Raw genomic sequence first — 57,317 nt, forward strand, 5'->3', positions numbered from 1 at the left:
CAGCCTTCGACACCGGCGGCACCCTGCTCCAGCGCATCCTGTGCGAAGCTGAGACCGAACTCGACACGGCGATGCTGGTCGCGTCGGTGGTGTGGTCGCACACGCTGGAACGCTGCGCCGAGGCGCGGATCGATACGCGCATGCTGCTCGTGTTCGGCGCGCTCGACTCGATTTACGAGCCGCTGGGCACGACCTTCGACACCCTGCCCCGCCCGGACGGCACGCCCAACCGCCGCGGCGGCTTTGACGAGACGGCCAAGTTCTGGGCGTCACGCGCGGGCTGCGACCCGGACTCGACGCAGACCGGTCAGTCGGTCGTGTTCGAAGGCTGCCCGATCGACGGCCAAGTGACGGCGATGCTGCTGCCGAGCGCCGGGCACGAATGGCCGCGCTCCGGCGACTACGCGATCACCGGCGGGTTCAACCCACTGCACGACGGCGTAACCTTGCTCGGTGAACTGCTGGCGGGCCGCCTGCCGGTCGATCCGGTCGATCCGCCCGACGTGCTCGTGCCGCCGCGCACATTCATCGCCTACGTGCCGACAGCCTACACCGCCGACGCGCCGCTGCCCGTGGTCGTCGCGCTGCACGGCCGGCCCGACACCGGTGCCGGATTCGCCGCCATCACCGCCATGACGCCGATTGCCGAAGAAGAAGGCTTCATCGCCGTGTTCCCCGACGGCGTCGACAACCAGTGGAACTACCTCGAAGGCGTGACGGGCGAAACGCCGTACAACTATGTGAGCGACGTGCGCTTCCTCGACCGGCTGATCGACGACCTCGCCGTCGACCTCAACATCGACGCGGCACGCGTGTACCTGACCGGCTTCAGCAACGGCGGATTCATGACCTACCGGATGGCCTGCGAGCCAACCGTCAACCGCTTTGCCGCGTTCGCCGTGGCCGGCGCGCTGATGTACCCCGAGTTTCAACCGCCGTGCCTTGTCAGTCCGCCGCGCCCGATGCTGATCGAGCACGGCACCGAGGACATCAGCATTTCGTGGGACGGCATCACGCACATGCCCGCCCCCCGGCCACCTCGCCGTGACGCTTAACGTGCTGCAATCGGTGAGCTTCTGGGCCTCGCGCAACGGGTGCGATCCGACCCTGACCGAGCGATTCGAGTATCCGCGGGCGGACGAGCTGACGGCCGTCATCCGCTTCGACTTCGTGGAGTGCGCGGGCGCGCCGGTGACGTTCTACGCCGTGATGGGTGGTGGGCACGGTTGGCCGGGCGTGGATGTCGTGCCGGAGCGCATCGCCGGGAACAACACGCACGACATCCACCTCACCCACGAAATCTGGGACTTCTTCAAGGATCAGCGCTTGGTGGAGAGTGGTCAGTAGGCAGGAGTCAGGTGTAAGTACCCGACCTCACCCCGCGTCGCTGCGCCCTCTCGAACGAACCTCACCCCAAACCCCTTTCCGCCTCGGAGAGGGGCTTTCAAATCCGGCGTGTGTTTCTCCCCTCTCCTCGGGAGAGGGGCCGGGGGTGAGGTCTGTTCTGGCCGGGGGTGTCGTTACGCTTGGCGCACCGACCGCCTACTCGTAGGGACGCGATATATCGCGTCCGGTGGCGGCGGGCCGATCGCGTTCGCGGACGCCATGTATGGCGTCCCTACCACACCGTGCTTATTCCGCTGCTGAGATCACTCCGCCACGCTGCGCTCCGCTATCCCTCGCCCTGAGGGGGACGGGCGTTCGTGTCCGGCGCGAGTCGTTCTCCCCTCTCCAGTTGGAGAGAGGTCGGGGGTGAGGTCTGCTTTGGGCGACGTACTTACCATTTCTACGGCGTCGACGTCGCTGTAGCCACCATGCACGGCCAGGTCCCATACGTCGGACAGTCCTGAACGAGTGGCTCGCCCGGGGGATCCTCGGCCCAACTGTACCCATGTCCCGGGTACGCAAGGTTGAAAAACGAAATGGCGTCATTGCTACCGGCCAGCCGATCCACATAGAACGCAAGACCCAATTCCGGGTACGCGATCACGATAAGATCTGGAGTCGCCGCTTTCGCGGTGTCATGTATCGTTGCGACTGGCGGTGAACCGAATACTTCAACGACGACGTCTACGGTTGTATCGAGGCGGCCATTCAATTGGTCGACCATGCCTGACACGATGTGTACGTCGATCGCTGAATCTGAGAATAGGAGTGGCAAGTCAGGGGCGTACCACTGAATCTGACCAGGCAGAACATAGTACTGGATACTCGCGCTTACGAGAGAATCGACTAACTCCTGCTCGGTCGTGACATTCGGCTGGATGCCGAGAAAACAGTTTCGCTGACAGTCCGGCCCGCTGAACAGGTTCAGCAGCGCCTGCCCTTCGGTTGAGAGCGACTGTTCGTCCATGTCGGCAGATGTAGAAACGGCGGTCGGCGTCGCCGTCGGCGCGATACATGGGGCCACATCGTATGTTGCGCACTCTTGGGTCACTGGTGTGCCGGGGGGATGACTTGGCATACCGACTCGGTTCTCAGGCTCAGTCAGAAACAAATAACTAGCTCTTTGGGTGTTCTGTGTTGCGTCTACAAAAAACAGTAGGCCCAAGTCTGGATACCCAACTAAGTACATGGGGAATTGATACGTTACGACCTCTGGCGCACCGAAAACCTGCAGGATTGCGCTCACGCGGACACCTATCGGAGCGGCAACTTGAATCACGGTGCGTTGATCATCTTCTCCGACGGTAATAGTAAATCCGAATGGATCGACTCCATCGTTGACCCCCGCGATCAGCTCAGGTTCCCAGTAAATCACGCCATACTCAAAGTGGTATGCTGTGTTGCTCTGTTCGAGGGATGACACAATCTCCGTCGCGGTAGTAACCCCGGGCTCGAGTCCCATATAGCACAGTGGCGAACATTCGCCTGCGAATAGACTGTTGAGGATTTTCACTTCAGATTGCGAATCGAAAGCCGATTGCCCGCCGCCGCCAGTGGGTGTTGGCGTCGTCACGGGCGTGGATGGCACGGTCGGCTGGGCTTTTGACAGGCCGAGCAGCACAATGCCGAACAAGGTAACTAACAGGCATCTAGACAAGAGGTTCATTGAACATGTCACCGATCCAATCCGACAACAGCCCGTTCAATGGACGCTGGCGTGGAGATGATGCGGGTCAATCACCCGAAGCGTAACGCCGGATAACCATACCCGGCCAGTACCGTTGGCATGGCGTCGGGATGCCGGTAGTCAGGAGTTGCCGCGCGTGGTCTGTGTCGCAATAACCCCTTCCGTCCGTCGCCTCACGCCGGCGCGCCGCGGAACCGGCCCGCCCTTGACGCCAGCGCGATCGCCGCGACCGCCAAGACCATCAGCAGCGTATACGCGCTCTGCATGCCGAACGCGTCGGACAGGCCGCCGAAGACCTGTACCGTGCTGATCACGGACAGCGACGCGATCATCCCGAAGCGCGCGCTGGCCCGGTTCGCCGCCGGCCCCGCCACCTGCATCCCGCTCGAGACGCTCAACGGGCCGAGGTTGCCAACTCCCAGCCCCATCAGGAACAATCCGGCGATGTTCAGCGCGGGGTGTGTGCCCAGCCAGTACAGCGGAAACGTCATCAGCACCCATACGAAGGCCAGCAGCAGCACGCGCGAGTCGGGCATGACATCCAGCAAGCCGCCCGATGATGCGGCCGAGCGATCGCCACCGCGAACACGCGCGCTCATCACCGACGCCGACGTGCTCCGGGTCGAGCTTCACGACCGTCGAGAAATACGTCGCGCCCAAGCCGGAGATGAGGTTTTCGATGCCGATGGCGAGAAACGCGAGGACCGCAAAGAACCAGAATGCGGCCGGAAGCGGCACGACTCGTGCGCGGCGCGCCGTCGCCGACGTTTCGGCCGGCGCTGTCGCCGGCGCCGGGATCGCCAACCCGGCGAACAGCATCCGGTACAGCCCGACGGCAGCCAGCGGAATGAGCGGAATGGCTTGCCAGCCCAACGGCGAGCGCGCGATCATCCCCGCCAAAATCGGCCCGGCGATCATCGGCAGGCCGGCGATGATGTTGGCCTCGGCATACGCTTGGCCGCATGTGGGCCGGCAGCGACCGATATGGCCGTTGGCGACCATGAAGACCGAGCCGATCGCACAACCGAACACGAACATCGACGCGATTCGTCACCGGCAGCGATCCGCCGAACGCCACGCCCAAAAGGCCGATCCCGACCATCACCGCCGCGACCCACACCATCCGGTCGCTGCCCACGCGCGCGACGATTCTATCCGCGACCAGGCTGACGATGATGATGCCGACCGACGAGACCGTGAAGTGATAGCTGATCTCGGTGAACGTCAGGTTCAGTTTCGCGCCGAGGAACGGCATAGTCGGCCCGATGAGTGAGATCCGGAGGCCAAAGAACGCAAGAAAATGCGTAGCTGAACCATGTTGTCGCGTCCGGACGAAGGCGGCAGCGGGTTCGTTAACCATTCAGGGACATCCTTCACGAACGCGATGGGGTCATTTCGCGACATCAAGCGGCAATCGCTATAGCCTAGCCAGACGAAGGGGCGACCGCACGGCCGCCCCCGTAAAACCTACCCCTCCTCGGTGGAGGAAGTATCACACTTTCCTCTGTGTCCTGCGCGCTTGTGTGGTTTAGCCTGCTCCCACAGCACGCGGCAGCACACGACACCCGTGCGGTTTATTCGCCGCCCGGCGTGATCTCAACATCCATCGGCTCCCACTCTTCGCCGGTGACGTCGACCATGTCATCCATCGCCAGCGACTCGAGCGCCGCCTCGACCAGATCGGTGCGGAACGCGCCTTCGCTCGGCTCTTCGCTGATGACCGAGCCGTCGATGGCGACCGCGACGGTCTGCGCCCACAGGTCTTCGTCCAGCATGCCAATGCCATCCGGCGACGGCCAGATCAGGCGGTTGATCTCGTTGAGCTGCCAGCGCATGTGGCCTTCACCGAGCGTCGGGCCGTTGTCCAGCACGATGTCGACGCACTCGTCGAAGTTGTCACGGCAGAAGATCCAGCCCTTGATCGAGGCGCGGATGAACTTGATCGCGATATCTTCGTTGCCTTCCTCGGCAAGGAACGACTCGGTGGTGAAGATGATCCTGCAGCATGGCCCGTGCCGACGTCGTTGGGCGCGCAGCGCGGCAAACAGCTCGTGCTCGTTGCCGAAGCCCCACGTGCCGACGCGCTTGCCCGCCATGTCCGCTATCGACGTAATGCCGGCGTCAACGAACGACACTTCCAATGTGCCTGAGCGCTGGAAGATCTGGGCGACGTTGACCAGATCGGCGCCAGCCTCGCGGCTCTCGAGCACCTTCGGCACCCACGCGATGCCGAATTCGGCCGCACCCGATGCGACGACCTGCTGCGGCACGATTTCAACGGCGCCTTCGAGGATCGTGACGTCGAGTCCCTTCTTCTTCATAGAAGCCCTGAGCCAACGCCGCATAATAGCCGGCGAACTGCGACTGGGCGACCCACTGCAGCTGCAGGCGAACGGGCACGAGGTCTTGCGCGCCGGCGGTACCGCCCACGAGCAAAGCAACCAACATAACAACTGCGAGCACTGCACTAAACTTACGCATAGAACTCCCCCTGGAAAGAGTTGGCCTTGCAGGAAACACGAATCGCGCCTCCTCAACGCCATAATCTATCGAATCTGGTGACAAGTGCCAAAATCTCGTGTGCACAAGAATTGCCGCGGCCCATTGTCCAATCCTGACAATCGAGGCTAAACTGAGGCGGCACACGCGCGAATAAGGGGTACGCCTTGTCGATTTCCACCCGCGATCTACTTGTCACAGGACTGGTGTCGGCGCTGTTGATCATTGTCACGCTCGCCGGCCTGAGCCTCGTGCCGGCGTCGACATGGGACGCGATGCGCCCGGCCACGTGCCTGCCGACGGCATGTTTCTGCGAAGCGCCGCTGACGACCGAGTCGATCCGTCAACCGGTCAACGCGGTGTCGTCGCTGGCGTACGTCATCCCCGGCGCGTGGATGCTGGTGACCGCCGGACAGGTCGCGGTTGGCGTGATCTTCGGCACCGGCCACCGTATCATGATGGGCCTGAGCGCAATCGTAATCGGCGTTGGGAGCGCGTTCTACCACGGCTCGCTGACGTTCGTGGGGCCAGTTTTTCGACATCCTCGGCATGTATCTGTTCGCCGCCCTGCTCCTGATCTACGCCCTGCAGCGGCTGTACCGTTGGTCGTTCACGACGACTGCGCTGATCAGTGGTCTTCAACCTCACGCTGACGATCCGTACAGATCGGCGTGCCGGACACGCGCCGGTACGTGTTCGGGATCGTGCTGGCGCTCGCGCTGCTGGCCGAGGCGGTGGTGTGGCAGGTGCTGCGGCCAACGCGGAGCTACGCATGGTTTTGGGCCGGCATCGGCGCGTTCGCCGTCGCCATGGTGATCTGGGTGCTCGATCTGACCGGCACGGTGTGCGACCCGACTTCGGTGATTCAGGGCCACGCGGTGTGGCACGTGCTTGGTGCGGTGGCGGTCTTCTGCACGTGGATGTGGCATCACAGCGAGCCAGCGCCTGCACCCTAGCGACTGTTCAGATTCTGTATACGTCTCTAAATGCAGCACAAACCTTTTTCACACCTCGCAGTGCATCAGGTCGTCGTACACTGATTGCAGTCGAACGTGGACTGAGAACGCTGTCATGGCATCGCGGCTGAACCCTGTACAAATGCTGTCCCTGATCGGGCACACTGCGCCGGCGAAGTTCGAGCTGACGTACGGCCGCGAGGCGCGGCTGGTGTTTTACGTCCGGGAGCGGCATGCAAGAGGTTGCGACTTCCGATCTGAGACTGTTGCGGACGTGCGTGAGGCCGTCCAGCATATGGGCTATCGCCAGATTGACGAGTGGCGGCGCAAAGGCGAAGGCGGCTACGTCTTCGTACGGGGATAGGTGGAAGTCGCCAGCTGTCCGGAGTCAGGTGTCAGTAACCGCGGACTAGCGTAGGTAATCGACGTCGTAGCGCAGGGTCGCGGAAGCCCACTTCGGCCATCCCCTACCCGGACATGAGGTATACTTTTCAACATACAGGCCCGAGGTCCAGCCATGTTTGAGTCCCCAGAAAAGACAATGACCCTCGACGAGTTTGTCGCGTTTGTCGAGCGTCAAGACGATGCTGTCACTTACGAACTTCACCAAGGAGAAGTCATCGAGGTGTCTCCCTCAAAGGCGAAGCAGACGTTCGTAGCGGTCTCGGGTTGCCCGCATCCTTGATGCGTTTGTAGACGAACGTGGTCTGGGGATTCGTTGCTACGACCGACGGGGTTTCAAGATCACGCCATCTGACTTCTACGTACCGGACGCCGCCTACTACTCGCGACACCGCCTGCCGCAGGTTCCTGACGACGACTTCCTTCCTGTCGCTCCGACCTCGCGGTGGAAGTCGTTTCCGATAGCGACACGTACTCTGTACATCGAAAGGCTCTGCGCTACATCGAACTGGGTGTGCGCTTGGTTTGGGTCATCTATCCCAAGGGGAAATCGGTTGACGTGTACGAACCGGCCGAGGGTGGCGGTGCAATGGTGAGAACCTATCGGTTCGATCAGTCGTTAAGCGGCGGCGATGTCCTTCCCGGATTGTCGGTACCGGTCAATTCTCTGTTTCCAACCTAGCCCGTCTCGCGCGTGCCCCCACGGGGCGAGGCGGCGTTCCGCGAACACGATTATCGAATAGAACGCGATCCCGATCAGCGACGCGATGACGATCGCCGCCCACGCGCGGTCGGTTGAAGCCGGACGCCTCCTGCGTGATGAACACGCCGAGCGTCGCGCGCGGCCCGCCGAAGAATTCCGCGACGACGGCGCCGATCATGCTCAAGGGACTGGCGACCCGAAGTGCCGAGAAAATGTACGGCACGGCGTTCGGGAATGCGCAGTGCGCGCAGGATCTTGAAGTCTCCGGCGGCGTACGAGCGCACTTCAGCTCGAGCTGACGGGGATCGATCAGCGTCAGTCCGCGCACGGTATTGATCATCGTCGGGAAGAACACGATGATCGCCACGATCGCCATTTTGGACGCCGGGTTGGTCAGGCCGAACCAGTTGTTCATGATCGGGGCAAACGCGATGATCGGCACGCTGTTGGCGGCGATGGCAAACGGCATCATCGCCTCACTCAGTACGGTCCAGCGCGCGGTCACCAGCGCGACAAGGATCCCGCTGCCACAGCCGAGGATGAACCCGCCCAGCGCCTCGTAGAACGTCGCGCCCGCCGCCTGAAACAAGATCGACCCCTGACCGGTCACGAACAGGTTGACCTCTTCGAAGAACCGGCCGCCAATCTGCGTCGGCTTGGGCAGGATGAACTGCTGGATGTTCAACACTGTGACCAGCACTTCCCACAACACCAACACTGCGACCGCCACGACGATGGTCGGCAGATAGTAGCGGAGGCGTTCAAGTGACTTCGTCATTGGAGTTTCCAGTTTTCAGACATCAGTTGTCAGTCTTTTATTGCCGCAACGTGGATAGCCAATCGTCACTCGATCGCCCTTGGAAACTGACATCTGACACCTGATCACTTCGCTATTCGTCAAAGGTGTGTGCATCACGCAGGAGCTCGCGCACTTCGGTGACCAGTTCGAAATAGCGCGGCTGCTCGCGGGTTTCAAACGTGCGCGGGTACGGCAGATCGACATCCAATACCGCCGTGATGCGGCCCGGACGCGGCGACATCACCACCACCCGGCTGCTCAAGAACACGGCTTCGGCGATGCTGTGCGTGACGAAGATGACAGTCGTCTGTGTGGCCTGCCAGATACGCAGCAGTTCGAGGTTCATGCGCTCGCGCGTGAACTCGTCCAGTGCGCCGAACGGCTCGTCCATCAACAGCAGCGCCGGCTGAAATGCCAGCGCGCGCGCGATCGCCACGCCGCTGCATGCCGCCTGAAAGCTGCCACGGGTAATGCTTCGCGAACTTGCCCAGTTCGACCAGTTCGAGCATTTCGGCGGCGCGCTCTCGCGCTCCGGTTTGTCGATGCCCATGATCTCAAGCGGAAGCTGCACGTTCTTGCCGACTGTGCGCCAGTCGTACAGGGTCGCCGCCTGAAACACCATGCCGTAGTCGCGGTCGAGGCGGGCCTGGTGCGGCGTTTTGCCGTTGATCACCAGCTCGCCACTGCTGGGCTGCAGCAGGTCGGCGATCAAGCGCAGCAGCGTCGACTTGCCGCAGCCCGACGGGCCGATCAGCGACACGAACTCGCCGCGCTTGACATCGAGCTGGATGTCTTTGAGCGCAACGACTGGATCGGCGTTCTTGACGGCGAAGATCTTGTTGACGCCTTGGGCGCGGATTACTGCGGGTGTCTCAGTCATGGCTTTACGTAGAGTGGAATAAAGCGCCGCAGGGCGACGCGTTCGACAAGGCTGACAATCACGAAGAATACGATTCCGACCGACGCGGCCATCACGATGGGCCTCGCTGTAGCTACTGCTGAAATCGAGGATCGCCCGCGCCAATCCGTCCCGGATGCTGGACGGCAGCTCGCCGATGATCGCGCCGACGACGCTGGCCGTGGCGCTGACCTTGAGCGCCGTGAAGATGTACGGCACGGCCGACGGCAGCCGCAGCTTGAGGAAGATCGTCCAGCGCGACGCGGCGTACGACCGCATCAACTCGACCTGCGTTGCCTTGGGCGACGTCAACCCGCGCAGGGTGTTGATCGTCACCGGGAAGAACGTGAGATAGGCGGCGATCACCGCCACCGACGCCGGCCCCGCCCCCAACCAGATCACGACCATCGGCGCGATGGCGAGAATCGGCACGGTCTGCGATGCGACGACGTACGGCAGCAAGCCGCGTTCCAGCAGCCGGAAGTGCGCGAACAGCGCACCAAGCACGAAGCCGAGCGTCGCGAACGCGAACCTGAGCGCGGCCTCGCTCCACGTGTAGAGCGCGTTGCCGGCCAAAATTCGCATCAGCAGCACGGGTCCGTTGCGGCGAGCCGGCTGAAAGAACGCCACGGCGATGCTCTGCAAATGCGGCAGGTTGAGGTCGTTGAAGATCTTGAGATCGAGCAGCACCCACGACCGTGGTGCATTCAAGAACTCGACAGCCGGGTCGCCGGCGATCGTGCCGACAGGCCGACCTACGAATTCCGCGGCCGCTGACGCGGTTGCGGCATCTTCGTTTCGCACTGCCACCGCTAACCGCCCCGGCATAATCGGCTTGACGGGCAAGCCGATCCGCGACTCGTCGCGGCTGAGCGTGGTCAGCACGGACACACCGTCGACACCAGCGCCTGCTTCTCCTAACGGGCCCGATTCACCGAAGACAGCGTCGAGTTCCCCGGCTTGCAGGGCCGCAAAGGCGGCATCGGGCGTATCGTACACGGTTGCGGTCCAGCCGGGGACGGCTACGGTGATCGCATAATCGTTTGCGCGTGCAAAGCCCTTGAGTGCCTCGACCCCTGCGAGCAGGACGGACAGCGCCAGCAGAAATCCGACCACGCGACCGATATGCCGCGAGGACAGGCCGACGGCCAGCACCGTCAGGAAGACCGACACGATGCTGAACGTCAGCGTGATGTCGCCGTCGATAGCTGGGATCAAGAACAGCAGCGACATGCTGTGATGCATCGACAGCATGAGCCAGATGGAACCAAAGCGCCCGGCGCGGAGAAAAACCGAACCGACGAATGCATAAAGGCTCGCAGCCCCCGCAATCAGTACGACAGGCCAGCGCATCGCGTCGACCGCCGCGGCTTCGTCCAATACCTCCTCGCCGCGCGCAGATGCCCACGACTTGGCCAGCGCACCGAAGATCGACTCCGGCGCTTCTTCCTCGCTCTGACCAGCCATCCACGCGGCCAGTTGGCCGAACGTCGACTCCGACAACAGCGGGTCGTCGCTGCCGACACGAACAAACGCTACAGCGACGTTCACCATCAGGATCACGACGACCAGCGCAAACCCGCGCGCGATGCTGCTTCGGACCGGAATCCCCGCGCGCGTGCGGATCGATGGAGACGAGAGCGCGGGGTTCTGCGCCATGTACGACCTACTTCGAGACGTCCGCGAGGGCGCGCCCCAACAGCTCCATGCCAGTCAGCATATCCTGCGGATCGATGTTCATGTGCGGCGTGATGCGGACGACATTGCCATACAGCCCGCCCTTGCCGATCAACAGGCCGTGCTTACGCGCCGCGCCGATGATCTTCAGAGTCAGTGCCGCGTCGGGCGTCTTGCTGCCATCCGGCACGACGATCTCCATGCCCGTCATGAGGCCCTTACCGCGCACTTCGCCGACAAACGGGAATTCGGACTGGAGTTCCTCTAGCTTCTGCATCAGCACTTCGCCCTGCTCGTACGTGCTGCTGCGAGGTTATGCTCGTCGATGTAGTTCAGAGTCGCCAACGCCGCCGCCATCGTGACCGGGTTGCCGCCGAAGGTCGAGAACGTCGTGCCCTTGAGCGCGTCGGCGACTTCCGGCGTGGCGATGGTCGCGCCGATCGGAGACCCGTTGGCGAGGCCCTTGGCGGCCGTCATGATGTCCGGCTCGACGCCCCAATGCTCGATGCCGAACCACTTCTGGCCGGTGCGCGTCCAGCCGGTCTGCACCTCGTCGGAGATGAACAGGCCGCCGTGCTTCTTGACGATGTCGTAAACGCGCTTGAAGTACGTCGGCGGCGGCGTGATGAACCCGCCAACGCCCTGGATCGGTTCGGCGATGAACGCGCCAGCTTGCCGCCAGTCAGCGTCGCGATCACCTCTTCGAGGTCGGCGATGCAGTAGTCGACGATCTCATCCTCGGTCATCTTCGCCGGGAAGCGGTAGGTGTACGGATTCTTGACGTGCCGGATGTACGGGTCGGTCACCCCGCCGAGGCGCCACGAGCCGTGCGCCGTCAGGCTCATCGTCGCCTGCGTGCGGCCGCTGTAGGCGTGGCGCAGCGTGATGATGTCCATGTTGCCGGTGTACATGCGGGCAAGCGAGGATCGCGGTCTCGTTGGCCTCGCTGCCGCTGTTGGTGAAGAACAGCTTCTGCAGACGGCCCGGTGCCTTCTCGGCGATGAACTCCGGCGACGTCAACCATCAACGGATTGACGTACAGCGTGCTCGTATGCTGCAAGCGGCGGAACTGCTCGATCGTGGTTCGGTGATTTCGTCGTTGCAGTGGCCAACGCTGACCGTCAACACACCGCCAAAGAGGTCGAGGTAGCGATTACCCTCGACATCCCATACATACTGGTCTTTCGCATGGTCGACGATCAGCGGATTGTCGCCGTACATCGGCGCCACTGCCGGAAAAATGTACTTATGGTAGCGATCCATCACGGAGGTTTTCTCAACAACGGCCATGGCACACCTGCTCCAGCCTTCAGTAGTCCAATTCGTGAGGGCGGAGTGTAACACACGTCCGAAGCGTGACAAAGCCGTTTGGGCCGGAGGTTGGACGGGATATACTGCACGCACCTGTAGTTCCAATCCGGAAGCGCGCTATGCCTCAACGGTCCGCCGTACGTGTTTACTTCCGTCCCCTTCGGCCGCGCCGCGCCGCCGCCTACTGCCGCTTGATTGCTGCGTGTGCGCCGGTCGACCAGATCGACCCGCGGTCGACGCTTGAAAGCCTGCCTGACCTCCGCGGCGCCCGCCTGCTGATGCAGTTCGCGCCGCCGGGCAGCATGATCGGCGCGTTTTCTCGCCGTCAGTTGGTCGGCTTCATGCGCCTGATGATGTGGCCGGAACCCGGCGGCACGATGATCTACATGACCCATGCCCGTGTTCACCCGGACCTTCGCGGCCGAGGTATCGGTACCCGTCTCATGGCGTGGGCCGAGGAGTCGGTGCGGCGCATCACGAACGAAGGTATTCCTGATAATCGCCGTCCGATTCTGGCCGCCAACGCCAGCAGCACCGAACCGGACGCGGCGCTGCTACTGGGCAATCTCGGGTTCACGCCGGCGTTCACGATGGCGCATATGCGGCTGGTCGGCCCGCTCCCGAACCGCGCATCGCCGCCGCCAGCAGGGATCAATATTCGACCGCCGGCCGCCGGCGATGCCCCCGCGCTGCACGCCGCACAGTCCGAGGCGTGGGGCAACGAATTGATTGGTGTGGCGGAGGAATCCGACGACGAGTTGATCGCCGAGATCGCCGATCAGATTGAGGCCGGCGAGACGGCCTTCTGGCGCGTGGCGCGCGATGGCAACCGAATTGCCGGCCAAGTCTGGGCGCGCATCGAGGAGGTCGACGGCGCGCATCGGTGTGATCGACGAGGTCAACACGTTGGCGGGGTATCGCCGGCGCGGTATCGCCAACGCGTTGGTGCGCGACGCGAGTGCGGCGTTTGCGGCGGCGGGCTGCGCCGAGGTGCGGCTGCATACAGACGACAGCGACCGGCTTGGAGCCAAGTCGCTGTATCAGAAGCTTGGATTTGAGACGCTCAAAACGCACACACGCTGGCAGCTTGCGCTGAGTTAGCGACGTACGCCGCTGGGCATGTCGTGCGTTGATTCCAGATTTCGCGCGTCGACTTTAGCTCGACCGGCTCCTGTCCCGGCGCACCACCAGCATCCATACGCCGATCACGATCAGCACCACCGGCCAATACCGGCCGAGGAACTCCAACGCGTTCATCGCGTCGGTCGTGCCGATCAATAAGAGCACACCGACGATGCCGGAGGACCCGCCCGGGATCACGGGCCACCAGATCGGCCGACGGTCGAACATGACGTTCATCAACATGATGCCAAAGAATGCGATCGCGAGGCCGAGTACGATGACGCCACCGGTCGCTTCTTCCGCGATGCCGGGCACTTCAACGCCAATGTAGATGCCCGCGCCCAAGCCGCAAGGATCCAGCCCGGTACGGTGAACCCGAACTTATGCGTAAATAGACCATACGCGAGGAACACCACGCCGAGCAGCGGCATAATCAGCAGCGCGACGTTCTCGCTGATTTCGACGAAGTTCAGCAGCAGAGTCAACAGCCCTGCTGCGATTAACAGGATGGCGACAAATAGGTCGTTTCGGCGGTCGTGATGCTCTTCAAGAGTCTGTTTCGGTGTCATGGCAATATCCCTCCAGATGGGGCCACTTGCCATGATCGTCCACCCGGAAAAGATTGGGGTCTAGTGCATGCTGTCACCCGAGTCGTAACCGAATGTCATACAGTCACGGTTCAGCGTGTCAACAGATGGACGACCTGTTCGCGGTAGTGAGGCGGCGTCAGCACGAGTACGCGATCGTACGGTTCGATGACGGTTGATCCGCGCGGCACCACGATCCGATCGCCACGACTGATCAACATGAGCAGCGTTTCAGGCGGCAGCTCAAGGTCAATGACTTGCCGCCCAAGCATCGAGCATGACGGCGCAACCGTCACCTCCAGCATATTGTCCTGAAACTTGCCACGGTCCAGCAGCTCGGGCAGCAGCGCCGGCGGGTCGATCGGACGAAGGTCTTGAAGCCGCAGCAGCCGTGCGACGGGCGTCACCGTTGTGCCCTGCAACAGCACCGAGACCAGTACGATGAAGAAGACGACGTTGAAAAGAGTCTCGGCGACAGGAATGCCGGCCAACAGCGGAAATGTCGCGAGGATAATCGGAACCGCGCCGCGCATGCCTACCCATGAGACATAGACGGCGACCCGCATCGGAACGCGCATCGCCAACAGCGGCACCATGACGCTGACAGGCCGCGCGATCAACATGAGGAAGACGGCGATCACCAAGCCCTGAGGGACGACCGCGACCAGCTCCGATGGAAAGACTTGCAGGCCCAGCGTGAGGAACATCACGATCTGCATCAGCCACGCGAGCCCCTCGTGAAACTGAATCAGGCTGCGTTTATGGATGAAGTCGGACTGGCGCATGATGATGCCGGCTAGGTAAACGGCCAGAAATCCACTGCCCCCAAGCACTGCCGTGATCCCATAGATCACGCCCACCAGCGCAATGGTCAGCACCGGGTACAGGCCATCGAATTCGAGCCGGATTCGGTTGATGGCCCACAGCATTAGCCTCCCCCCGCCGTAGCCGAACACGACGCCCAGCACCGCCTGCTGCACAAACAGTGGTATGAGGCCGAACGGCGAGGACACCTGCGCCGTGATCAACTGGATCATGCCGATGGTGAGGAACACGGCCATCGGGTCGTTCGATCCGGACTCGACCTCGATTAGGGATTTCACACGTGGCACGAGGCGAATGCTCTGCCCACGCAGGATCGTAAAGACGGCGGCGGCGTCGGTAGACGCGACGATCGAGCCGAGCAGAATGCCCTCCATCGGCGGAAGCCCAAATACGAGGTGCGCGCAAAGGCCGACCAGCACCGCCGAAACCACTACGCTGAACGTCGAGAGGATTCCGGCCTCGCGCCAGACAAGACGCACATCGGACCACTGTGTGTCGAGACCGCCGGAGAAAAGAATGGCGACCAACGCCGTGACGCCGATCGCCTGAGTCAGCCATGGATTGTCGAACTGCAAGCCGCCCGGCCCCTCCGAACCGAGCAGCATGCCAATCGCGATAAAGATGAGAAGCACGGGGATGCCTGCGCGCGACGCGACCTTGCTGGAAACGACGCTCACGCTCAATACGAGCGCGACGAACAGCAGGATCCATTCGATCGTTATCAACCGGGGCAGCCCCCTTCAGATCCGAGCATGTACACCAGACGCAGAAGATTAGCGCGTCTTTCTGAGAATCGGCGTAAAATAGTGTCGTCTGACACAACGCACCGGAGACTGCGCATGACTGCGACGTTAGCCGACGATGTGTATGCTTACGGCCTCAGCCGCTACCCCGTCCCGTACGACTCGCTCATGGTCGATACGCCCCTCGCGCGCACGCATGTGCTGGTCAGCGGCCCCGCCGATTCTCCTCCTCTCATCCTGATCCACGGCGCAGGCATGAACGCGCTGGCGTGGATCAATCAAGTCGAGCCGCTGAGCAGGCAGTTTCGCGTGTACGCGGTCGACCTGCCCGGACAGTCCGGCCTGAGCGATGCGGTGCGCATGCCTATGACTGGCAGCGGCGTCGCCGACTGGATGGCCGCACTGTGCGACGGCCTCGGGCTTGGCACCGTAAGCGTGTGCGGCGGATCGCTGGGTGGATGGGTGGCGCTCAAGTTCGCCAGCGCCTACCCGAACCGGGTCGACAAACTGGTACTGGTCGCGCCCGGCGGCGTGGTCAACGTCAACTGGCCCAAGTTCGTCAGCCTGTTGCCAGCCGTCGTCACGGGGAGAATGGACAGCTATCGCCGCTTCGTGCAGATGATGTCGGTGCGCGAGATCGCCGAAGACGTGCTCGACTTCCTCGTGCGCATGATTATGAGCACGCCGGTAACTAAGGCCGTGGTACCGCTGGTGCTGGGCGAGGACGTACTCCGACACGTGCGCGCGCCGATGCTGGTCGTGTTAGCTGATCATGACGAAATCTTCCCGCTGCAGCCCTTGAAAGCCCGCGCCGAGCACTGTTGGCCGGGTGCGCGCATCGTGACGATCGAAAACTGCGGGCACATGATCCCGCACGATCGGCCAGACGTGTTCCTGCGCGAGGTCACGCAGTTCCTTTGCGCGTGAACGCGAAGCCCGACGCGTGAGGGGGTTGGGCGCTAGTCCGCGTCGGTCGCCACGCGGAACCCGACTGCATAGCTGCTGTTCAAGGCGTTGAAGCCAAAGCGGTGAGACGCTCTTGCGTTGGCCGCATCGTGCCCCCATGATCCGCCGCGCATCGCCGGCCGGCCCGTCCCGGCCACCAGCATATTGGGCGGGTTCTCAAACTCGTTGGCACACCATTCGATGGTGTTGCCGGACATATTGACGACGCCAAATACGGTGTGGACCTCGCTGTACGTCGCAACGGGTACGGTACGGCCGATGCCGTTCTCGTAGGTGTTGCACTTCGCGTCGTCGAAGGCCGGCCCGAACGGGTACACCCATCCGGTATCCCCGACGGCGGCCCACTGCCACTCCCACTCGGTAGGCAGTCGAACCGGCATCCCAAGCCGCGAGGACAGCCAGCGGCAGAACGCCATCGCCTCATACCATGTCACATCGGTCCGGGGACAGTCGGCCTCCGGCCAATGTGAGGGCTGTGGCGCAGCAACGCGCTCGCGTGCGGTGCGCCAATCCGACATGCCCATTTCCAGTTGTTCCGGCGTCAGGTCCGGCGTGTCAACATCCGCCCACCAGCGCGGATCGGTATAGCCGCCATCGGCGATGAATGCGTCGAACTCCGCGTTGGTCACGGCAAGCCGGGCAATGCGAAACGGCGCAACTGAGAATTCGCCTTTTCCGTCCGCAAGCGTGACGTGTCCGGCCGGAATCGGCATCCAGTCGATATGAGTTGGCGGCGCCGCTGGGATCATGGTCGAGTTCCTTGGTTGGGCAACGTGTGACGCGCACAGTGTACTCTCACGTTGTCTCCGGGGAAAAGGTCCGTTGGCCCTGTTGGACCGTTTACACACGCCCGAGGCGGGCTATACTAGGGAAGTCCCGTTCTCTAAGCTGGAGAGTTTGCAATGGGCAAGATCGCAATTCACGGCTTTGGGCGTATCGGCCGCTCTTTGATGAAGGCTGGGCTCAAGGCGAATCTGTTCTCCCCCGTATCGGTCTCGGATATTCGTGACATCCCGACACTCGCCGCGCTGTTCGAGGTCGACTCGAACTACGGGCGCTGGCACGAGAGCGTCGAAGCGACCGACAAGGGCTTCGTCGTCGGCGGGCGCGAAGTTCTGTACTTCAACACCCAGAACGAGCTGCCCAACTGGGGCGATCTGGGCGTCGACGTGGTCGTCGACTGCACGGGCCGCGCCACCCTTCGGGCGGGCGCACAGGCCCACCTCGACAAGGGCGCCAAGAAGGTGCTCGTCAGCGCCGCCAGCAAGTCGCTCAACGACTGCGACATCGTGCTGATGGCTGGCATCAACAAGGAAGCGTACGACCCCGCCAAGCACCACATCGTCAGCATGGCGAGCTGCACGACCAACGCGCTCGCGCCGGTGGTCAAGGTGCTGCTGGAGAACTTCGGAATCAAGTCGAGCTTCTTCTCGACGGTACATGCCTACACCAACACGCAGTCGCTGACCGATCAGCCGATGAAGGACCGCCGCGATTCGTGGGCGGCGACCGAGAACATCATCCCGTCGTCGTCGGGCGCGGCCAAGGCGCTGCTGTTCATTTGGCCCGACCTGAAGATCACCGGCAAGGCCTACCGCGTGCCTACCCGCACCGGCAGCATCGCCGAGATCAACGCCGTGCTGGGCCGTGACGTCACCGTAGACGAAGTCAAGGATGCGTTTGTCAAGGCCGCCGAGACCCCGCAGCTCAAGGGCGTCATGGGCGTGCTGCACGACGAATGGGCATCGGCCCGCATCGTCGGCGACCCGCACTCGTCGATCATCGACCTGCCGCTGACCTCGGTCATCGGCGGCAATCTGGTGTCGGTCGCGGCGTGGTACGACAACGAGATGGGCTACGCGACCCGCTTGGCGGAGATCGCGGCGTACATCGCCGGGTAGCTCGTCTGAGACTTAGTTTGCAACCCGGCCCGTCGGCACACGTCGACGGGCCGGGTTTATTTACTGCGGCCGTCTGCGCCCGCATGCGCACTTGCAGTGCCCGCGCTATACTCACCGCTCAACACGGGAGCGCCGTCCCTGAACGGCGTCAAACATAAAGTGAGGGCTTTATGGAGTTCGGCATTTGTTTCAAAGGCGACATCTCGCCAAAACGAACCGTGGCGCTGGTCAAACAGGCAGAGGTCGCCGGGTTCACCTACAGTTGGTTCTACGACAGCCACATCCTGTGGCGCTCGCCATACGTCACGATGGCGATGTGTATGGAACACACCGACAATATGCGCTTCGGCCCATGCGTGACCAATCCCGGCGTGCGCGACTGGTCGGAAGCGGCCAGCATCTTCGCGACGCTCAACATCCAGAGCGGCAACCGGTTCGAGGTCGGGCTCGGGCGCGGCGACAGCTCGATGCGCGTGCTGGGCCGCAAGCCCAACACCGTCGAGCGCATGGTGCAGTTCGCCCACGCCGTCAAAGGCATGGTGCGCGGCGATGCCATCCAGTACGAGGAAGACCTCGCCGAGGTGCAGTTCCCGTGGGCCAACGGCTACGAGATGCCGGTGTGGATCGCGGCGTACGGCCCCAAGGCGCTCGGCGGCGCAGGCGAGGCCGGCGACGGCCTGATCATCCAACTTGCCGACCCGGGCCTGTGCACGTGGTTCATCGGTCAGGCAAAGGACGCGGGCGCAAAGGCAGGGCGCGATATGTCGTCGTACCGCGTGCTGAGCGCCGCGCCGGTGTGGGTCGGTGATCACAAGAAGGGCATCGAGCAGACGCGCTGGTTCCCGGCGATGGTGGGCAACCACGTCGCGGACATCGTCGAGAAGTACGGCAAGAACGACCCCAACATCCCCGCCAGCTTGACGAGCTACATCGAGGGCCGCAAGGGTTACAACTATAAGGAACACGCCAGCAAAGACGCCGACCATCTCGGCTTTATCACCGAGGACGTGATCGAGAGTTTCGGCATCATCGGCACGCCGGAGCAGCACGTCGAGAAGCTCAAGGCGCTCGAAGCCGTCGGCGTGACTCAGTTCACGATCTACCTGATGTGCGGCGAGGAAGAGCGCATCGTGGCCGAGTACGGCGAGCATGTCATACCGCACTTTCAGTAGGAAGGAGTCAGGAATCAGTTGTCAGTAGTCAGAAGACGCAGTGCGTTGTCCTGCCTTCTGACGACTGAAATCTGGTTACTGACTACTGAAATCTGACACCTGATTACTCTCCGAAGGAGATAACTATGGGTACTCTGTTCAAGAACGGAACGGTCATTACGGCCAGCGACATGGTCAAGGCGGACGTGCTGGTCGAAGGCTCGACCATCAGTACGCTCGGGCGCGACATCAACCCCGAGGGCCACGAAGTCGTGGACTGCACCGGCAAGTACCTGCTGCCCGGCGGCATCGATGTACACACGCATCTGGAACTGCCGTTCGGCGGCACGGTCAGCAACGACGACTTTGACACCGGCCACAAGGCAGCGGCCTTCGGCGGCACGACCGCGCACATCGACTTCGTGATTCAGCCCAAGGGCGGATCGCTGCATGACGGGCTCGACGCGTGGCGCAAGAAGGCATCGGTCGCACAGATCGACTACGGCTTCCATTTGGCCGTGACCGATCTGCGGCCCGAGGTGCTGGACGAGATTCCCTCGCTGGTGCAGGAGGGCGTGACCAGCCTGAAGCTGTTCATGGCCTACAAGAACGTGTTCCAGATCGACGACGCCACGCTGTTCAAGACGATGGAAGTGGCGGCCAAGCACGGCATGATTGTGATGGTGCACGCCGAGAACGGCGACGTCGAAGCGAGCCTGACGCCGCGCCTGCTGGCCGAAGGCAAGACCGCGCCGTATCACCACTACTTGTCTCGCCCGCGCGAGATCGAGGGCGAGGCGACCAACCGCGCCGTCGTGATGTCCGGCATGACCGGATGCCCCCTGTACGTCGTGCACATGACGTGCGAGCCGGCGATTCAAGCCTTGCAGCGCGGACGTGCCGCCGGTGCGCCGGTGATGGGCGAGAGCTGCACGCAGTACTTCTTCCTGACCGCCGAAAAGCACCTCGGCGCGCCGGGGTTCGAGGGCGCCAAGTACATCTGTTCGCCGCCGATCCGCACCGAGTATGACCACGGCGTACTGTGGCAGGCGATCCGCGACGGGACGCTCCAGCATATCAGCACCGACCACTGCAACTTCTGGTTCGAGGGCGGCAAGGGGCCGTGGCAGGACTGGGCGCAGAAGCACAACGGTGGCAACTGGGTCGAGTTCGAGGCGCAGGACCCGTCGTATCGCCGCCCGGGCAAGGAGCTTGGCAAGGGCAATTTCGCCAAGATCCCCAACGGCATGCCCGGCCTCGAAGAGCGCATGATGGTGATCTGGGAGCACGGCGTCAACAAGGGGCGCATCTCGCCGCAGCGGTTTGTCGAGCTGATGTGCACCAACCCGGCCAAGATCTTCGGCATGTACCCGAAGAAGGGCACGATCAGCGTCGGGGCGGATGCCGACATCGTGGTGTGGGACCCGAACCACAAGCACGTGCTGTCGGTCGAGACGACGCACATGCGCACCGACTACATCGTGTACGAAGGCATGGAGATCACCGGCAAGCCCGTCAAGGTCTATCAGCGCGGGATCAAGCTGGTCGACGGCGAGCAGTGGCTGGGCCACAACGGCGGCGGGCAGTTCATCCACCGCCAGCCCAACGCGCCGGTGCTTTAGAGTCAGAGCGGCACGAACGCCGCGGGGCGGTCCCAACAAGACCTCACCCCCGGCCCGGCAGACCTCACCCCCGGCCCCTCTCCCGAGGAGAGGGGAGAAACACACGCCGGATTCGAAAGCCCCTCTCTTCGGGAGAGGGGCAGCGGAGCGTAGCGACGCGGGGTGAGGTCGGCAGCGCAGAGGGGCAGCGGAGCGCCAGCGACGCGGGGTGAGGTCGGCCGCGGAGTAGCGTTTGGGGCAAGGCATATCTGCGCAATAGACGAACGCGGAGCGGTCAGGTCGACCGCTCCGCGTTGTGTTCCGCCAACTTCGCTAGGGACGGTTAGTTCTTGCCGTTGCCCCGGCCGTTGCCATTACCGCCACCGTTGCCGTTGCCATTGTTACCGCGGTCTTCGGGTGGGCCGCCGCGGCCGTTCCCATTCCCGTTGTTGCCGCGGCCGTTGCCATTGCCGTTGTTACCGCGGTCTTCGGGCGGGCCGCCGCGACCATTGCCGTTGCCGTTGTTGGTGCGCGCTTCGGTCTCTTCCTCGTCGCCGTCGTCGTCGGTATCGATCTTGGCCTTACCCGAGAAGAACTCGCCCGGATGCAGGCCGGCATCGCGGATCACGCGGCCCCAACCGCCACCGTCGGTGAAGTCGTGGAGGAAGTCGGCGGCGTCGCCATCGGTTGCCTCTGCAAGGCGCAGCGCGATCATGATCTGACCGAACCCGAAGCCTGCGCAGTGCCAGCCGAGCACCGTTTCGTAGTGGAGATCGTAGGCCTCAGCGATGCGCTGGGCTGTCGGATGGGGATCGGCGCCAACACAGTCGGTCGGGAGGCTGTTGTCGAACGGGTCGCAGGCATCGCCGATTCCGTCGTCATCGGTGTCGAGCTGATCGGCGTTCGCCACCAGCGGGCAGTTGTCTTCAGCGTCGACTACGCCGTCTTCGTCGGTGTCGATAATGTCCGGATCGCACGCGTCGCCGATGCCATCGTCGTCGCTATCGAGCTGATCGGCGTTCGCCACCAGTGGGCAGTTGTCTTCAGCGTCGACCACGCCGTCTTCGTCAGTATCGACGATGTCCGGATCGCACGCGTCGCCGATGCCATCGTCGTCGCTGTCGAGCTGGTCGGCGTTCGCCACCTCAGGGCAGTTGTCTTCAGCGTCGACCACGCCGTCTTCGTCAGTGTCGATGATGTCCGGATCGCAGGCGTCACCGATGCCATCGTCGTCGCTGTCGAGCTGGTCGGCGTTCGCCACCTCAGGGCAGTTGTCTTCGGCGTCGACTACGCCGTCTTCGTCGGTGTCGATGATGTCCGGGTCGCAGGCATCACCGATGCCGTCGTCGTCGCTGTCGAGTTGATCGGCGTTCGCCACGTCAGGGCAGTTGTCCTCACTGTCGATGACACCGTCGCCGTCCGAATCGACGTCGTCATGGAAGTTAATTCCGAAGAACGTGCCGTCTTCAAGGAAGTAACCAGTGATCGTAATGTGATCGCCGATATTCAGTGCGGTGACATCAAATGCGCTGCCGGGCGCAATGTCAATGCCGCCGACATCGACAGAACTTAAGCTAACCGACTGTACAGTTCCGGTTAGTTCGACATAGATCGTTTCATCAGTATCCTGAGCCGCAGCGGGTACGGCCATGATCGTGACGGCCATCACTAGGCAGAGAACGATCCAGAGTGGTCGTGTGAAGGAACGCATTGGGCCTCCTAGAGTGTCAGTCTTGCACCCGTAAAACCGCCAATGGCATCCGAATGTTGCACGCGGCTTGTCAAGGCATCTTCACAATTCGCCCGTTCCTACGTACCAGCAGCGACCTGCGTACGGGAACAAGGAGCCTTAACCTACGCTTGACCTCCTCTTACAAATGCACCGCTATGTTTGAGGCTCAGTTTGAGTCAGGGGGAAGCCCGATGGACCGACCGAAGATCAAAACCCTGTTCCTGTGCACCGGCAACTCAGCACGCTCGCAGATGGCAGAAGGATTGCTGCGCTACATGGCCGGAGACCTGTTCGAGGTGTATAGCGCGGGACTCGACCCGAAGGGGCTCAACCCGTTCGCAATTCTGGCGATGGACGAACTCGGCATCGACATCCGCGGCCAACGCAGCAAGAGCCTGCGCGAGTACATGGGCTTCATGCACTTCGGCTGGGTGATCACCGTGTGTGCTAACGCCGAAGAGCACTGCCCTGCCCCGCTGTGGGCAAACGGCAACAAGGAGCACTGGCCGTTTGACGATCCTGCCGCGGGGGAAGGCTCGGACGACGCAAAGCTGGCGGCGTTCCGCACCGTGCGTGACCAGATCAAGGCGCGGCTTGTGCCGTGGATCGGCGAGGTCCGCGAACGATTCGATCAGCCGACGGAGCGTAACTAAAACAGAAACGCCCCGACGAATGCCGGGGCTTTTCTGTGTTTCAGTGGACCGCACTAGCTCGGCTGGGCGAGCGCCTCGACCAATTCTTCGAGCCGGTCGTAGGTCTCGCGCATCCCCCATTCCATGCCCGAGTTGTAGTGCCCGTCGCGGTGCTCCTTCGATTGGTACTGGACGTGGCCGCGCACGGTGGTCACGCCGTTGGCCTCATCCAGCAGCAGCGTGTTAATGTTCTGGAACTGCGGCATTGGCTCGTAGACCTCGGTCTGCACGACGCGCTCATGCGGGTCGAATTCGAGGATTTCACCGCTGAAGGCGTGCTCGCCGTGCTCCGGGCTGAATGAGACGATCCGCCACTTGCCGCCAACTCGGGCATCGGACTCGGCGTGCGTGACGGTCATCACCCGTGGGCCGTACCAGTTCTTGAAGTGCCTTGCATCGGTCATCACTTCGAACACGAGTTTGCGCGGCGCGGCCAGCCTGCGGGTGAAAACGATCTCCGTGTCGGAAGCGAATTCCAGCTTGAACGACTCGCTGTTGGTGGACATGTCGCTAGTCTCCTGTTTGGGTCGAGTTACAGCGTGGCGAGCAGTTCGGCGAGCTGGTCGAGGCACATGTTCATGCCCTCTTCCATACCCATGTCGATCACGGCCCGCAGGGCCTCCGGCGTCGGGAACACGGCAACTGCCGACATTCGCGTCTTGCCATCGCCAAGGTCCTCGAACGTGATGGTCGTCACCGAGACCGGAAGCGCCGGATTGACGTTGCCGTCGGCATCGGTGAAGGCGTCTTCATAGACAAGGCGCTCCGGCGGGACGATCTCACGGTAGGTCGCCTTGCCCCACGCCTCTTCGCCATCCGGCCCGGCCATGCAGTAGCGCCACTCGCCGCCCGGCCGCAGGTCGACGCTGCAGTGCGATAGATGCCACGGGCGCGGCGCCCACCACTGCTTGATATGCTCGGGTTGGGTGTAGGCCGCGAAGACCTTGTCGCGCGACGCGTTGAAGATGCGCTCCACAAAGAAGGTCGCTTCGGTGCTGGCGGCGGCGTTCTGACTGTTACTCATGGTCTGTGTCCCTCAATTCCCTCGATTGTAGGTCTTGCAGGTAACTGTCCAGCCGGTCGAGCCGGTCTTCCCATGCGCGTTTGTAGGCTTCGAGCCACGAGTGAACCTCGGCGAGGGGTTCAGCGTTCAGCTCGTACCAGCGGCGCTGGGCGTCCTGACGCACACGGACCAAGCCTGCCTCGCGCAAGACGCGCAGTTGTTTCGACACCCCGGGTTGGCTGATGCCGACGAGTTCCACAAGGTCGCCCACCAATCGAGGGCGCTCGCGGAGCAGATCGAGGATCAGACGGCGAGTCGGATCGGCGAGTGCTTGATACGGTGTGGTCATGTGCATCAATATACCATATTGGTTATATAACCGTCAAGGCATACGTGTCGAACAACGCATGAGAGTTTTGGCACGCTGAGGTGAACGCGAACACGGCAGTGCCGTGTCGCTACAAAAACACTCTAGATCGGCGCCCAAAGCCGGGCAGGACGCGTACAGTTCCCGCAAGTCCAGCGCGATATTCGCCACGTCTTTACCCATTCGCCTCGGCTCTCCCCCCTAACCCTTCTACCTATCCCCTCGCTTTCGCCCTTCCTTCCCCTTTCACCTTTCCCCTTTTTCTGGTGGCTGCGGTACTTGACGGATTCATCGATGGCCGTAAACTGATAGACGTACAGCCGCATCCGCCGCTGTGCTTTGACGAGACGAACAAGGACGGTTCACGTGGCAGGACGCAGCACACCCAATTGACTTGGCGCAAGCCGGGCTGGACTGCTGCTGAACGTGTTACTCCGTTCCGCGCGCTGCGGTGATTCGTCACCCAATCGCGCTCGCCGCTGCCGCCCGTGGGCGGCGGTTTGATTCTCCGCCCCACCCTTGCGCATGAGGCCCCTACTCGACCGCGCAACGGAGGACAGACGCCCATGACGGCGCTAACCATCGAACACATCACCAAGACATACGGGCCGTTGACGGTCCTCAACGATATCTCGTTTACGCTTGCGCCCGGCCAGCGCATCGGCATCGTCGGTGCGAATGGCGTCGGCAAGTCGACGCTGCTCAAAATTGTCACCGGCGAACTTGAGCCGGACGGTGGCAAGGCGGCATTGCGACCGGGCACGCGCTTAGGCTATCTGCCGCAGGAAGACAATGCGGTGCAAGGCACCATCGCGAGCCTGATCGAGCAGTCGCTCGCCGATCTGCGAACGATGGAAGCGGAGATGCGCGTGCTCGAAGCCGGCATGGGCGACCTGACTGGCGACGCCCTGAGCGACCTGCTCGACCGCTACGGCGAGCTGACCGACGCGTTCGAACGCGCGGGCGGCTGGGACGCCGAGGCGCGAGTCGGCATGGTGCTTGCCGGCCTGCGGATCGACCACCTGCCGCGCGATCGGGACATCCGATCGCTGTCGGGCGGTGAGCGTGCGCGGCTTCAACTCGCGCTGCTGCTGCTCAGCGGGCCCGACGTGCTGCTGCTGGACGAGCCGACCAACCATCTCGACGTCGACAGTATGGCGTGGCTGGAAGGCTACGTACGCGAGCTGCGCGGCGCGGTGCTGATGGTCAGCCACGACCGCACGTTCCTGAACGCGACCGTGACCTCGATCATCGAAATCGACGAATTCAGCCACCGTGCCAAGCAGTACACTGGCGACTACGACGACTACCTCAAGGCCAAAACGCGCGAACGCCTGCGCTGGGAACAGGAATACGCGGCCCAGCAGGACGAAGTCAAAGACCTGCGTATCGCGATCTCCGACGAGATCCGCGCAATGAGCCAGACCAAACCGACCAAGAAGGTCGGCGGCGACAAGTTCGCCAAGGGGTTCTTTAAGGGGCGCACCGAGATTCACCTGACGCGCAAGCTCGACAACGTCAAGGAGCGCCTCGCCCGAATCGAAGCCGACCCGATCCCGCGCCCGCCGCGCCCGCTGACGTTCCGCCCGGACTTCGATCCGCGCGCCCTGCGCGGGCAGTTCGCCATCACGATCAGCGGCGTGAGCAAGCGGTACGGGCAGCGCGCCGTGATCGACGATTTCTCGCTCAGCGTCGCGCCGGATGCACGGATCGCGATTGTCGGGCCAAACGGATCGGGCAAGTCGACGCTGCTGCGGATGATCGTCGGGGTCGAAGCGCCGGACTCGGGCGTGGTACACATCAGCCCGCAGGTTCGGATCGGCTATCTCGATCAGTTCGGGGCCGATCTTGACGACGTGCAGACGGTCGTCGAAGCGTATATCGACGGCAGCGACCTGCCCGAGCAAGCGGCCATCAGCGACCTGCTGGTGAGCGGACTGTTCCGCTATGACGAGGTACGCCGCACGGTCGGCATGCTGTCCGGCGGGCAGCGGCGCAAGCTGCAGATCGCCAAGCTCATCCGGCAGCAGGCTAACGTGCTGATCCTCGACGAGCCGACCAACACGCTCAGCTTCGACGTGCTGGAGGCGTTCGAGGACGCGCTGCGCAGCTTCCCGGGTGCGATCATCGCGGCGACTCACGATCGGCGCTTCTTGGAGGGGTTCGGCGGGACGGTGTTGGCGCTGGGCGACCGCCAACTGAGCGCGGTGCACTAGCCCGCCAAAAGATGTCAAACAAGCTGCGCTGTCAGCGTGCGTGTGCTGACAGCGCAGCTTTCGTTGTTGTGGAATGCACTGCCTCTGCTCGGTTAGACCTGCGGCAGACGCTGCATGGCAGCGTGCACTTCGGCCTCTGGATATTCGTAGTCGAACAGGCGCTGATCGAAGTATTCGGTGTAGGCGCTCATGTCGAAATGGCCGTGCCCGCACAGGTTGAACAGGATCACCTTCTTCTCGCCAGTCTCCTTGGCCGCGAGTGCCTCACGTATCGCGCCAGCGATGCCGTGCGCCGCCTCGGGCGCGGGCACGATGCCCTCGGCGCGCGCGAACGTGACACCGGCCGCGAAGGTCTCCAACTGCGCGATCGCCTGCGCCTCGATTAAGCCTTGATCGTAGAGTTCGCACACGATCGACGCCATGCCGTGGTAACGCAGCCCGCCCGCGTGAACCGGCGGCGGCACAAAGTCGTGGCCGAGCGTATACATCTTGACCAGCGGGGTCATGCCGCTGGTATCGCCAAAGTCGTACGCGTAGACGCCCTTGGTCAAGCTGGGGCACGAGGCCGGTTCGACCGCCAGAATGCGTGTACGCTTGCCTTCCTTCAGGTTCATCCGCACAAACGGCATGGCAATTCCGCTGAAGTTGCTGCCGCCACCGGTTGGCGCCACGATGACGTCGGGATACTCGCCAGCGAGTTCCATCTGCTTTAGCGCCTCTTGCCCGATCACCGTCTGGTGCATGAGGACGTGGTTGAGCACCGAGCCGAGCGCGTACTTGTACTTGCCGCCGCTGGTCGCCGCGGCTTCGACTGCTTCGCTGATGGCGATGCCGAGCGAGCCGGGGCTGTCCGGCGACGCCGCGAGGATGGCGCGTCCGGCATTCGTCTTGTCCGACGGGCTGGGCGTGACGTCGGCGCCGAACGTGCGCATCATCGCGGTACGGTACGGCTTCTGCTGGTAGCTGACCTTCACCATGTAGACATGGCACTCGAGATCGAAGAAGTTGCAGGCTTGGCTCAGGGCGGTACCCCACTGGCCGGCGCCAGTCTCGGTCGTCAGGCCAGCGATGCCTGCCCGCTTGTTGTAGAACGCCTGCGGCACCGCCGTGTTCAGCTTGTGGCTGCCGCTCGGCGATGCGCCCTCGTACTTATAGTAAATATGCGCCGGCGTCCCGAGCGCCTTTTCGAGCCGATAGGCGCGCAGCAGCGGGGTTGGCCGCCACAGCTTATAGATCTCGCGCACCTCCTCGGGGATTTCAATGTAGCGGTCCTGGCTCACCTCTTGCAGGATCAGGTCGATCGGAAACAGCGGCGCGAGGTCGTCCGGCCCCACGGGCTGATGCGTACCGGGGTGCAGCACGGGCGGCAGTGGGCGCGGCAGGTCGGCCTGAATGTTGTACCAGTGGGTCGGAATATCGGACTGCGGTAGGTCAAAACGAACAGTATCACTCATTCTCTTTCCCCTCCCTCTATTCGGCGCTTGGCACAGCGAACCGGGGTACGGTAACGCACCGTCGCGCCCCCGTGCAACAATTGCGCAGTTCTAGAACTTCTCGTATTATGAGTGTTTAATGAGTGAACGCATGGATCGCTTGCGGATGGTGGCGATGCACGTTATCTTTCCGCAGGATCGGCGCTACACAACGGAAACGCCAGTATGTCCAGCATGATCAAGAAGGCGAAGAAGACCGACACCCCACGATGAGTGCGGGCTTTTCGCGTACTTGACGACGACAAAGCTGAAACCAAACCGCCCGCACTCACGGGCGGTTTTTTTGTTTCCGTTTAAGGCACCACAGGAGATCACGATGCACCCAGTCACACCCGCCACGCTCCCGTTCGAGAGCAAGCGCAAGCAGGTCAAGAAGCCGGACACGCCGTCTGGATAGCTTCGTTTGTGCCTGCAATGTGTGACACAAACCGCCGTCCGGACTGTGAATCCGGGCGGCGGTTTTCGTTTCCGCCAGTTCTGTCAGTGACCATTTACCGAGGAAAAAGGAGCAACAACCCATGACCGCCCTGCCCGCCTGCCCGACCTGTGACGCCGCCGTACCCGTTCCGGCCGACGTCGTCGCCAACGAACTGATTAGCTGCCCGGACTGCGGCAGCGATTTGGAAGTCCTCAGCTTGAGCCCGTTGACGCTCGACCTCGCGCCGGACGTCGAAGAAGATTGGGGCGAGTAGTCATGCGAGTCGCGCTGCTCATCACCCACGTCCGCCCGGAAGAGAAGCTGCTGCTTGCGGCGTTCGACGCGCGCGGCGTCGCGCCCGACGTCATCCTCGACCGCGACCTCGTGTTCGACCTCACCGCCGGGCCGGAGCAGCTCGCCCCAAGCGGCGTGCCGTGGTCGGCGTACGATGTCGTATTCGAGCGCTGCGTGAGTACGTCGCGCGGGATGTACGCCCTCGCCGTGCTGAACAGTTGGGGCATACGCACCGTCAACGCGTACCAGACGGCCGTCACCTGCGGCGACAAGCTTCTGACGACGTTGGCGCTGGCCCGCGCGGGCATCCCGCAGCCGCAGGCGACCGTCGGATTCACGGAAGAATCGGCCATGAGCGCCATCGCCGCGGTCGGTTATCCCGCCGTCCTCAAGCCGGTGACCGGATCGTGGGGCCGTCTGCTGGCGCGCGTCAACGACCGCGACGCGGCCGAAGCCATCCTCGAACACCGCTTCACACTGGGCGACTGGACTCAACACTCGATCTACGCGCAACAGTTCGTCGAAAAGCCGGGCCGCGACATCCGCGCGTTCGTCGTCGGAAGCCGCACGATCTGCGCGGTGTACCGCACGTCGGCGCATTGGATCACGAACACGGCACGCGGCGGCACGACCAGCAGCTGCCCGGTCACCGACGAACTGGACGAGCTGTGCGTGCGCGCGGCCAATGCGGTCGGCGGCGGCATGCTGGCGCTCGACGTGTTCGAGTCGCCGGACGGGCTGGTGGTCAACGAGATCAACCACACCATGGAGTTCCGCAACTCGATCGCGCCGACCGGCGTGGACATCCCGGCGGCCATGATCGACTTCGTGCTCGCGCCGCTGACGCGGTCGGTTGCGCCCAACACGGAGGCCCCGCTGTGATCTCGGTCGGAATCGTCGGGGCGAGCGGATACACCGGCGGCGAGTTGATTCGCCTGCTGCTGGGGCATCCGCACGTCGACGTCACGCAGGTGACCAGCCGCGAGAACGCCGGCCAGTTCGTCTACGCCGCGCATCCCCACCTGCGCGGCGGCACACCGCTGCGCTTCATTCATCCGGACGCGCTCGAGCCGTGCGACGTGTTGTTTCTGTGCCTTCCGCACGGCGTCGCCAGCCGCGAGATCGACCGATACGCCGCGCTCGCGCCGACACTCATCGACCTGTCCGCTGATTTCCGGCTGCGCGATCTGTCGCTGTACGAACGCGTGTACGGTGGAGCGCACGCCGCGCCGCGGTGGGTCGACCGATTCGTGTACGGCCTGCCCGAGGTCAACCGCGAGGCGCTGCGCGGCGCGTCGTACGCCAGCGGTGTCGGCTGCAACGCCACTACGGTCAACCTCGCCCTGCTGCCGCTCGTACGTGCTGGACTGCTCGCCCGTGCCAGCGCCGAAGTGAAGGTCGGGTCGTCGGAAGGAGGCGCGGAGGTGAATGACGGGTCGCATCATCCGATTCGCAGCGGCGCGGTGCGGGCGTACAAGGCCACCGGCCACCGTCACCATGCCGAGGTGACGCAAATTCTAGGCGACGTGCCGGTGCGGTTCGCGGTCACGGCAATCGAGATGGTGCGCGGCGTGCATGTCACGGCGCACGTCGACCTCACGCGGCCAATCACCGACAAAGACCTGTGGGCGGCCTATCGCGGCGCGTACGGCAGCGAGCCGTTCATCCGGCTTGTGGCGGCGAAATCCGGTCTGCATCGCCTCCCCGAACCCCGCCTTGTCGCCGGGACGAACTATTGCGACATCGGCTGGGAACTGGACGCGGACGATCCGACCCACGTGGTGATCGTGGCGGCGCTCGACAATTTGGGCAAAGGCGCGGCCGGCAGCGCAATTCAGTGCATGAACCTCATGCGCGGCTTCGACGAGCGCGACGGCCTGCGCTTGTTTGCCGCCTATCCATGAGGAACCAGTTTTCAGGAATCAGTCGTCAGAGAGAGTCCGTGCGTCGGTATGTAGGGGCGACCCGCTGGGTCGCCCGCAGGCGCCATTCCCAACCCTATCGTAGGCACACGGCATGCCGTGTCCGCCGGCAGCATCACCGTTCCGCAAGGGTGGCCCGCTGGGTCACCCACCAAACCATGTCCGTGCGAATGATCTTGACTTTACACAACGCATTGTCCTTCTCTCCTCTCCCCTTGAGGGAGAGGGGCCGGGGGTGAGGGGTAACCACATCACATGAACGACCTTCTCGTGATCAAAGTCGGCGGAGCATCAGGTCTCGACCTTGACGCATGCGCCCGCGACATCGCGGCGATCGCGGCGGAGCGACCCGTCATGCTGGTGCATGGCGTGAGTGCTGCGCTCGATGCTCTGTGCGCCGAGCGAGGCGTGCCGGTGCGCACACTGACATCGCCCTCAGGCCACGCCTCGCGTTACACCGACGCGGCAACACGCGACCTGTACGTCGAGGCGGCCAGCATCGTCGGGCGCACGTGGGCCGACGCGCTGGCCCGACACGGCGCGCAGGCAAAGGTTGCCGTCCCGGCGGTCACGGCCGAGCGCAAGGACGCTGTGCGGGCGGTGATCGATGGCCGCGTACGCATTGTGCGCGACGACTACACCGGCAGCATCACCGGCGCTGAAACGAGTGCGCTTAGTGATCTGCTGAACCTAGGCGCCGTTCCCGTCGTCCCGCCGATTGCTACCAGCACCGACGGACTGCTCAACGTCGACGGCGACCGTGCCGCCGCGGCGCTAGCCTCGGCGCTCGGTGCACACACCCTGCTGATCCTGAGCAACGTGCGCGGGCTGTATCGGGACGCTGCCGATCCGGACTCGCTGGTGACGCAGGTCCCGCCGCAGGCGATGTCGCAGGCGTTGGAGTGGGCGGCAGGCCGCATGAAGCGCAAGGTCATCGCCGCGCAGGAAGCGTTGGCTGGCCGCGTCGCGCGGGTCGTGATCGGCGATGGACGGCGCGAGACGCCGGTGCGCGATGGTTTGGCCGGTGTCGGCACCGTGTTCAGCGCCGCACATGACGGAGTGGAGGTCTAGGCCCATGAACGATGCAGTCACGTCGACAGCAGCGGCGATCGAAGACCGCTTTACGTCCGGCGCGTACACGAAGCGCCCGCTGACGCTGGTGCGCGGTCAAGGCAGCACCGTCTGGGACGACGCCGGCAGCACGTACCTCGATCTCACCAGCGGGCAGGGCGTGGCGCTGCTCGGCCATGCGCATCCGGCGGTCGCGTCGGCGGTCAGTGATCAGGCGTCGACGTTGATCACGTGTGCCGAGGCGTTCTACAACGACCGCCGCGCCGAGCTGTACGCCCTGCTCAACGACGTGCTGAACGATGACACAGCGGATGCGGCAGGGGATTGGCGCTTCTTCCTGTGCAACAGCGGCGCCGAGGCCAACGAAGCGGCGCTCAAGGCTGCACGCCTGCTGACCGGGCGCAGCGGGATCGTCGCCGCCAAGCGCGGGTTCCACGGGCGGACGCTGGGCGCTCTGGGTGCGACGTTCAACCCGGACTACCGCAGCCCGTTCGCCGGGTGGACGCCGGATGTAACACACATCGCATACAACGACGTCGCGGCGGCTGACGCCGCGATCACCGATCAGACCGCCGCCGTGCTGATCGAAGCCGTTCAAGGCGAAGGCGGTGTGCATCTGGCCGACGCGGAATGGCTGCGCACGATCCGGCACCTTTGCACCGAGCGCGGCGCGCTGCTGATCGTCGACGAGGTGCAGTCGGGTTTGGGGCGCTGCGGACGCTGGTTCGCCTATCAGCACGCGGACATCACGCCGGACGTCGTGACGCTTGGCAAGGGCATCGCCGGCGGCGTGCCGATGGGGGCAGCGGCATGGCGCGCGGAACTCGGCACCATTCCGTCTGCGACGCATGGCAGCACCTTCGGCGGCAATCCGCTGGCGTGCGCGGCGGCCACTGCCGCCATCGGCGCGCTGCGTGAGATCGAGGCGCCGGCGCGGGCCGACCGCCTCGGCGCATGGGCGCGCGAGTGGCTGACCGCGCGTGACATCCCCGGCGTGCGTGAGGTGCGCGGCGCGGGGCTGATGATCGGAATCGAGCTGCGGACGCGCGTCACACCGGTGCTGCAAGCCTTGCAGGCGCGCGGCGTGCTGGCGCTCCCGGCAGGCAAGACCGTCCTGCGCCTCCTCCCGCCGCTGGTGATCGACCAGTCCGAACTCGAGTTCGCGTTGGCGCAGGTTGAGGCGGTGCTGCGTGAGCTCGCTTGATTCTGGGGTCGAGCTGCTGGAGTCGTTGGTGCGGATTCCGTCGATCTCCGGCGAAGAGAACGCCGCAAGCGCGCACCTCGTCGCCTGGATGGACCAGCACGGCGCGTCGCGCGCCTTCGTCGACGATGCCGGGAATGCCGTCGGAATCTGGGGCCGCGGCCCGCGCCAGATCGTCTTGCTCGGGCACATCGACACCGTCGGCGGGTTTCCCGACGTGCGCCGCGAGGGCGAACTGCTCTATGGGCGCGGCACGGTCGACGCGAAGGGTCCGCTGTGCGCGTTTGCGGCCGCGGCGAGCATGGCGACCGTGCCGGAGGGCTGGCAGGTCGTCGTGATCGGCGCGGTCGAGGAAGAGTGCCCGACCAGCGCCGGTGCGCACTACGCGATCGGGCAGTATGCGCCCGAGCTGTGCGTGATCGGCGAACCGTCGCGGTGGGATCGGCTGACACTGGGCTACAAGGGCCGGCTGATCGCAGACGCCACGCTGGCCCGATCAAACGCCCATAGCGCCGGCCAATCCGCGACCACCGCCGAAGCCGCATTCACGGTATGGCGTGCGGTGTCCGACTATGCGAACCGGCTCAATGACGGCCACACGCGCGTGTTCGACCAGTTGGACGCTTCGCTCACGCGGATCAACACGGCCGACGACGGCTTGACGCAATCGGCCGCCATGACGTTCGGATTTCGCTTGCCGCCAACCGTCGATCCTCAGGCGCTCGAACACGATATCCGCGACCTTGTGACGACATCTGCGCCGCACGGCACCACAATTCAAATGCGATTCACGTCGCACACGCCGGCCTTCGCCGCCGAACGCGACAACGTGCTCTCGCGGCTGTTTCGCGGCGCGATCCGCGCCGAAGGCGGCACACCAGCCTTTGTGATGAAGACCGGCACCAGCGACATGAACCTCGCCGGTCCGGCGTGGGCCTGCCCGATCCTGGCCTACGGCCCCGGCGACTCAGCACTGGATCACACGCCCGACGAGCACATCGACCTCGATGAATACCGCCGTTCGATTCGCATCCTGACGCGTGTACTCAACGCGCTTCCGCTCGAACCCGCAACCCAGCCCTCAACGGAGACTCCGCATGCCCTTTGACCGTTTCGCTATCATTGAAAGCACGCTCCGCGAGGGCGAGCAGTTTAGCACCGCGACCTTCACGACCGCGCAGAAGATCGAGATCGCCACCATGCTGGATGACTTCGGCGTCGAGATGATCGAGATGACATCGCCGGTCGCCAGCCCGCAAAGCGCCGCAGACGTGCGCGCCGTGGTCGGGCTTGGGTTGAATGCCCGCATCCTCACCCACATCCGCTGCAAGCGCGAGGATGCCATGCAGGCGCTCGAAACCGGCGTGCACGGCGTCGATATCGTGATCGGGACGTCACCGCAGTTGATGCAGCACAGCCACGGCAAGTCCGTGCGCCAGATCATCGACTCGGCGCTGGACGTGCTTACATTTGTGCGGGAGCAGAAGCCCGACGTCATCCTGCGCTTCAGCACTGAGGACAGTTTCCGCAGCAAAGAATCGGATCTGCTGCGCGTGTATCTGGCGGTTGCCGACAGCGGACTCGTAGATCGGCTTGGCGTCGCCGACACGGTCGGGATTGCCACACCCAGCCGCACGTTCGAACTGGTGCATCAGTTGGTGCGATTGACCGGACTCGACATCGAGTTCCACGGCCACAACGACTCGTGCTGCGCGGTCGCCAACGCCACGGCGGCGCTCGAAGCCGGCGCGACTCACATCGACACGACCATTCTCGGCATCGGCGAACGCAACGGCATTACCCCGCTGGGCGGGCTGATCGCCCGCTTGTACACGCTCAACCGCGACTATGTCGCCAAGTACAACCTGCCGCTGCTGCCGCAGTTGGACGCGCTGATCAGCCGCTTGTGTGATCTGCCGATCCCATTCAACAACACGATCACCGGCAGCAGCGCGTTCATCCACAAGGCCGGTATCCACGCCAAAGCGGTATTGGCCGACCCGACAACCTACGAGGCCATCAATCCCGGAGATTTCGGCTTGAGCCGCGAGATTGCCATCGGCCATCGGCTGACCGGCTGGAACGCCATCCGTGACCGGGCGGCAGTACTGGGCTTGGCGATCGACGACGCGACGATTCAGGACGTCACACGGGTCATCAAGGCGCGCGCCGACGAGCGCCCGATGACGGGCGCGGAGATTGACGCGCTGCTGCGCGAGGCGGCAGGAGCAACCCTCACCCCCGGCCCCTCTCCCTCAGGGGGAGAGGGGGAGAGAGCTTCGCGTGTACCTGACTTTCCGGAAGGCTATTCCTCAAGTGAGAAACCTGAGCGCACCTTTTCACACAACGCAGATTTATCTCCAGATTGTGAGCCTAATCCCCCTCTCCCTGATGACCAGCGGGAACACCGAAGGTCGGGAGAGGGGCTAGGGGTGAGGGTCAACGGGGTGAGGGCTTGAGCATGCACACCTTCGCTGAGAAAGCCCTTGCCCACGCCGCAGGTGTCTCGAGCGTCAGTGCGGGCGACGTGCTCGATATCCGGCCCGATGTCGTGTTCAGCCACGACAACAGCGCCGCGATCCTGCGCATCTTCAACCAGATCGGCGCGCCGGCCGTAGTACGGCCTGAGCGCATCGCGATTACGCTCGACCACGCCGTGCCGGCGCCGACCACCGCTCACGCGCAGAACCACGCCGATATCCGCGCTTTCACGGCGCAGCACGGCATCCGGTTGTTCGAGATCGGGCGCGGCATCTGCCACCAAGTCTTGAGCGAGGAAGCCATCGTGCTCCCCGGCGAGGTCGTGTTGGGGGCGGACAGCCACACTACGCATTTCGGATGGCTCGGGGCGTTCGGCATGGGGATTGGGCGCACCGAAGTCGCCGCGTTGTGGGCGACCGGCACCCTTTGGATTCGCGTGCCCGAGACGCTCCAGATCACGTTGACGGGCCGCATCCCCGGCGGGGTCACCGCCAAAGACATCGCGCTGGCGATCCTCGGCCGGTGGACGGTTGAAGGAGCGGACTACCGTGCGGTCGAGTTCGCTGGCGATGCGCTGGCCGACATCCCGCTGGACGACCGCCCCGTATTGCCCAACATGATGAGCGAGTTCGGCGCGATCAGCGCGTACATGCCGCCGGATCAGACCGTGCTCGACTACGCGGCGTCACGCGCCTCTCGAACGTTCACGCCGCTGTACCCGGATGCGGGCGCGACGTACAGCGAGCGGGTGACGGTCGATGTCTCCGCGCTGGAGCCGCTGATCGCCCTGCCCGACCAACCCGACCGCGTCGCGCCACTCTCGCAAGTCGTAGGCACACCGATTCAGCAGGCTTTCGTCGGTACGTGCACCGGCGGGCGCTACAGCGACCTCGCGGCGGCGGCGGCGGTTGTGCGAGGGCGGAAAGTGCGTTCGCGCCTGATCGTCATCCCGGCCAGCGCACAAGTGCTCAGCCGGGCGATGCGCACCGGCGTGCTGCAGGACTTGATCGACGCGGGTGCTGCGCTCGGGACACCCGGATGCGGGCCGTGTATGGGCAATCACCTCGGCGTGCCCGCGCCGGACGAGGCGACAATCAGCACGGGAAGCCGCAACTTCAAGGGCCGGATGGGTACGGCGGGCGCACCCGTGTATCTTGCCAACGCGGCGGTCGTGGCGGCCAGTGCGGTCGCCGGGCACATCATCAGCCCGGAGGCGGTAGTGAGCGGCGGACTGCGCCCCGCGGAGGAACCGGCATGAGCGCGCATCGGGTGTGGGTCTACGGCGACAACGTCAACACTGACCTGATCTTCCCCGGCAAGTACACCTATACGCTGCGCACCGATGCCGAAATCCGGGCAAAGGCGCTGGAAGACCTCGATCCGGGGTTCGCTTCGGCTGTACAACCCGGCGACGTGATCGTCGCAGGGCGCAACTGGGGCTGTGGCTCAAGCCGCGAGCAGGCCGTGACGTCGCTGCGCTTGTGCGGCGTGCCAGCCATCATCGCCGGCTCGTTCGGCGGGCTGTACTTCCGCAACTGCATCAATCAAGGCGTGCACCCGATCGTGCTTCCGGAGATCGCCGGCCTCGTCCGCACAGGCGACACAATCGAGATCGACCACGAGGCCGGGGTCGTGCGTGCGGCCGGCCGCGAGTTTGTTATTCCGCCGCTGCCCGACAGCGTACACGCAATCCTTGACGCTGGCGGGCTGCTGCCCATGCTACAGGCGCGGTTCAGCGCTGTCTGAATCAACAGCGCCCCGGATGGACTTCGGGGCGCTGCGTTGGTACGTGAGTTGCGTTACTGGTTACGGCTGGGTGGTCGCCACCAGCGTGTAGTTGACGTAGGCTTGGCCGCCGTCGACAAACACGTAGTAGTAGCCGGTGCCGTACGGCGCGCTGTAGCGATAGGTGATGCTCTGACCGCAGCCGTAACGCTGAGCGTTCTGGCTCGTCCGCGTCAGGTAGACGTACTGCGTGCCGTTTCCGTTGCAGTTGAGCGTGACGGTCACGTTGCGTGTGGCTTCGCCGCCAACCTGCCCGAGGTTGACGCGCATCTCGATCCGGTCGACCGTGTCGCCCGCCGGGCCGGACACGTACTCGCTGAACGTCCCGCCGTTGTTACGGTCGACATTCCACAGGAACGTGTTGCTGTCCGGCGGTGCAGTCGGCGCTTCGGTGGTCGGCGTGTACGACGGGGTATAGGTCGCAGTCGGCTGGTTCGGCTGTGTCGGCGTGTACGACGGCGTATACGTCGAAGTCGCTTGACCGGGCTGCGTGGGCTGGCTGGGCTGAGTCGGTTGACCCGGCTGCGTGGGCTGACCGGGTTCCTGCGTCGCGACCGGGGCTGGCGGGGTCGGCGACGGCTGACCGCCCGTCGAGGTCGTGGGCTGCGGCTGCTGTGGCTGCTGCGGGGCCGATCCGACGGCGACGACCGGCACGCCGCTGCAATTGCCGGTCAGAGTCACGACCTGACCCGCGACCCAACCCGTCTGGCCACCGACGTTGATGGTGAACCACGTGCTGGAGTTGTTGCGTCCGAATACGTCACGCACGCCGTTCGGCTCGATCTGCGCGATCACACCGTAGTTCGTGCCGTCGCCTTGGCGGACGTTGACACCGTTCGGCCCGGCGATCAACTGACAGCCGCCGCTGGAGCTTGACGTGCCCGGCTGGCTCACTTCCGGCGTAGTCACTGGCTGCGGGCTGGTGGACGACCCGGTGCCGGTCTGGGTTTGCGGGCCGGTGATGACCACCTGCGGCGCGCTGGAGCTGTCCGGCGGCAGCAGCACGAGGCTGAACGAACCGCCCGTCGACGGATCGGCCGAGCTGACCACTGCGAACACGTCCCCTGCGCCTTGCGGGATCAGGATGCGCGCGCCTGTGGTCGAGTAGTAGCGCGCGAGCAGGCCGCCGTTGCTGGCGACGATTTCGGCGCGGAAACGCAGTGTGTCGGACGTGACCTGAGATGCATTGCTCGCACCAAGCGAAAGGATAGCCGCCGACTGCGACGCATCTACCACCAGTACCTGCGCCTCGCCACCCGGCGCAAACTGCGCTTGCAGTTCTTCACCGAGCACCATGCGGAACGGTGAGACCACTGGTTGACCGCTGAGTCGCAGCGCATACTCGCCTTGCGCGCCGTTCAACGCGCCGACAAGGATCGAATACGTACCGCCTTCCGGCAGGACCGCCGCGACGCGGGCTGCGCCATCACGACCGACCGTCGAGGCAATCGGAATCTGCGACGGACTGAGCAGCGAGACGGTCGGGTTCAGGCCTTCGGTGAGCGAAAACACGTCGATCGCGACGAGGTCGTTGGAACTGCCGTTGAACACGAGCAGCGAGACCGGATTGGACGCGTCGATCTGCCCCACGAGGCCGGAGTTGTAGAACACCGAGCGGGGCTGCGCAGCTGCCCCGAACGAGAAGGCAGCAATCAGGACGAGGGCGAGTAGTAGGCGGTGCGGCACCCTAAGGCGGCGCTTGGACGTCGAACGGTACGATGCTGCGGTTGACATACTTCCTCCCTGATTTTGTTGCGTGTGTTCGTAGAGCGATGATAAGGCGACGTCAAAAATGAACGTTTCCTGAGCGCATTGTAACATGAATGGCAGATGAGACTCCCCATCTGCCCTACGGCTGCACTACGCTCAACGTGACGACCAGCGATGGCAGTTCGGGATGAGCACGCAGGAACGCTTCGACATCCGCCTGTCGCTCGCCGGTGCGCTCTCCATCGGCGACTTCTACGCCGCTAATCAGCAGCGCAACGCGATCCTGCTGCGCCAGTGTCGGCCAGTAGTCGGCCAGTGCATCGAGGTGATGATGCACGTAGGACTCCAGCGTCGCTGAGCGTTCGTCCCAGTTCGCCAAATCCAACACGACCGGCAGCGGTTCAGCGGGGTCGGTCAAGGCGCGCTGCATCTGCGCTTCGAGCGCCGCCCAGATCACGGCGGCGGCTTCGCCCGCACTGTCCGCCTCGACGATCGCGCGGCCCATCGCCTGCCACACATCGCCGGCGGTCGCGACTGGATGCTCGGCGGCATCTTCGCGTCGTACTTCGAACATCGCGTCGACCGGCAGCGTTGCCCAGCGCACGCGCTCGTCGTCCATGTCGGTCTTGCCGCGTTCTTCCATGTTGTTGAACACGAGCGCAAACTGGCGCTGGATAAACTGCAGCTCGTCGGCACGGCTGACCGGCGATCGCATCATCGGGGCAGCGTGCGGCGCCATCGCCCCGGCTTCGGGTTCCGGCACATCGAGCAGCTCGCTGGCCTCAGCCTCGTCGGCTTCCGCCTCTTCAGCCGCAGCCTCGTGTGGCTTCGGTTCCGCGCCGCCAAGATCATCCTTCTCGCGCTTGCGCCGCGGCGCAGACGGCTCGGCTTCCGGCGCCGCCTTCTTCGAGTCGCCACTGAACAATTCGCCAAGCCGGTCGAGAATGCCACCAAGCATCCCTCCCGGTCCGCCCGAGCTTGAGCGGCTCGCTGGCGGCGCTTGAGGCTGAACGACCGGCGCAGGGGCGGCTTGTGGCGGAGGCACAGGTGAAGGTTGGCGCGGCAGTTCCATGTCGCCCGGCGGCATTTCCACCTGCGCCACAGGCAGCACGGCCACCAGCTCGCGCAATCCGTCGGTGTAGTTTTCGTGCAGCATGATCACCTGCCGGTCGATCATCTGGAATGGGATGTCCGCTTGGCGCGCCATCGCCGGAAAGATCGCTTTGCCGAGGTTTTCGGCCAGCAGGTACTCGCGCAGCACCCAGCGGCTTCCGTTGGCGTCCGGGCTGATGAGCGTGACGAATGCGTAGCTGTTGCGGATGCCGTCGGCGATCGACTTGACCCACGCGTCACCGCCCTTGATGCTGACGGTATCGATCCAGATGGCGTGACCGGCATTCTGCAAGTCGGAGATCAACGTCATCGCGAAGTCGTCGTCCGCGTGTGCGTAACTAATGAAGACGGTCGGCGTGCGCTCATCCTCGGGCGTCTCGATGGTTTGCAGCGGCTTCGACGGGCGCTGCACGGGCACCACCGGTTTGGCTGTCGTCGTCGACTTGGGGTCGCCGGTACACAGCGGGTCGAGCAGCGTCACCAGCGAGTCGATCTCACCGTGTGCCGGTTCGGGCGATCCCAGCTTCACGGCGCTGAGCAGGGCCGCTAGCGCGTGCGTTTTGCGCCCGGGCAGACAGGCGGCGTTGAGCAGCGCGGTAATGGTGCGCGTGACGGTGACGATTGGCGCGCCTTCCACCATGCGCAGGTCATGATACAGGCGTGGGTCGCTCAAGAAGAAGGCTTGCGCTAACCATGCCTCGCGTTCGTCGGCGGCGCTGAAGCGCGGCAGCAGAATGCGGGTGGCGCGAGGGAGAAAGTCAGGCGGAAGTGCGTCGATCATCGGTTATCCGTAGGGCACGTCGGTCGGGCGCGGGTCTGCGGCGGACTCTGGAAGAGATCGCGTCATCTTGGCGGATGCTGCATTCTCAAGAAATCTGAGAATAATATAAACATGATGGACGCAATCGCACAACGCGGGGCGTGAGCATGGCTCGTGACCGGCCGCGGGATGGGAAACCATGAGCGAAAACGAACGCAGCAGCAACAACAAAGCGCGTCAGCCGTTGAACGCGCGCACTCGCCAGCGCGGCCTGTATGGACAGATTACCACTGTCCTGCTGCGCCCCGCCCTGTTCTTCCGCACACTGCTCCCGGCCGGCGAAACGCGCCAGTGGCTGTGGGCAGCGCTGATCGTGTTGGCCGCGATCGGCATAGCCACCGTGCGCTATGCCGCACTTGCCGGTGACGCATCCGGCGACAGCGGCATCGTCGCACCGATGCCGATTGACCCCGGTTTCGGCGGGGACGGTGGAATCCCGCCCTCCGGCCCGGACTTTGGCGGCATCCCCCCGGGCGGCATTCCCGATCCCGGGGCGCAGCCAACCGGCGCAGAGACCACGGTCACTGAGGACCTCACGACCGCCCTGCTCGCAGCCAGCAGCATCATGCTGGGCTGGCTCATCCTGACGCTCATGCTGATCGTCGTGCCGATGCTGCGCGGACGAGCGCCGCGCCTCGGCATGAATCTGCAGATCGCCGTGTGGTCGAGCCTGCCCCTGGCCGTAATGGCGGTGATCCAGTTGATCTACTACGCAGCAGGCGGCAACCCCGGCGCCCCCGGAATCGAAGGCGTCGTTACAGGTCTGCCGGAATTCGCCACGTGGGAACCGACTGTGCAGGCGCTGGCGATCTCGCTGGCCTCACGCTTCACGATCTTCTGGCTGTGGAGCCTGCTGCTGGTCTACTTCGGCATTCGCTTCAGCCTGAACGGCTGGCGGATTGTCGCATTCGTCATCGTTCTGCTCTGGGCGGTGATTCAGGTCGGCGCACCGGTGCTTACCGGCGCCATCGCAGCGCCTGAGCCTGAGATGATCGATGCACCGATCGACATGCCCGGCGGCGAAATGATGCCGGGGGACATGGAGCCGGGAATGCCCGGAGACCTCGGCATGCCATCGGACATGGGCGACGGACCGGTTGATGCCCCAGCGGGTGACGGCGCTTCAGATATGCCAACCGAGGGCACACCGGCAGATGTGCCGCCGGCGGGTGACGAGGCCGCGGCCGAGGCGACGCCTCAGCCATGATCGAGCATGACGCACACCCGCTCGTGATTGCCGAGAACCTGCACAAGCAGTTCACCATCGGCGAGCAGGTCGTGCAGGCGCTGGACGGCGTAAGCCTCGAAGTCCCGGAAGGGCAGTTCATCGCCATCATGGGGCCGAGCGGCTCGGGAAAATCCACGCTGCTCTATGCGCTCGGCGGCCTGGACCGGCCAACGTCCGGCGCAATCGAGATCGCCGGCCACCGGCTCGACAGCATGAGCAGCGAGGAACTGGCACACTTCCGGCGCGACACGTGCGGGTTCGTCTTTCAGGCGTTCCATCTCGTGCCGACGCTCACGGCGCTGCAAAACGCGGCGCTGCCCGGGGTGTTTAGCCGAATCCCGACCGAGGAGCGTGAGGACCGCGCCGCCCGCCTGCTGGACGCGCTGGGCATGGGCGACCGGCTTGATCACCGGCCCAACCAGCTCTCCGGCGGGCAGCAGCAGCGGGTGGCGATTGCCCGTGCGCTGTTCAACGATCCGCCGCTGATTATGGCTGACGAGCCGACCGGCGCGCTGGACAGCAAGATGGGGCGCACGGTGATGACTATGCTGCGAAGGCTGTGCGACCGGTTTAACAAGACCCTACTGATCGTCACCCATGACCCTTCGGTGGCCGCGTATGCCGACCGGATCGTCATGCTCCACGATGGCAAAATCGTTGAAGACCGGCTGCAAGCGCCGGAGGAGCGGTACATCAATGCGTAAATACACTCGTCTGCTGGCACTTGCCGCGATCGTGACCCTCATCATCGCGGTGTGGCCAGCGGTACAAGCACAGGACTCCGAGCAACAGCCCCGCACGACATCGGTGCAGCGCGTCGAGCCGCGCTCGCTGCAGACCGGCGTCGGCGGCAACATCTCCGTTTACGGGTCTGGCTTCACCGAGGACTCGGTCGTGCGGCTCAAGGGTGTCGGTCTGCTGAGCACGACGTTCGTCAACGCGCAGGCACTGATGGCAGTCGTGCCCGGTTCGGTGCCGCCCGGCGAGTACACCGTCGAGGTGCGCGACCCGGTCAGCGGCGACAGCGCATGGGATCGCACGCTGACGATCACGGCCGGGCCGCAGCCCACACCGGAACCCTTGCCGACCAACGCGCCGATTCCGACCCAGGAACCGGCCCCGCTGCCGACCCCGCAGCCCGGTGAACCGCGCCTGACCGCGCGCAGCTACAATGTCACGCCCGGCGTGATCAGGCCCGGCGATGGGCTGGCCGTGACGTTCGAGCTGTTCAATCAAGGCAATCGAACGGCACAGAGCGTCGTCGCGCGGCTTGACCCCGCCGGCAAGTTCCTGCCCAGCGGCGGCTTGGCGGCGCTCACGCTGCCGGACATTCAGCCCGGCGGCACGTTCCTCGTAACTCTCACGGCGATTGCTGCGCTGGACCTGACAGGCGGGCCCAACGTGGTCTCGATTTCGCTGACGTACCGCGACTTCGGCGGCAACAACTACGAAAGCACAGCAACGTTCAGTGTGACGGTCGAGGCGCTGACTCAGGCGACGCAGCTTGTCGCCAGCGGGACGTCGACGACTCCGAACCCGGCCCGGCCCGGCGAATCCGTGTCGGTCGAGCTGACGATCACCAACAGCGGAACGGGTATCGCGCGTCAGACGCTGCTGCGGCTGACCGGTACCGACGGCGTGCTGCTGGCTGGTGCGGAAGGCGACAGCTTCCCCATCGGCGACCTGCTGCCCGGCGAGTCGACGACCGTCACCGCCGAAATGATCGTTCGCACCGACGCCAAAGCCGGTCCTCAGCCGCAGCCTTATACCATCACGTACTTGCAGGCGGCGGAAGCCAAGGAGTCGACCGGTACGCTGACTCTGAATATCGCACAGGTCGAAGCGCGCTCGCCGCTCCTCCTGCTCGATTCGTACGAGATCGACGCCGACCAGCTTGCCCCCGGCGACCGCTTCACGCTCACCGCCACGGTCAAGAACGTCGGCAACGGCGCGGCCGATAACGTGCTGGTCACGTTCGGCAACGTGACGGAAGAGCCGTCAAGCGGCTCTGGCAGTGGCGGATCGACCACGACCAGCAGCAGCACCTTTGCGCCGCTGGACACCGGTGGTTCGTTCTTCGTCGGCACGCTGGACGCCGGCACCGGCCAAGCCACCCTGATCCAACCGTTTATCGTCAGCGGCAGCGCCAAAAGCGGCATCTACAGCCTGCCGATCACGCTGACGTACCCCGGCACCGATGGCGACCCGGTACGCACCAGCTTGAGCGCCAGCCTGATCGTCGTCGTGCCGCCTGCGCTGCAGTTCAACGACGCGCCGCTGCCGCCGGAATGGAACATCGGCGAACCGCTGTCGATCGGCGTCAGCTTCACCAACATCGGCAGTTCGGACGTCAATTTCCGCACGGTCGAGTTCACGGCAGAGAATGCCGATGTCATGGACCCGCCGTCGATGTTCCTCGGCAAGATCGCGGCAGGCGATGAAGGGTCGGCATTCGGTACGGTCATGCCAACCGCGCCGGGGCCGGTCACGATCACCGTGACGATGAACTACATCGACGAGATCAATCAGCCGAACGCGATCGTCAAGACGTACACGACGACCGCCGTCGAAGCACCGCCGATGCCGCCCATCGACCCGGGCTTCCCGCCGATCGAGGAACCGACGCCAGAACCGGAGCCCGAGCCGACGTTCGCCGACATGCTCGGCCGGTTCCTGCTCGGTATCCTCGGTCTGGGGAGTTAGTGAGGAGGCAGCACCATGGAACTGCTGCAGCTCGCGTTTGGCAATCTACTTCGCGCTCGCGCTCGCTTCGCAATGACGGCCGGTGGTGTGCTTGTCGGCACCACCGCAGTCATCCTGCTGATTGCGCTCACCATCGGCCTGCAGAACGCGGCCGAGGCGGGCATCGGCAGCAGCACGACGCTGACCGACCTCGACGTGTGGCCGGCGTGGAACCCGAACATCCCGTTCGATCAGGTGCCACAGCTCACGATCGAGACCGTGCGCTCGCTTTGGGAGGTGCCGAACGTGGTGCTGGTCATCCCGTCGGCCAACCTTGAAGGCGGCGGCGAGATGATCGCGGGGGACTACACCGGCTACTCGAGCGGCGTCGGCCTCGATCCGCGCCTGCTGCCCTACCTCGGCCTCACCGTGGCGCAGGGTGAACTCAGCCTGCAACCGGGCGAGGCGATCGTCGGTTCGGAGGTCGGGCGTAACTTCTTCGACCCTCAGGCAGAGGAGTGGTCGCCGGTCGAGATCGATATGTACAACACGCCGGTCAAGATGAAGATCTATCAGTGGTCTGGCGAAGCGCCGGCAGATCGGACTTTCAACCTGAACGTCGTGGCAGTGCTCGCGCCGGGCAGCGCCTACGACTACTCGATCATCATGCCGATCGAAGACGTGATTGAGTTCAACGAATGGACCAATAACAGTGAGTTCGATCCGGAGACATTCATCTTTGGCCGGGTGACGGTCCGCGCGCGCGACCGCGACACGACCAACGGGGTTGCCGAGGCGATCCGCGCAATGGGTTTCGAGGTCGGCGGCATGTCCGACTTCATCAATCAGCTAAACCAGTTCTTCGGGACGATGCGGCTGATGTTGGGCGGAATCGGCGGCGTGGCGCTGCTGGTCGCGGCCTTCGGGGTTGCCAATACGATGACAATGGCGATCCTCGAACGGACCAAAGAGATCGGGCTGATGAAGGCGATCGGCGCGACCGACCGCGACGTGATGACGATCTTCCTGACCGAGGCGGCGTTGGTGGGCCTAACCGGCGGATTAGCGGGCGTGGGGTTGTCGTTGTTCGTGCAGAACATCGTAAATACCGCGCTGGCGAACGCCCCGCAGGGACAGGGCGGCATCAACTTCCTGCCCATCGACCCGAGCCAGCTTCAGGGGAACCTGTTCGTGATCCCGAGCGAGTTGATCGTGTTTGCGGTCACGCTGGCGACGCTGGTCGGCGTGGGCGCAGGGCTGTTCCCGGCCCTACGCGCGGCACGGCTGCTGCCGGTGCTGGCGCTCAAATCGGAATAACGGGCAGCCGGCGGACTCAGTGAAATTCCTTGATTTCGCCGGTTGCAATGAAGATCGCACGTTCGCACATATTGACCGCGCACATGCCGATCTGGTGAAGGTTGTGTGCCGCCCACATCAGCATCTGCCCGCGCTCGGGTGAGATCCCGCTGCGGTCTGCCGGTTGGGTCAGCGTTACGTTGATGGCATCGAACGCATCCACCAACTCCTGATCGCGACGGACGATCGCCTCGGCGGCGCGCGCATCGCGCTCGAGGAATGCGGTGCACGCGTAGCTGGTCATATCGACTGCCGTGGACGCCATCTCACCGATCAAGGCGTAGACTGACGCCGCATCCGACGTGTCCTCAAGTCGCTTCATGCGTATCACGAGATGCGCGACATTGGCAGCATAGTCGCCAATCTGCTCGAGTGCCTGCGTCACAAGAATGATTCCGACGACACGGCGAACGTCAGAAGCAGACAGCGTCTGCCCGCTCAATATCGAGTAGGCATACTCTTCGATGTCGAACCGCAGGGTGTTGAGCTGCGCATCGCGGGCGCCGACATCGCGGGCCAGCGCTTCGTCCTGTTCAGTCATCGCCTTCAAACTATTGCGAATGGCCCCAGTGACCTGTTCACAGAGCGAAATTACACGGTCACGCAGTGTCTGCATCGCAGAACTCCTCAGGTGAAGTGTTGTAAAACAACGTGCTGCGGACGAGGTTGTCCGCAGCACGTTACCGAGGGAGGAGGTTGTCTTACGCCGTTAGGCTGCGGCGTGACGTGTGCAGAATTGAGAAGTTACCGCCGTTCTAGAAAACCCTATGTTTCTGCACTTCCTTGAACGACGTTGAACACAGTGTAAGCCCTGCGAGGGCCGCGGCGTAGTTACATCATGCAGTTAGGGAGCGTGACATGTGTCATGTCGAGCGCCAATTGGAAGGCAACAAACGTCCGGGTTAACAGGCAAATGGTACCGTTTTCCCCGTGATGGCTGTACATTGCGAAACTTTTCCCGATCCGCACTGTTTTCACCTCTGGAAACACTTTGCGCACCGAAACGGGGGAGACCAATGCGCGTAATGATTCTCGGCGGAGACGGCTATCTGGGTTGGCCGCAGGCCATCTACTTGTCTCAGCGGGGCTATGACGTCGCGGTATTCGACAATCAAGCACGGCGTCACTTCGATCTCAAGCACAGCATCGACAGCCTGCTGCCGATCCGGCACATGCATCAGCGGGTCGAGCGGTGGCAGCAGCTTACCGGCAAGTCCATCGCGGTCTATCACGGCGACATCACCAACTACGACGCGCTGGCCAAGGCGATCGAAGGCTTCGCGCCCGAGGCGCTGGTGCACTTTGCCGAGCAGCGCTCGGCGCCGTTCTCGATGATCGACCGCGAACACGCCTTCTACACGCAGTACAACAACGTGCTTGGCACGCTCAACGTAATGTACGCCATCAAGGACATTGTGCCGAACTGCCACCTCGTCAAGCTCGGCACGATGGGCGAGTACGGCACGCCCAACATCGACATCGAAGAAGGCTTCATCGAAATCACCCACAAGGGCCGTAAGGACACGCTGCCCTTCCCCAAACAGCCCGGCTCGTTCTATCACCTGACCAAGGTGCATGACTCGCACAACATCCAGTTTGGCTGCCGCATCTGGGGGATGCGCGCGACCGATCTGAATCAGGGCATCGTGTACGGCTCCGGCACGTACGAGACCGCGCTGGACGTCGATCTGGCAACGCGGTTCGACTACGATCAAGTCTACGGCACGGCGCTCAACCGCTTCTGCATTCAGGCAGCAATCGGCTATCCGCTCACCGTGTACGGCAGCGGCGGGCAGACCCGCGGATACATCAACATCAAGGACACCGTGCGCTGCATCGAACTCGCCATCGAGTCGGTGCCGGCGGTCGGCGAGTATCGCGTGTTCAATCAGATCACCGAGTGGTACTCGATCAACGAGATCGCCGACAAAGTCCAGCGCGTCGGTGACCGTATGGGGCTGAACGTGCAAGTGCACCAGCTTCCCAACCCGCGCGTCGAGTCGGAAAACCATTACTACAACGTCGTGCATACCAAGCTGCTCGATCTCGGGCTGGAACCGCACCTGCTGAACGACGATGAGATCGAAGGCATGATTCGCCTCGCGCTGCAGCACCGCGACCGGATCGACGAACGGTTGATCAAGCCGACCGTCGACTGGCGCCGCACGGTCAATCAGGTCGATCAAATCGGCGCAGAACAGACCCAGCCTGTCTAGCACGTCGCTGCAAGCACGCCGCAACGCGCGACCGGGACGCCTGCGCATGGCGCCCCGGTCGCGTGTCGTCACACCTCGGGATATTCGCTGATGTACAGCTACGTCACGCTCGTCGCCAACGCCGAGTACGTCATCGGCGCGGTCGCCCTCGCGCGATCGCTGAAGATGGTTGGCGCGCAGGCCCCGCTCACCGTGATGACGACCGGCGACTTCGAGGGGCTGGAGACGCTCGCCGCGCTGGGCTGCACGCTGCTGCCGGTCGAGCCGCTCCCACTTTCCGAAGCGTTCCGTTCGCGCCACGCCCGCGAGTCGATCCATACTCAATCGCCGTATCTCAAAGGCAACAAACCCGCGTTCCACGACCCGCTGCTGAACTTCGCCAAGCTGCGCCTGTGGGAACTTGATCGCTTCGAACGGGTTGTGTTCATCGACGCGGATGCCCTCGTTGTCCGAAATGTCGACCGGCTTTTCGGTTATCCGCAGTTCTCCGCCGCGCCGAACGTGTACGAATCGCTGGCAGATTTCCACCGCCTGAACAGCGGCGTGTTCGTCGCGAAGCCCGACATGCGGACGTTCGAGTCGATGCTCGAGGCGCTGGATGTGCCGGACGCTTATTGGCGGCGTACCGATCAGACCTTCCTCGAGTCGTACTTCCCCGATTGGCACGGCCTGCCCTACACCGACAACACCCTTCAGTACGTGTGGTTCAACTTGCCGCAGTTGTGGCACTGGAGCAGCATCCGGCTCATCCACTATCAGTATGAGAAGCCGTGGGAGCCGAATCACCCGAAGCGCGATGCACTGGGGCCGCTGGTTGACCTGTGGTGGAGCGTGTACGAGACCGGCCGACTGCCGGAACACCTTCCCGAGCCGCCCGGGTCTGCTGCCTAACAAGACGTCCCAATACCCGCGATCATCGTCGGCGGCGCTGTGGACCGCCAGCCGCTAAGGCGATCCATCCCCTTCGATCTCCGCCGGCGGCGTATGGGTCGAGGGCGGCGGCGCAGCATGCGGCAGGTCGGCGCGCAGGGTCGAGCCGTGGCCCGGGGACGAGTCGATCGTCAAGGTGCCGCCGAGGCGTTCGACGCGGCTCGTCATGTTGTCGAGACCGCGCCCGCGCTTTACGGTCGCCGGATCGAACCCGATACCGTTGTCGGAGATGGTCAATTCGCTGCTCTGACCGCTGTCCACCAGTTCGATGTACACTTCGCTGGCGCGGGCGTGGCGCGCGATGTTGGAGAGCATCTCGCGCGTGAGCTGCACCAGAACATGCACCTTGTCCTCGGTCAAATGCGTCAAGCCGGGTTGGATGTCGCTGACCAAACGCGCCGTCGAAACACTGCGGAATCCGTCGAACACTTCTTTGAACTGATCGCCCAACGTCACGGCATAATCTACACCACGGTTGAGATCGCGGATGTACATGCGGAGGTCTTCGATCACGCGGTTGAGCTCGTTGGTCGCACTTTGCAGCTGCTCGGCGACCTCGTCGGGCGGGTTCTGCGTCCGTCGGGCGATGTCGAGGCGAATGCCGACCGAGAAGATCTGCTGGATGATGCCGTCGTGCAGTTCCATCGCGATGCGGTCGCGTTCCTCGATGATCGCCAGCTTGCGAAGCTGTTCGTTGAGGCGCGCGTTCTCGATGGCGACGGCAGCATGCCCTGCCAGCATCGTCACAAGGCGCTCGTCCTCCTCGTTGAACGGCTGATTGTTCAGCCGGTCGCACAGGTACAGGCTGCCGAGATGTACGCCTTTCGAGATGATCGGCACGCCGAGGAAGCTGGTCATCGCCGGATGCCCGGCACAGAACCCGGCCGATCGGGGGTCCTGGTGCAGGTCTTCCAGGCGAATCGGGTTCGTCACACGCAGCAGCTCGCGCAGCAAGCCGTGGCCGACCGGCAAATGATCCATGCGTGCGACCTGCCGCTCGGTCATGCCGTAGGTGAAGAACTGGGCGAGCCCGCCAGCCTCGCTCGGCACGCCAAGCGCGGCATAACGCGCGTTGACGAGGTGGGCTGCGATCTCCGCCAAACGGCGCAGCACACGTTCGATGCTGATCTCCGTCGTCAATGCATGCACCGCGTCGTTAAGTGCATCCAACTGACTTCGTGGCGCAAAGGGTCCACTAACCATTACACTATTCCATCTACCAATTCGTTTCGACTGATTGGCGTGATAAGATCATAGCACTCGAGGGCAGCGGTCGTCAGGGGAAGGAGCGCGGATGTCCCAAATTCGAATCGTGGTGGCGGACGACCACGAAGTGGTGCGCATGGGCATCAAGGCGATGATCCAGCAGAATCCAAGCATGGTCGTCGTCGCAGAGGCGGACAACGGCGAGGATGCCGTGAAACAAGCGCTGAAGCACCGGCCCGATGTCGTCGTCATGGATGTCCGGATGCCGTCGATGGGTGGCATCGACGCCTGCAAGCAGATTACCGAGCGCGCGCCGGAAGTGCGTGTGGTGATGCTGACGACGTTTGCCGAAGACGATCTTCTGTTCGCCGCGATTCGCGCCGGTGCGGCGGGCTACGTGCTCAAGCGCATCGGCAATGACGACCTCGTACGGACGATTGAACAGGTCGCGCGCGGGGAATCGGCGATTGACCCAGCGATGGTGTCTTCGGTCTTTCGTGAGGTCGCGCTGGCCGAGAAGCAAAAGGAAGCGTCGGTGTTTTCCGACCTGTCCCCGCAGGAGCTGCGTGTTCTAGCGGCCATCGCCGACGGCATGACGAACCGCGAAATCGCGGGTAAGCTGTTCCTCGGTGAAGGCACCGTGCGCAACTACGTCAGCAGCATTCTGGGCAAGCTGAGCCTGTCGAACCGGGCGGAGGCAGCCGCATTCGCCGTACAGCACCACGTCAAGGACATCATCGGCTCGGAGTAGGACTCTGTCCGGGCGGCGGCGTTTCGTCACACACTGCCTCGGGTTGAAAGGCGTGTCCGAAAATAGAGAAGGTGTCCATAAGCGCTAGAATCTCTTGCGCCAACAAGGAGATCAGCGATGGATATGGACACCATCTTCACGACATTATACGTACTGGTCGATGACTGGTACAAAGCTGAAATCGCCGAATCGATGCAGCGGCACCGCGGTGGCAGAATGAGAATGAGCGACAGCGAGGTGCTGACCGTTGCGCTGGCGGGGCAATGGCAGGCGGGAATGCCGTGGCGCTCAGAACGGGAAGTGGTCGCTTACGTGCAGCGGCATTTACGCGGTTTGTTCCCGACCATGTTGGGGCGAAGTGCGTTCAATCGGCGGGTGCGGTGTTTGTGGGGTGGCTTTGTGAGGCTGCAACAGCTTGTAGCCGAGCAATTGCGCGGCGCAGATGAACTCTATGAGAGCGTGGACAGCGTGCCTGTACCCAGTCTCAGCAATGGCCAAGCCCAGCGTCAGTCCACCCATTGGACCTGGCAAAGCCGTCGGGGACGAGGCAGCTACGGGCGCTTCGTGTGGGGCGAACGGGTGCTTATGGCGGTGAGCCCTAGCGGCGTTATTCGAGGCTGGATTGCGGCAGGCGCGAATGTGAACGACCGCTGGTTGTTAGAAGCGTTGTTGAACCGACGGGCAGGTGGGGACGCGCTGCACGAACCGAAACAGCGCCCACGGGATGGCAACAAACCACGCACTACGCCGCCTGCAGCCACACATCTGTTTGGCTGGGCTGCAGTAGGCGAAACATTGAGCGGCGATTATCTAGCCGACCGCGGGTTCAATGGGCGGCGTTGGCGGCAGCAATGGCAGCAGGCCTATGGCGCACGCGTGTTGGCCCCGCCGCCGCCTAACGAGCCCGGCACGTGGAGTGCGGCGCAGCACCGTTGGCTAGCCTCGCACCGGCAGATCGTAGAAACGGTGTTCGCCCGCCTGGACAACGTGTTCGGCTTCAAACGGCTACTGGCCCACTCACGGTGGGGACAACTCACCCGCTTAGCCGCCAAAACCGCCGCTTACAACATCGGCCTCTATCTCAACCGCATGCTCAACCGCCCACTTGGCGTCTTAGCCACCCTCTTTCGTTGATTTTCGGACACGCCTTGAAGCCCGAGGCTGCAAAGTTCAAAGCCCGCTAAAGGGGCTGGTTGGGGCAGCGTTTGTGAACGCAACTCCCTAGTTGTGCTGCGCATTACCGCGTCGGAACCCAGCCAATCGGGATATTGGACATGATGCTGGAAGGATCGGTCACCAAAGGAACTGGCTGGCTCCCTGCAGAGTCGAAACGTAGAAACTGGATTTGCTTAACGAATGCTCCGCACGTTTCAGTCGCGTATGGAGTTGTATAGGCGAGAAATGCTCCGTCTGGCGACCAGTCCAAGTCACAGACGGTGACATCAATCGGCGAAACGTTGAGCCGACCGGTGACAGCTGACCGTGTCGCCGAAACGTCGATGGCCCCAACAGGCTCCTGTGCGCCGAAATACTCGTACGCACTCGATCCTATCTGAAACGCCAACCCATCACTCTGCGCATTCCAGCCAACGACGGGCGTAAAACCGCTAAACAGTTCGGTTTCCTCACCCGTGCTCGGGTGATACACGAAGGTCTCGGCGATGCGTTCAACTCCGACGCCGTGGACCGCACTGATGAACAGCGCATTGTGATCGAGCCATTTGGTGTTGTATGCGATCACTAGAAAGCCCTGCTGTTCTTCGATGTCCTGCCGGTACGTGAAGTCGGTCAATCGGCGGACAGACCCCTGCGCAACATCGACGAGATAGACTTCCTTGTAGTGCGCGTACAACAGTCCGTCGCAGTTGGCGACGAAACTGATGTACGTGTCGTCCGGCGACCATGCCAGATAGCACAGTCCGGCTTCCGACGCCGCAAGCACCTCAGGAGCCAGTGCGATTGACGACGACCAGCCTTTTGTAGTGACATCGTACTGATCGAGTCGGGCCACACACTCTGACCGGCACTCGAAGTTTGCCACAGTCAGGTAGCGCGAGTCATTTGACCAAGCAAGGCGCGTGGATTGAATTCCCTCGCGAGACAGGTCGATGACAGTATCGTCTAGGATGGAGTATATAGCTGTGGACGTTGAAACAATTGTGAAGCCGTCGGCCGACCAGTGGCCAACATTGAAAGCAAGATACTTGCCATCTGGCGACCAAACGACATCTTGAGGCGGTCCAAAGAGGAGCGCTGATGGGATGGGCGTAGTAAACACATACTCAACTTCGCGGACTTCTTCTGTGCTCGTGTTTGCGAGCTTTGTCACCTGTTGATGATTCTGCCCCAGAAAAACCGCCACCCATTCGAGACCGACGCTAGGCGCTACACGGATAAGGCCAGCCGTATTCTCTTTGTCCGTAACCGGGATCGTGCGCAGAGTGGCTAGGACAGGATCAGCAATTGTGATGCCGACTTCGCCGTCCCGAGTCCGGTAGGCATACGCGTAAGCATAGGTGTCTTGCGCGTGAGATGCTCCGGGTGCGCCGAACGCAACAAGACAGCAAACCAAGGAGATGAGGATACTAGCAAAGCGATGCCGCGCCATATGTTTCCAATAGAGGCGTGCCGATGCAAGAATTATCGGCTCCGAGTAGGAATCAGTCAGGGGACCGCCGGCCGGGGCAACCGCCGACGATCCCCAAACCTTATTCGAAGAATGCCCTCTACTTGCTGCCCCCCCGCTTCATGGGCGGGATGACCAGCACGGGACACGGGGCCTTGGGCAGCACGTCAGACGCGACGCTGCCGAGGATGACCTTGCCCAGCCCGGTGCGGCCGTGGGTCGCCATCACGATCAAGTCGTACCCTTGTTCCGCCACCGCGATGATCGACTCGACAACACTGCCGGTCACGACTTCCTGGTGGACGGTCACGTCTTCGCGGGTGAAGGTTTCCTGAATACCACGCAGGTATTCCCGTTGTGCGGCGAGCGCCCGGGGGTCGCTCGCGTAGCGGGGATCGGACGCCATCGGCACGGGTTGGCCGATCATGCCGGCCATCACCAGCGACGCCGCCCAATCTTCTTCCAGTACGGACAGTAGGGTGATCTGGCCATCGGGTGCGACGATCTCTTGCGCGTACTTAACCGCCGTCTCCGCGATGTCCGATCCATCGAGAGTTACGAGGATTTTCTTGAATGTCATAGTGTCCTCCTCCGGCACGTCAGGACATCTCTATTATACATCTCATCCTGACTGACCTATGTTTAGTCACAGCATATCCGGGACTACCGTACGGGGCATGTGACGAATTCACCCACGCCTTGCGCAGTTTGTCACTATTGCATAATTTCGGGAACGCGGTACATTCTGTAGTAACGTACGTGCAGCGACAGGACACCGCCATGAGCGAACGACTGAGCACACAAGAGCTTCAGACGGTGTATCAAAGCAACGAGGTTGTACCGCATACCGGTCAGTATGCCCTCGTTGGAGACAAGCCGCCTGAGCGTCGCGTCCGGCAGTCGGGCCCGTTGGAGGAGTACGAACCGGTAGTTGTACACCTCACCAAGGGCGACATCTTCCCGATTCACGAGGGTCGGCTGGTCTGTTGGCGCTTAGCAAGCATTGACGGCACGCCGCACTACGCCAGTTAACAGCCTCCAAACGGCCCGTGCCCCAGCGATGACAGCGTACCCAAGCCGCTGTCGGCCGTTGTGGGTACCACACCAGACTCAGGTATACCGCTGGGGCGGGCCAACATAGCGCGCGCGGGGTGCGATCACGCCGGCGCTCCGCCACTCTGCTCTGAAACTGGAGAAGGCGATCCACCCCGCAGCGCGCCGTTGTCACAAACCCGTTGCGAAACGTACAGCCGCTATCACGCGGCTGTTTTGTTTTGTGCGCACTGCCCAATTGCGCAGCCAAACGTCAGCGTGATCAACAGCGGCGATTCGTCACAGCCTCACGGGTGTAATCTGCCGAGTATGCGCTAGAATGAAAACGACCGGGAAACAGGCGTAATGCACCGACATGACGGTATTGGTAGGGGGGCGCTACCAGCTCGAAGCGCAGATAGGTCAAGGCGGCATGGGAATCGTGCACCGCGCCGTCGATACGCGCACGGGTCAGATCGTCGCCATTAAGCAGCTTCGCCGCGACATCACCTCGGCCCGGCCCGAACTGATCGAACGCTTCCTGCGCGAGGCGGAAGCCCTACGCGATCTCAACCACCCCAATATCGTGCGCGCTTTCGGCACCGTCGTTGAAGGCAAAGAGCACTTCATCGTCATGGACTACGTCAAAGGGCGGGACCTGCGACAGTACTTGCAGCAGTACGGCCGCCTGCCGATCGTCCAGACCGTGCGAATCGGGCTTGAGATCGCCGATGCGCTCACCCGCGCCCACTACCTCAAGATTGTGCACCGCGACCTCAAGCCGGCCAACATCCTCATCACCGACGAAGGCATCCCGCGCCTAACCGACTTTGGCGTCGCGTACTTTACCGGCTACGAGCGGGTCACCGACGTCAGCGTAGCGCTGGGCACGCCGCACTATATGGCGCCGGAGCTCCTGCGCGGCGACCCGCCCGACTACCGCGCCGACATCTGGTCGTTGGGCGTGATCCTATTCGAACTGTTGACCGGGAGCCACCCCTTCCGCGGCGAGTCGATCACCGAGCTGTTGATGAACATCGTCGCCAGCGACCCGCCCGACCTCGAAACGATCCGCGAGGACGTGCCGGTCGCGCTGGCCGACTTGATCTACCGCATGCTGATCAAGGATCACGAAGCGCGCATTCCGAGCATTCGCCTCGTCGGCACCGAGCTTGAACCCATTCTGCAACTGCTCAACCTCGACGGCGGACGCATTACGCCGCTGTCGATGCCCACGGGCCCGTCCGGGATCGTCGAGACAACGACCGACTCGCAGCGCGCGGTGCGCAATAATCTCCCGGCCATGCCTGCCCCATTCGTTGGCCGCGAAAGCGTGGTCGGCGAACTCGTCAGCTTGCTCAACCTGCCCGATGTGCGCCTGCTGACCGTCACCGGCACCGGCGGCGTCGGCAAGTCGCGCTTGGCGGTCGAGGTGGCGCGCCGCATCGCCGAACTGAGCGCCGATACCAGCGATTCGCTGATCGTCCGCTATCCACACGGCGTATTCTGGGTCCCGCTGGCGAACCTCAACCGGCCCGAACTGCTTTCGGGCGCGGTCGCGTCGGCCATCGGACTGCGTTATGCCCCCGGCGGAGACCAGATCGAGCAGCTCACCAACTATTTGCGCAGCAAGTCGATCCTGCTCGTGATCGACAGCGCCGATCAGGCACTGGACGGCATCGGCTTGCTGGCCGACCTGCTCAACGCCTCGCCTCACCTCAAGATCATGGCGACGTCGCGTACCCGTTTGAACTTGAT

General features: G+C 63.4%; 53 protein-coding genes and 1 pseudogene (2 of these 54 cut by a window edge). 33 read left to right on the forward strand and 21 right to left on the reverse strand.

Translation table 11 applies throughout. From position 1 onward, the window contains the following. On the forward strand, positions 1-1,055 hold the 3' portion of the coding sequence (locus IPM16_11915) for a hypothetical protein (protein ID MBK9123809.1). 415 nt of this gene lie to the left of the window's left edge; only the last 1,055 of its 1,470 coding nucleotides appear in the window; the start codon falls outside the window, past its left edge; the stop codon is at positions 1,053-1,055. Next, complete coding sequence (locus tag IPM16_11920) at positions 1,045-1,347, forward strand: hypothetical protein (protein ID MBK9123810.1); 303 nt, start codon at positions 1,045-1,047, stop codon at positions 1,345-1,347. Before IPM16_11915 ends, IPM16_11920 begins: the two co-directional genes overlap by 11 nt. 439 nt (positions 1,348-1,786) lie before the next feature. On the opposite strand, the gene IPM16_11925 is transcribed toward IPM16_11920, so the two are convergent. Next, positions 1,787-3,052, reverse strand: coding sequence for a hypothetical protein (locus IPM16_11925; GenBank protein ID MBK9123811.1), 1,266 nt, complete (start codon positions 3,050-3,052; stop codon positions 1,787-1,789). 194 nt (positions 3,053-3,246) lie between these two features. After that, positions 3,247-3,672, reverse strand: coding sequence for a hypothetical protein (locus IPM16_11930; GenBank protein MBK9123812.1), 426 nt, complete (start codon positions 3,670-3,672; stop codon positions 3,247-3,249). A gap of 80 nt (positions 3,673-3,752) precedes the next feature. On the opposite strand from IPM16_11930, the gene IPM16_11935 reads away from it, so the two are divergent. Then, positions 3,753-4,346 (forward strand): hypothetical protein, encoded by a 594-nt coding sequence (locus tag IPM16_11935; protein ID MBK9123813.1) that lies wholly within the window; start codon positions 3,753-3,755, stop codon positions 4,344-4,346. A gap of 301 nt (positions 4,347-4,647) precedes the next feature. Here IPM16_11935 and IPM16_11940 read toward each other — a convergent pair whose 3' ends face one another. Continuing rightward, complete coding sequence (locus IPM16_11940) at positions 4,648-5,394, reverse strand: ABC transporter substrate-binding protein (protein MBK9123814.1); 747 nt, start codon at positions 5,392-5,394, stop codon at positions 4,648-4,650. 345 nt (positions 5,395-5,739) lie between these two features. On the opposite strand from IPM16_11940, the gene IPM16_11945 reads away from it, so the two are divergent. The 4 genes from IPM16_11945 (at position 5,740) to IPM16_11960 (ending at position 7,612) form a co-directional block, all read left to right on the forward strand. Then, complete coding sequence (locus tag IPM16_11945; protein MBK9123815.1) at positions 5,740-6,225, forward strand: hypothetical protein; 486 nt, start codon at positions 5,740-5,742, stop codon at positions 6,223-6,225. A gap of 18 nt (positions 6,226-6,243) precedes the next feature. Then, on the forward strand, positions 6,244-6,528 hold the full coding sequence (locus tag IPM16_11950; GenBank protein MBK9123816.1) for a hypothetical protein: 285 nt from the start codon (positions 6,244-6,246) through the stop codon (positions 6,526-6,528). A gap of 115 nt (positions 6,529-6,643) precedes the next feature. Continuing rightward, positions 6,644-6,892: a hypothetical protein gene (locus IPM16_11955; GenBank protein ID MBK9123817.1), complete on the forward strand. Its 249-nt coding sequence runs from the start codon at positions 6,644-6,646 to the stop codon at positions 6,890-6,892. Between the two features lie 483 nt (positions 6,893-7,375). Further along, on the forward strand, positions 7,376-7,612 hold the full coding sequence (locus IPM16_11960; protein MBK9123818.1) for a Uma2 family endonuclease: 237 nt from the start codon (positions 7,376-7,378) through the stop codon (positions 7,610-7,612). Here the strand turns inward: IPM16_11960 and IPM16_11965 are convergent. The 3 genes and pseudogenes from IPM16_11965 to IPM16_11975 all read right to left on the reverse strand — a co-directional run bounded on the left by IPM16_11965 (position 7,590) and on the right by IPM16_11975 (position 12,297). Continuing rightward, positions 7,590-8,411 (reverse strand): ABC transporter permease subunit, encoded by an 822-nt coding sequence (locus IPM16_11965; protein MBK9123819.1) that lies wholly within the window; start codon positions 8,409-8,411, stop codon positions 7,590-7,592. The two genes, IPM16_11960 and IPM16_11965, sit on opposite strands and share 23 nt — an antisense overlap. A 112-nt stretch (positions 8,412-8,523) precedes the next feature. Then, positions 8,524-10,989, reverse strand: a complete 2,466-nt coding sequence (locus IPM16_11970; GenBank protein ID MBK9123820.1) for an ATP-binding cassette domain-containing protein — start codon at positions 10,987-10,989, stop codon at positions 8,524-8,526. 7 nt (positions 10,990-10,996) lie between these two features. Further along, positions 10,997-12,297, reverse strand: a pseudogene (locus IPM16_11975) (aspartate aminotransferase family protein). A 140-nt stretch (positions 12,298-12,437) separates the two neighbouring features. Here IPM16_11975 and IPM16_11980 point away from each other — a divergent pair. After that, positions 12,438-13,376 (forward strand): GNAT family N-acetyltransferase, encoded by a 939-nt coding sequence (locus IPM16_11980; GenBank protein ID MBK9123821.1) that lies wholly within the window; start codon positions 12,438-12,440, stop codon positions 13,374-13,376. A gap of 97 nt (positions 13,377-13,473) precedes the next feature. Here the strand turns inward: IPM16_11980 and IPM16_11985 are convergent, their stop codons facing one another. The 3 genes from IPM16_11985 to IPM16_11995 form a co-directional block, all read right to left on the reverse strand. After that, entirely contained in the window at positions 13,474-13,755 is a 282-nt protein-coding gene (locus IPM16_11985) for a hypothetical protein (protein MBK9123822.1), read from the reverse strand. Beyond that, positions 13,677-14,009: a hypothetical protein gene (locus IPM16_11990; GenBank protein ID MBK9123823.1), complete on the reverse strand. Its 333-nt coding sequence runs from the start codon at positions 14,007-14,009 to the stop codon at positions 13,677-13,679. The genes IPM16_11985 and IPM16_11990 overlap by 79 nt, the downstream gene beginning before the upstream one ends. 110 nt (positions 14,010-14,119) lie before the next feature. Then, positions 14,120-15,574, reverse strand: a complete 1,455-nt coding sequence (locus tag IPM16_11995; GenBank protein ID MBK9123824.1) for a potassium/proton antiporter — start codon at positions 15,572-15,574, stop codon at positions 14,120-14,122. A gap of 117 nt (positions 15,575-15,691) precedes the next feature. Between IPM16_11995 and IPM16_12000 the strand changes: the two genes are divergently transcribed. Continuing rightward, positions 15,692-16,522, forward strand: a complete 831-nt coding sequence (locus tag IPM16_12000) for an alpha/beta hydrolase (GenBank protein MBK9123825.1) — start codon at positions 15,692-15,694, stop codon at positions 16,520-16,522. A 32-nt stretch (positions 16,523-16,554) separates the two neighbouring features. On the opposite strand, the gene IPM16_12005 is transcribed toward IPM16_12000, so the two are convergent. Continuing rightward, on the reverse strand, positions 16,555-17,310 hold the full coding sequence (locus tag IPM16_12005) for an SUMF1/EgtB/PvdO family nonheme iron enzyme (protein ID MBK9123826.1): 756 nt from the start codon (positions 17,308-17,310) through the stop codon (positions 16,555-16,557). A gap of 153 nt (positions 17,311-17,463) precedes the next feature. On the opposite strand from IPM16_12005, the gene IPM16_12010 reads away from it, so the two are divergent. From IPM16_12010 to hydA, 3 genes are all read left to right on the forward strand, one after another. Further along, a complete protein-coding gene (locus tag IPM16_12010) occupies positions 17,464-18,462 on the forward strand; it encodes an aldehyde dehydrogenase (protein ID MBK9123827.1) in 999 nt (332 codons plus the stop codon). 170 nt (positions 18,463-18,632) lie between these two features. Further along, positions 18,633-19,634, forward strand: a complete 1,002-nt coding sequence (locus IPM16_12015; protein MBK9123828.1) for a TIGR03842 family LLM class F420-dependent oxidoreductase — start codon at positions 18,633-18,635, stop codon at positions 19,632-19,634. Between the two features lie 125 nt (positions 19,635-19,759). After that, entirely contained in the window at positions 19,760-21,235 is a 1,476-nt protein-coding gene (gene hydA, locus IPM16_12020; GenBank protein MBK9123829.1) for a dihydropyrimidinase, read from the forward strand. A 322-nt stretch (positions 21,236-21,557) separates the two neighbouring features. Here hydA and IPM16_12025 read toward each other — a convergent pair whose 3' ends face one another. After that, positions 21,558-22,925 carry a thrombospondin type 3 repeat-containing protein gene (locus IPM16_12025; GenBank protein ID MBK9123830.1) on the reverse strand — a complete coding sequence of 456 codons (1,368 nt, stop codon included), beginning with the start codon at positions 22,923-22,925 and terminating at the stop codon, positions 21,558-21,560. A gap of 212 nt (positions 22,926-23,137) precedes the next feature. On the opposite strand from IPM16_12025, the gene IPM16_12030 reads away from it, so the two are divergent. Further along, the gene (locus tag IPM16_12030) at positions 23,138-23,599 is read left to right on the forward strand and encodes an arsenate reductase ArsC (GenBank protein MBK9123831.1); all 462 of its coding nucleotides are present in this window, start codon (positions 23,138-23,140) and stop codon (positions 23,597-23,599) included. A gap of 53 nt (positions 23,600-23,652) precedes the next feature. Here IPM16_12030 and IPM16_12035 read toward each other — a convergent pair whose 3' ends face one another. The 3 genes from IPM16_12035 to IPM16_12045 are packed head-to-tail and all read right to left on the reverse strand — an operon-like array spanning position 23,653 to position 24,990. Further along, positions 23,653-24,144, reverse strand: coding sequence for an SRPBCC family protein (locus IPM16_12035; GenBank protein MBK9123832.1), 492 nt, complete (start codon positions 24,142-24,144; stop codon positions 23,653-23,655). 26 nt (positions 24,145-24,170) lie between these two features. Beyond that, entirely contained in the window at positions 24,171-24,662 is a 492-nt protein-coding gene (locus tag IPM16_12040) for an SRPBCC family protein (protein MBK9123833.1), read from the reverse strand. Then, positions 24,655-24,990, reverse strand: a complete 336-nt coding sequence (locus IPM16_12045; GenBank protein ID MBK9123834.1) for a winged helix-turn-helix transcriptional regulator — start codon at positions 24,988-24,990, stop codon at positions 24,655-24,657. The genes IPM16_12040 and IPM16_12045 overlap by 8 nt, the downstream gene beginning before the upstream one ends. A 584-nt stretch (positions 24,991-25,574) precedes the next feature. On the opposite strand from IPM16_12045, the gene IPM16_12050 reads away from it, so the two are divergent. Beyond that, the gene (locus IPM16_12050) at positions 25,575-27,224 is read left to right on the forward strand and encodes an ABC-F family ATP-binding cassette domain-containing protein (protein ID MBK9123835.1); all 1,650 of its coding nucleotides are present in this window, start codon (positions 25,575-25,577) and stop codon (positions 27,222-27,224) included. A gap of 92 nt (positions 27,225-27,316) precedes the next feature. On the opposite strand, the gene IPM16_12055 is transcribed toward IPM16_12050, so the two are convergent. Then, positions 27,317-28,678 (reverse strand): TrpB-like pyridoxal phosphate-dependent enzyme, encoded by a 1,362-nt coding sequence (locus IPM16_12055; protein MBK9123836.1) that lies wholly within the window; start codon positions 28,676-28,678, stop codon positions 27,317-27,319. Positions 28,679-29,235: 557 nt separating this feature from the next. Here IPM16_12055 and IPM16_12060 point away from each other — a divergent pair. The 9 genes from IPM16_12060 (at position 29,236) to IPM16_12100 (ending at position 37,850) form a co-directional block, all read left to right on the forward strand. Next, positions 29,236-29,409, forward strand: coding sequence for a lysine biosynthesis protein LysW (locus IPM16_12060; GenBank protein ID MBK9123837.1), 174 nt, complete (start codon positions 29,236-29,238; stop codon positions 29,407-29,409). Between the two features lie 2 nt (positions 29,410-29,411). Next, entirely contained in the window at positions 29,412-30,311 is a 900-nt protein-coding gene (gene lysX, locus IPM16_12065; GenBank protein MBK9123838.1) for a lysine biosynthesis protein LysX, read from the forward strand. After that, the gene (locus IPM16_12070) at positions 30,308-31,333 is read left to right on the forward strand and encodes an N-acetyl-gamma-glutamyl-phosphate reductase (GenBank protein MBK9123839.1); all 1,026 of its coding nucleotides are present in this window, start codon (positions 30,308-30,310) and stop codon (positions 31,331-31,333) included. The genes lysX and IPM16_12070 overlap by 4 nt, the downstream gene beginning before the upstream one ends. Before the next feature lie 273 nt (positions 31,334-31,606). Next, positions 31,607-32,422: a [LysW]-aminoadipate kinase gene (locus IPM16_12075; protein MBK9123840.1), complete on the forward strand. Its 816-nt coding sequence runs from the start codon at positions 31,607-31,609 to the stop codon at positions 32,420-32,422. A 4-nt stretch (positions 32,423-32,426) separates the two neighbouring features. Next, a complete protein-coding gene (locus IPM16_12080; protein MBK9123841.1) occupies positions 32,427-33,626 on the forward strand; it encodes an aspartate aminotransferase family protein in 1,200 nt (399 codons plus the stop codon). Then, the gene (locus tag IPM16_12085) at positions 33,613-34,731 is read left to right on the forward strand and encodes a [LysW]-lysine hydrolase (GenBank protein MBK9123842.1); all 1,119 of its coding nucleotides are present in this window, start codon (positions 33,613-33,615) and stop codon (positions 34,729-34,731) included. The genes IPM16_12080 and IPM16_12085 overlap by 14 nt, the downstream gene beginning before the upstream one ends. Beyond that, positions 34,721-36,082, forward strand: coding sequence for a homocitrate synthase (lysS, locus tag IPM16_12090; GenBank protein ID MBK9123843.1), 1,362 nt, complete (start codon positions 34,721-34,723; stop codon positions 36,080-36,082). The genes IPM16_12085 and lysS overlap by 11 nt, the downstream gene beginning before the upstream one ends. Before the next feature lie 2 nt (positions 36,083-36,084). Then, on the forward strand, positions 36,085-37,362 hold the full coding sequence (locus IPM16_12095) for a 3-isopropylmalate dehydratase large subunit (GenBank protein ID MBK9123844.1): 1,278 nt from the start codon (positions 36,085-36,087) through the stop codon (positions 37,360-37,362). After that, positions 37,359-37,850, forward strand: coding sequence for a 3-isopropylmalate dehydratase (locus IPM16_12100; GenBank protein ID MBK9123845.1), 492 nt, complete (start codon positions 37,359-37,361; stop codon positions 37,848-37,850). Before IPM16_12095 ends, IPM16_12100 begins: the two co-directional genes overlap by 4 nt. Positions 37,851-37,910: 60 nt before the next feature. On the opposite strand, the gene IPM16_12105 is transcribed toward IPM16_12100, so the two are convergent. Both IPM16_12105 and IPM16_12110 read right to left on the reverse strand, forming a co-directional pair. Beyond that, positions 37,911-39,623, reverse strand: a complete 1,713-nt coding sequence (locus IPM16_12105; protein MBK9123846.1) for an SH3 domain-containing protein — start codon at positions 39,621-39,623, stop codon at positions 37,911-37,913. Positions 39,624-39,738: 115 nt separating this feature from the next. Then, positions 39,739-41,493: a toll/interleukin-1 receptor domain-containing protein gene (locus IPM16_12110; protein ID MBK9123847.1), complete on the reverse strand. Its 1,755-nt coding sequence runs from the start codon at positions 41,491-41,493 to the stop codon at positions 39,739-39,741. 178 nt (positions 41,494-41,671) lie between these two features. Between IPM16_12110 and IPM16_12115 the strand changes: the two genes are divergently transcribed. The 4 genes from IPM16_12115 to IPM16_12130 are packed head-to-tail and all read left to right on the forward strand — an operon-like array spanning position 41,672 to position 46,759. Continuing rightward, entirely contained in the window at positions 41,672-42,739 is a 1,068-nt protein-coding gene (locus IPM16_12115; GenBank protein ID MBK9123848.1) for a YIP1 family protein, read from the forward strand. Continuing rightward, the gene (locus IPM16_12120; GenBank protein ID MBK9123849.1) at positions 42,736-43,464 is read left to right on the forward strand and encodes an ABC transporter ATP-binding protein; all 729 of its coding nucleotides are present in this window, start codon (positions 42,736-42,738) and stop codon (positions 43,462-43,464) included. Before IPM16_12115 ends, IPM16_12120 begins: the two co-directional genes overlap by 4 nt. Then, positions 43,457-45,463 carry an IPT/TIG domain-containing protein gene (locus IPM16_12125; protein ID MBK9123850.1) on the forward strand — a complete coding sequence of 669 codons (2,007 nt, stop codon included), beginning with the start codon at positions 43,457-43,459 and terminating at the stop codon, positions 45,461-45,463. The genes IPM16_12120 and IPM16_12125 overlap by 8 nt, the downstream gene beginning before the upstream one ends. Positions 45,464-45,478: 15 nt before the next feature. Next, positions 45,479-46,759, forward strand: a complete 1,281-nt coding sequence (locus tag IPM16_12130; protein MBK9123851.1) for an ABC transporter permease — start codon at positions 45,479-45,481, stop codon at positions 46,757-46,759. Between the two features lie 16 nt (positions 46,760-46,775). On the opposite strand, the gene IPM16_12135 is transcribed toward IPM16_12130, so the two are convergent. Further along, positions 46,776-47,414, reverse strand: coding sequence for a hypothetical protein (locus tag IPM16_12135; GenBank protein ID MBK9123852.1), 639 nt, complete (start codon positions 47,412-47,414; stop codon positions 46,776-46,778). Between the two features lie 400 nt (positions 47,415-47,814). Here IPM16_12135 and IPM16_12140 point away from each other — a divergent pair, with 400 nt between their 5' ends. Together IPM16_12140 and IPM16_12145 are read left to right on the forward strand one after the other, a co-directional pair. Further along, positions 47,815-49,014: an NAD-dependent epimerase/dehydratase family protein gene (locus IPM16_12140; GenBank protein MBK9123853.1), complete on the forward strand. Its 1,200-nt coding sequence runs from the start codon at positions 47,815-47,817 to the stop codon at positions 49,012-49,014. 90 nt (positions 49,015-49,104) lie between these two features. Next, on the forward strand, positions 49,105-49,905 hold the full coding sequence (locus IPM16_12145) for a glycosyltransferase family 8 protein (GenBank protein MBK9123854.1): 801 nt from the start codon (positions 49,105-49,107) through the stop codon (positions 49,903-49,905). 54 nt (positions 49,906-49,959) lie between these two features. On the opposite strand, the gene IPM16_12150 is transcribed toward IPM16_12145, so the two are convergent. After that, on the reverse strand, positions 49,960-51,147 hold the full coding sequence (locus tag IPM16_12150; GenBank protein ID MBK9123855.1) for a GAF domain-containing sensor histidine kinase: 1,188 nt from the start codon (positions 51,145-51,147) through the stop codon (positions 49,960-49,962). Between the two features lie 91 nt (positions 51,148-51,238). Here IPM16_12150 and IPM16_12155 point away from each other — a divergent pair, with 91 nt between their 5' ends. Both IPM16_12155 and IPM16_12160 read left to right on the forward strand, forming a co-directional pair. Then, positions 51,239-51,901 carry a response regulator transcription factor gene (locus IPM16_12155; GenBank protein ID MBK9123856.1) on the forward strand — a complete coding sequence of 221 codons (663 nt, stop codon included), beginning with the start codon at positions 51,239-51,241 and terminating at the stop codon, positions 51,899-51,901. Positions 51,902-52,018: 117 nt separating this feature from the next. Then, positions 52,019-53,035, forward strand: coding sequence for a hypothetical protein (locus IPM16_12160; protein MBK9123857.1), 1,017 nt, complete (start codon positions 52,019-52,021; stop codon positions 53,033-53,035). Between the two features lie 103 nt (positions 53,036-53,138). Here IPM16_12160 and IPM16_12165 read toward each other — a convergent pair whose 3' ends face one another. Continuing rightward, a complete protein-coding gene (locus tag IPM16_12165; protein ID MBK9123858.1) occupies positions 53,139-53,912 on the reverse strand; it encodes a hypothetical protein in 774 nt (257 codons plus the stop codon). Between the two features lie 715 nt (positions 53,913-54,627). Then, positions 54,628-55,107: a universal stress protein gene (locus IPM16_12170; GenBank protein ID MBK9123859.1), complete on the reverse strand. Its 480-nt coding sequence runs from the start codon at positions 55,105-55,107 to the stop codon at positions 54,628-54,630. Positions 55,108-55,307: 200 nt separating this feature from the next. Between IPM16_12170 and IPM16_12175 the strand changes: the two genes are divergently transcribed. Together IPM16_12175 and IPM16_12180 are read left to right on the forward strand one after the other, a co-directional pair. Next, the gene (locus IPM16_12175; protein MBK9123860.1) at positions 55,308-55,559 is read left to right on the forward strand and encodes a hypothetical protein; all 252 of its coding nucleotides are present in this window, start codon (positions 55,308-55,310) and stop codon (positions 55,557-55,559) included. Positions 55,560-55,935: 376 nt separating this feature from the next. Then, positions 55,936-57,317, forward strand: part of the annotated coding region (locus tag IPM16_12180; protein MBK9123861.1) for a protein kinase (this coding region is incomplete at its 3' end). Its footprint extends 452 nt past the window's final position; 1,382 of its 1,834 annotated nt are in view.

Source organism: Candidatus Flexicrinis affinis (assembly GCA_016716525.1).
GTDB classification, from domain to species: domain Bacteria; phylum Chloroflexota; class Anaerolineae; order Aggregatilineales; family Phototrophicaceae; genus Flexicrinis; species Flexicrinis affinis.

Excerpts from the sequence above, each read along its gene's own strand:
- hydA (MBK9123829.1), top strand. The coding sequence starts at position 19,760 with ATGGGTACTCTGTTCAAGAACGGAACGGTCATTACGGCCAGCGACATG.
- IPM16_12160 (MBK9123857.1), top strand. The coding sequence starts at position 52,019 with ATGGATATGGACACCATCTTCACGACATTATACGTACTGGTCGATGAC.
- IPM16_12175 (MBK9123860.1), top strand. The coding sequence starts at position 55,308 with ATGAGCGAACGACTGAGCACACAAGAGCTTCAGACGGTGTATCAAAGC.
- IPM16_12170 (MBK9123859.1), bottom strand. The coding sequence starts at position 55,107 with ATGACATTCAAGAAAATCCTCGTAACTCTCGATGGATCGGACATCGCG.
- IPM16_12115 (MBK9123848.1), top strand. The coding sequence starts at position 41,672 with ATGAGCGAAAACGAACGCAGCAGCAACAACAAAGCGCGTCAGCCGTTG.
- IPM16_11925 (MBK9123811.1), bottom strand. The coding sequence starts at position 3,052 with ATGAACCTCTTGTCTAGATGCCTGTTAGTTACCTTGTTCGGCATTGTG.
- IPM16_12145 (MBK9123854.1), top strand. The coding sequence starts at position 49,105 with ATGTACAGCTACGTCACGCTCGTCGCCAACGCCGAGTACGTCATCGGC.
- IPM16_11940 (MBK9123814.1), bottom strand. The coding sequence starts at position 5,394 with ATGAAGAAGAAGGGACTCGACGTCACGATCCTCGAAGGCGCCGTTGAA.
- IPM16_12095 (MBK9123844.1), top strand. The coding sequence starts at position 36,085 with ATGCACACCTTCGCTGAGAAAGCCCTTGCCCACGCCGCAGGTGTCTCG.
- IPM16_11955 (MBK9123817.1), top strand. The coding sequence starts at position 6,644 with ATGGCATCGCGGCTGAACCCTGTACAAATGCTGTCCCTGATCGGGCAC.
- lysX (MBK9123838.1), top strand. The coding sequence starts at position 29,412 with ATGCGAGTCGCGCTGCTCATCACCCACGTCCGCCCGGAAGAGAAGCTG.
- IPM16_12010 (MBK9123827.1), top strand. The coding sequence starts at position 17,464 with ATGGGCAAGATCGCAATTCACGGCTTTGGGCGTATCGGCCGCTCTTTG.
- IPM16_12110 (MBK9123847.1), bottom strand. The coding sequence starts at position 41,493 with ATGATCGACGCACTTCCGCCTGACTTTCTCCCTCGCGCCACCCGCATT.
- IPM16_12150 (MBK9123855.1), bottom strand. The coding sequence starts at position 51,147 with ATGGTTAGTGGACCCTTTGCGCCACGAAGTCAGTTGGATGCACTTAAC.
- IPM16_12075 (MBK9123840.1), top strand. The coding sequence starts at position 31,607 with ATGAACGACCTTCTCGTGATCAAAGTCGGCGGAGCATCAGGTCTCGAC.
- IPM16_12055 (MBK9123836.1), bottom strand. The coding sequence starts at position 28,678 with ATGAGTGATACTGTTCGTTTTGACCTACCGCAGTCCGATATTCCGACC.
- IPM16_11930 (MBK9123812.1), bottom strand. The coding sequence starts at position 3,672 with ATGAGCGCGCGTGTTCGCGGTGGCGATCGCTCGGCCGCATCATCGGGC.
- IPM16_11970 (MBK9123820.1), bottom strand. The coding sequence starts at position 10,989 with ATGGCGCAGAACCCCGCGCTCTCGTCTCCATCGATCCGCACGCGCGCG.
- IPM16_12005 (MBK9123826.1), bottom strand. The coding sequence starts at position 17,310 with ATGATCCCAGCGGCGCCGCCAACTCATATCGACTGGATGCCGATTCCG.
- IPM16_12100 (MBK9123845.1), top strand. The coding sequence starts at position 37,359 with ATGAGCGCGCATCGGGTGTGGGTCTACGGCGACAACGTCAACACTGAC.
- IPM16_11935 (MBK9123813.1), top strand. The coding sequence starts at position 3,753 with ATGCCGATGGCGAGAAACGCGAGGACCGCAAAGAACCAGAATGCGGCC.
- IPM16_12060 (MBK9123837.1), top strand. The coding sequence starts at position 29,236 with ATGACCGCCCTGCCCGCCTGCCCGACCTGTGACGCCGCCGTACCCGTT.
- IPM16_11965 (MBK9123819.1), bottom strand. The coding sequence starts at position 8,411 with ATGACGAAGTCACTTGAACGCCTCCGCTACTATCTGCCGACCATCGTC.
- IPM16_12105 (MBK9123846.1), bottom strand. The coding sequence starts at position 39,623 with ATGTCAACCGCAGCATCGTACCGTTCGACGTCCAAGCGCCGCCTTAGG.
- IPM16_12015 (MBK9123828.1), top strand. The coding sequence starts at position 18,633 with ATGGAGTTCGGCATTTGTTTCAAAGGCGACATCTCGCCAAAACGAACC.
- lysS (MBK9123843.1), top strand. The coding sequence starts at position 34,721 with ATGCCCTTTGACCGTTTCGCTATCATTGAAAGCACGCTCCGCGAGGGC.
- IPM16_12045 (MBK9123834.1), bottom strand. The coding sequence starts at position 24,990 with ATGACCACACCGTATCAAGCACTCGCCGATCCGACTCGCCGTCTGATC.
- IPM16_11990 (MBK9123823.1), bottom strand. The coding sequence starts at position 14,009 with ATGACACCGAAACAGACTCTTGAAGAGCATCACGACCGCCGAAACGAC.
- IPM16_12050 (MBK9123835.1), top strand. The coding sequence starts at position 25,575 with ATGACGGCGCTAACCATCGAACACATCACCAAGACATACGGGCCGTTG.
- IPM16_12000 (MBK9123825.1), top strand. The coding sequence starts at position 15,692 with ATGACTGCGACGTTAGCCGACGATGTGTATGCTTACGGCCTCAGCCGC.
- IPM16_11980 (MBK9123821.1), top strand. The coding sequence starts at position 12,438 with ATGCCTCAACGGTCCGCCGTACGTGTTTACTTCCGTCCCCTTCGGCCG.
- IPM16_12135 (MBK9123852.1), bottom strand. The coding sequence starts at position 47,414 with ATGCAGACACTGCGTGACCGTGTAATTTCGCTCTGTGAACAGGTCACT.
- IPM16_12025 (MBK9123830.1), bottom strand. The coding sequence starts at position 22,925 with ATGCGTTCCTTCACACGACCACTCTGGATCGTTCTCTGCCTAGTGATG.
- IPM16_12155 (MBK9123856.1), top strand. The coding sequence starts at position 51,239 with ATGTCCCAAATTCGAATCGTGGTGGCGGACGACCACGAAGTGGTGCGC.
- IPM16_12080 (MBK9123841.1), top strand. The coding sequence starts at position 32,427 with ATGAACGATGCAGTCACGTCGACAGCAGCGGCGATCGAAGACCGCTTT.
- IPM16_12140 (MBK9123853.1), top strand. The coding sequence starts at position 47,815 with ATGCGCGTAATGATTCTCGGCGGAGACGGCTATCTGGGTTGGCCGCAG.
- IPM16_12035 (MBK9123832.1), bottom strand. The coding sequence starts at position 24,144 with ATGTCCACCAACAGCGAGTCGTTCAAGCTGGAATTCGCTTCCGACACG.
- IPM16_12030 (MBK9123831.1), top strand. The coding sequence starts at position 23,138 with ATGGACCGACCGAAGATCAAAACCCTGTTCCTGTGCACCGGCAACTCA.
- IPM16_12120 (MBK9123849.1), top strand. The coding sequence starts at position 42,736 with ATGATCGAGCATGACGCACACCCGCTCGTGATTGCCGAGAACCTGCAC.
- IPM16_12130 (MBK9123851.1), top strand. The coding sequence starts at position 45,479 with ATGGAACTGCTGCAGCTCGCGTTTGGCAATCTACTTCGCGCTCGCGCT.
- IPM16_12040 (MBK9123833.1), bottom strand. The coding sequence starts at position 24,662 with ATGAGTAACAGTCAGAACGCCGCCGCCAGCACCGAAGCGACCTTCTTT.
- IPM16_12125 (MBK9123850.1), top strand. The coding sequence starts at position 43,457 with ATGCGTAAATACACTCGTCTGCTGGCACTTGCCGCGATCGTGACCCTC.